The 53,152-nt window shown below is 60.9% G+C and carries 35 protein-coding genes and 1 pseudogene (1 of these 36 cut by a window edge); 27 read left to right on the forward strand and 9 right to left on the reverse strand.

What is annotated here, in order from left to right; translation table 11 throughout:
- On the forward strand, positions 1–1,029 hold the 3' portion of the coding sequence (gene hemA, locus ACFX5Q_RS24845) for a 5-aminolevulinate synthase (protein WP_404282352.1). It extends 279 nt beyond the left edge of the window; the window shows 1,029 of its 1,308 coding nt (coding positions 280–1,308); its start codon lies off the left edge, out of view; the stop codon is at positions 1,027–1,029.
- A gap of 18 nt (positions 1,030–1,047) precedes the next feature.
- A complete protein-coding gene (gene groL, locus ACFX5Q_RS24850) occupies positions 1,048–2,694 on the forward strand; it encodes a chaperonin GroEL (RefSeq protein ID WP_404282290.1) in 1,647 nt (548 codons plus the stop codon).
- Positions 2,695–2,763: 69 nt separating this feature from the next.
- Here groL and ACFX5Q_RS24855 read toward each other — a convergent pair whose 3' ends face one another.
- Both ACFX5Q_RS24855 and ACFX5Q_RS24860 read right to left on the reverse strand, forming a co-directional pair.
- On the reverse strand, positions 2,764–3,399 hold the full coding sequence (locus ACFX5Q_RS24855) for a hypothetical protein (RefSeq protein WP_404282292.1): 636 nt from the start codon (positions 3,397–3,399) through the stop codon (positions 2,764–2,766).
- A 711-nt stretch (positions 3,400–4,110) separates the two neighbouring features.
- Complete coding sequence (locus tag ACFX5Q_RS24860; RefSeq protein WP_404282293.1) at positions 4,111–4,998, reverse strand: metal-dependent phosphohydrolase; 888 nt, start codon at positions 4,996–4,998, stop codon at positions 4,111–4,113.
- A gap of 327 nt (positions 4,999–5,325) precedes the next feature.
- Here ACFX5Q_RS24860 and ACFX5Q_RS24865 point away from each other — a divergent pair, with 327 nt between their 5' ends.
- From ACFX5Q_RS24865 to ACFX5Q_RS24880, 4 genes are all read left to right on the forward strand, one after another.
- Positions 5,326–7,062, forward strand: a complete 1,737-nt coding sequence (locus ACFX5Q_RS24865) for an adenylate/guanylate cyclase domain-containing protein (protein WP_404282295.1) — start codon at positions 5,326–5,328, stop codon at positions 7,060–7,062.
- A gap of 395 nt (positions 7,063–7,457) precedes the next feature.
- Positions 7,458–8,672: a glycosyltransferase family protein gene (locus tag ACFX5Q_RS24870; RefSeq protein WP_404282297.1), complete on the forward strand. Its 1,215-nt coding sequence runs from the start codon at positions 7,458–7,460 to the stop codon at positions 8,670–8,672.
- Between the two features lies 1 nt (position 8,673).
- On the forward strand, positions 8,674–9,918 hold the full coding sequence (locus ACFX5Q_RS24875) for a glycosyltransferase (RefSeq protein ID WP_404282299.1): 1,245 nt from the start codon (positions 8,674–8,676) through the stop codon (positions 9,916–9,918).
- A complete protein-coding gene (locus tag ACFX5Q_RS24880; RefSeq protein WP_404282301.1) occupies positions 9,915–11,057 on the forward strand; it encodes a glycosyltransferase family protein in 1,143 nt (380 codons plus the stop codon). Before ACFX5Q_RS24875 ends, ACFX5Q_RS24880 begins: the two co-directional genes overlap by 4 nt.
- A 90-nt stretch (positions 11,058–11,147) precedes the next feature.
- Here ACFX5Q_RS24880 and ACFX5Q_RS24885 read toward each other — a convergent pair whose 3' ends face one another.
- Positions 11,148–11,822 carry a class I SAM-dependent methyltransferase gene (locus ACFX5Q_RS24885; RefSeq protein WP_404282302.1) on the reverse strand — a complete coding sequence of 225 codons (675 nt, stop codon included), beginning with the start codon at positions 11,820–11,822 and terminating at the stop codon, positions 11,148–11,150.
- 80 nt (positions 11,823–11,902) lie between these two features.
- On the opposite strand from ACFX5Q_RS24885, the gene ACFX5Q_RS24890 reads away from it, so the two are divergent.
- The 4 genes from ACFX5Q_RS24890 (at position 11,903) to ACFX5Q_RS24905 (ending at position 16,310) form a co-directional block, all read left to right on the forward strand.
- Complete coding sequence (locus ACFX5Q_RS24890; protein ID WP_404282303.1) at positions 11,903–12,166, forward strand: hypothetical protein; 264 nt, start codon at positions 11,903–11,905, stop codon at positions 12,164–12,166.
- Positions 12,167–12,183: 17 nt separating this feature from the next.
- Positions 12,184–14,898 carry an ABC transporter transmembrane domain-containing protein gene (locus tag ACFX5Q_RS24895; protein ID WP_404282305.1) on the forward strand — a complete coding sequence of 905 codons (2,715 nt, stop codon included), beginning with the start codon at positions 12,184–12,186 and terminating at the stop codon, positions 14,896–14,898.
- Positions 14,899–14,930: 32 nt separating this feature from the next.
- A complete protein-coding gene (locus ACFX5Q_RS24900; RefSeq protein WP_404282307.1) occupies positions 14,931–15,380 on the forward strand; it encodes a cyclic nucleotide-binding domain-containing protein in 450 nt (149 codons plus the stop codon).
- Between the two features lie 75 nt (positions 15,381–15,455).
- Positions 15,456–16,310 carry an MBL fold metallo-hydrolase gene (locus ACFX5Q_RS24905; RefSeq protein WP_404282309.1) on the forward strand — a complete coding sequence of 285 codons (855 nt, stop codon included), beginning with the start codon at positions 15,456–15,458 and terminating at the stop codon, positions 16,308–16,310.
- A 1-nt stretch (position 16,311) separates the two neighbouring features.
- Here the strand turns inward: ACFX5Q_RS24905 and ACFX5Q_RS24910 are convergent, their stop codons facing one another.
- Both ACFX5Q_RS24910 and ACFX5Q_RS24915 read right to left on the reverse strand, forming a co-directional pair.
- On the reverse strand, positions 16,312–17,076 hold the full coding sequence (locus tag ACFX5Q_RS24910) for a polysaccharide deacetylase family protein (protein ID WP_404282311.1): 765 nt from the start codon (positions 17,074–17,076) through the stop codon (positions 16,312–16,314).
- A complete protein-coding gene (locus tag ACFX5Q_RS24915) occupies positions 17,073–18,161 on the reverse strand; it encodes a glycosyltransferase family 4 protein (RefSeq protein ID WP_404282313.1) in 1,089 nt (362 codons plus the stop codon). The genes ACFX5Q_RS24910 and ACFX5Q_RS24915 overlap by 4 nt, the downstream gene beginning before the upstream one ends.
- A gap of 74 nt (positions 18,162–18,235) precedes the next feature.
- Between ACFX5Q_RS24915 and ACFX5Q_RS24920 the strand changes: the two genes are divergently transcribed.
- From ACFX5Q_RS24920 to ACFX5Q_RS24955, 8 genes are all read left to right on the forward strand, one after another.
- Positions 18,236–19,414, forward strand: coding sequence for a DUF3095 domain-containing protein (locus ACFX5Q_RS24920; RefSeq protein WP_404282315.1), 1,179 nt, complete (start codon positions 18,236–18,238; stop codon positions 19,412–19,414).
- A gap of 85 nt (positions 19,415–19,499) precedes the next feature.
- Positions 19,500–20,843, forward strand: coding sequence for a nucleotide sugar dehydrogenase (locus ACFX5Q_RS24925; protein WP_404282316.1), 1,344 nt, complete (start codon positions 19,500–19,502; stop codon positions 20,841–20,843).
- 233 nt (positions 20,844–21,076) lie between these two features.
- Positions 21,077–22,411, forward strand: a complete 1,335-nt coding sequence (locus ACFX5Q_RS24930) for an adenylate/guanylate cyclase domain-containing protein (protein ID WP_404282354.1) — start codon at positions 21,077–21,079, stop codon at positions 22,409–22,411.
- 156 nt (positions 22,412–22,567) lie between these two features.
- A complete protein-coding gene (locus ACFX5Q_RS24935) occupies positions 22,568–24,463 on the forward strand; it encodes an ABC transporter ATP-binding protein (protein WP_404282318.1) in 1,896 nt (631 codons plus the stop codon).
- The gene (locus ACFX5Q_RS24940; RefSeq protein ID WP_404282320.1) at positions 24,460–26,358 is read left to right on the forward strand and encodes an ABC transporter substrate-binding protein; all 1,899 of its coding nucleotides are present in this window, start codon (positions 24,460–24,462) and stop codon (positions 26,356–26,358) included. Before ACFX5Q_RS24935 ends, ACFX5Q_RS24940 begins: the two co-directional genes overlap by 4 nt.
- 2 nt (positions 26,359–26,360) lie before the next feature.
- Positions 26,361–27,359, forward strand: a complete 999-nt coding sequence (locus ACFX5Q_RS24945) for an ABC transporter permease (protein ID WP_404282322.1) — start codon at positions 26,361–26,363, stop codon at positions 27,357–27,359.
- Positions 27,356–28,537, forward strand: a complete 1,182-nt coding sequence (locus ACFX5Q_RS24950) for an ABC transporter permease (protein ID WP_404282324.1) — start codon at positions 27,356–27,358, stop codon at positions 28,535–28,537. The genes ACFX5Q_RS24945 and ACFX5Q_RS24950 overlap by 4 nt, the downstream gene beginning before the upstream one ends.
- Positions 28,538–28,747: 210 nt before the next feature.
- A complete protein-coding gene (locus ACFX5Q_RS24955; protein WP_404282326.1) occupies positions 28,748–29,227 on the forward strand; it encodes a class I SAM-dependent methyltransferase in 480 nt (159 codons plus the stop codon).
- Positions 29,228–29,264: 37 nt separating this feature from the next.
- Here the strand turns inward: ACFX5Q_RS24955 and ACFX5Q_RS24960 are convergent, their stop codons facing one another.
- The gene (locus tag ACFX5Q_RS24960) at positions 29,265–30,680 is read right to left on the reverse strand and encodes an adenylate/guanylate cyclase domain-containing protein (protein ID WP_404282328.1); all 1,416 of its coding nucleotides are present in this window, start codon (positions 30,678–30,680) and stop codon (positions 29,265–29,267) included.
- 175 nt (positions 30,681–30,855) lie between these two features.
- Between ACFX5Q_RS24960 and ACFX5Q_RS24965 the strand changes: the two genes are divergently transcribed.
- The 3 genes from ACFX5Q_RS24965 to ACFX5Q_RS24975 all read left to right on the forward strand — a co-directional run bounded on the left by ACFX5Q_RS24965 (position 30,856) and on the right by ACFX5Q_RS24975 (position 33,682).
- On the forward strand, positions 30,856–31,707 hold the full coding sequence (locus ACFX5Q_RS24965; protein WP_404282330.1) for a hypothetical protein: 852 nt from the start codon (positions 30,856–30,858) through the stop codon (positions 31,705–31,707).
- A 74-nt stretch (positions 31,708–31,781) separates the two neighbouring features.
- Positions 31,782–32,297 carry a GNAT family N-acetyltransferase gene (locus tag ACFX5Q_RS24970; RefSeq protein ID WP_404282331.1) on the forward strand — a complete coding sequence of 172 codons (516 nt, stop codon included), beginning with the start codon at positions 31,782–31,784 and terminating at the stop codon, positions 32,295–32,297.
- Entirely contained in the window at positions 32,297–33,682 is a 1,386-nt protein-coding gene (locus ACFX5Q_RS24975; RefSeq protein WP_404282333.1) for a hypothetical protein, read from the forward strand. The genes ACFX5Q_RS24970 and ACFX5Q_RS24975 overlap by 1 nt, the downstream gene beginning before the upstream one ends.
- A 21-nt stretch (positions 33,683–33,703) precedes the next feature.
- Here the strand turns inward: ACFX5Q_RS24975 and ACFX5Q_RS24980 are convergent, their stop codons facing one another.
- Positions 33,704–36,172 carry an adenylate/guanylate cyclase domain-containing protein gene (locus ACFX5Q_RS24980; protein WP_404282356.1) on the reverse strand — a complete coding sequence of 823 codons (2,469 nt, stop codon included), beginning with the start codon at positions 36,170–36,172 and terminating at the stop codon, positions 33,704–33,706.
- Positions 36,173–36,253: 81 nt separating this feature from the next.
- On the reverse strand, positions 36,254–37,351 hold the full coding sequence (locus tag ACFX5Q_RS24985; RefSeq protein WP_404282335.1) for a branched-chain amino acid ABC transporter substrate-binding protein: 1,098 nt from the start codon (positions 37,349–37,351) through the stop codon (positions 36,254–36,256).
- A 413-nt stretch (positions 37,352–37,764) separates the two neighbouring features.
- Here ACFX5Q_RS24985 and ACFX5Q_RS24990 point away from each other — a divergent pair, with 413 nt between their 5' ends.
- The 3 genes from ACFX5Q_RS24990 (at position 37,765) to ACFX5Q_RS25000 (ending at position 43,659) form a co-directional block, all read left to right on the forward strand.
- On the forward strand, positions 37,765–39,147 hold the full coding sequence (locus tag ACFX5Q_RS24990) for an adenylate/guanylate cyclase domain-containing protein (protein ID WP_404282337.1): 1,383 nt from the start codon (positions 37,765–37,767) through the stop codon (positions 39,145–39,147).
- Positions 39,148–39,660: 513 nt separating this feature from the next.
- Complete coding sequence (locus ACFX5Q_RS24995; RefSeq protein ID WP_404282339.1) at positions 39,661–42,960, forward strand: ATP-binding protein; 3,300 nt, start codon at positions 39,661–39,663, stop codon at positions 42,958–42,960.
- A gap of 18 nt (positions 42,961–42,978) precedes the next feature.
- Entirely contained in the window at positions 42,979–43,659 is a 681-nt protein-coding gene (locus ACFX5Q_RS25000; protein WP_120018102.1) for a peroxiredoxin-like family protein, read from the forward strand.
- 247 nt (positions 43,660–43,906) lie between these two features.
- Here the strand turns inward: ACFX5Q_RS25000 and ACFX5Q_RS25005 are convergent, their stop codons facing one another.
- A complete protein-coding gene (locus tag ACFX5Q_RS25005) occupies positions 43,907–46,756 on the reverse strand; it encodes a glycosyltransferase (RefSeq protein WP_404282341.1) in 2,850 nt (949 codons plus the stop codon).
- Between the two features lie 633 nt (positions 46,757–47,389).
- Between ACFX5Q_RS25005 and ACFX5Q_RS25010 the strand changes: the two genes are divergently transcribed.
- The 3 genes and pseudogenes from ACFX5Q_RS25010 to ACFX5Q_RS25020 all read left to right on the forward strand — a co-directional run.
- A complete protein-coding gene (locus ACFX5Q_RS25010) occupies positions 47,390–49,603 on the forward strand; it encodes a mechanosensitive ion channel family protein (RefSeq protein WP_404282343.1) in 2,214 nt (737 codons plus the stop codon).
- Positions 49,604–50,547: 944 nt separating this feature from the next.
- Positions 50,548–51,213 carry a hypothetical protein gene (locus tag ACFX5Q_RS25015; RefSeq protein WP_404282345.1) on the forward strand — a complete coding sequence of 222 codons (666 nt, stop codon included), beginning with the start codon at positions 50,548–50,550 and terminating at the stop codon, positions 51,211–51,213.
- A gap of 7 nt (positions 51,214–51,220) precedes the next feature.
- Positions 51,221–53,152 (forward strand): annotated as a pseudogene (locus ACFX5Q_RS25020) (OmpA family protein); the annotation flags it as partial.

A 53,152-nucleotide genomic window follows, 5' to 3' on the forward strand; every position in this document is an offset into this window, starting at 1 on the left:
GGCACGCGCAACATCGCTGGCACCAACCATCCGCTGGTTGAGCTCGAGGGCGAGCTTGCTGATCTCCACGGCAAGGAGGCGGCGCTGGTCTTCACGTCCGGCTATGTCTCGAACCAGACCGGCATCTCGACCATCGCCAAGCTGGTCCCCAATTGTCTGATCCTGTCCGATGCTCTCAACCACAATTCGATGATCGAGGGCATCCGCCAGTCCGGCACGGAGAAATGCATCTTCCGCCACAACGACGTCGATCATCTCGAGGAATTGTTGAAGACGGCGGGTCCGGATCGTTCAAAACTCATCGTCTTCGAAAGTCTGTATTCGATGGGCGGCGACGTCGCGCCAATCAATCGCATTTGCGATATCGCCGATCGTTACGGCGCAATGACCTATCTCGACGAGGTCCATGCCGTGGGCATGTACGGCCCTCGCGGCGCCGGCATCGCCGCGCGCGACGGCGCCATGAACCGGATAGACGTGATCGAAGGCACGCTCGCCAAGGCCTTCGGCTGCCTCGGCGGCTATATCACGGGAAGTGCTGCGCTGATCGATGCGGTCCGTTCCTATGCTCCAGGTTTCATCTTCACCACCGCGTTGCCACCGGCTATCTGCGCCGCCGCCACCGCGGCGATCCGGCATCTGAAAACCTCTGAGGAGGAACGCAAGCGCCAGCAGGATCGCGCCCGACGGGTTAAGGCGGTGCTGGGTGCGACGGCGCTGCCGCTCATGCTGAGCGACACACACATCGTTCCCGTGGCGGTCGGCGATCCGGCGAAGTGCAAAGCGGCGAGCGACCTTCTCCTGAACGAGCACGGCATCTATATCCAGCCGATCAACTATCCGACCGTTGCCAAGGGAACCGAGCGGCTGCGCATCACGCCCACACCTTGCCATGACGACATCATGATCGATCGCCTCGCTGCGGCTCTGGACGACGTCTGGAATCGGCTGGGGCTCCAAGGGACGATTTCGCCTGAGCGGCCGAATGAAGCCGCGTCGTCGCCCGACACGATTCCTCGAAGATATTAGTCTTAAGGATCAAAGAAAATGACCGCCAAGCAAATCATGTTCTCGTTCGAGGCGCGCGACCGAATGCTGCGCGGCATCGACACCCTGGCGAATGCGGTGCGGGTCACGCTTGGCCCGCGGGGGCGCAACGTGGCAATCGGCGGCGAGCACGGCGCGCCGCGGGTCACCAAGGACGGCGTGACCGTCGCCAGGGAAATCGAACTCGACGACAAGTTCGAGAACATGGGCGCCCAGATGGTGCGCGAGATCGCAACAAGAGCCTCCTACCAGGCCGGCGACGGCACGACCACCGCGGTCGTGCTCGCGCATGCGATCGTCCGGGAGGGCGCCAAAGCGGTGGCTGCAGGCATGAATCCCATGGACCTGAGGCGCGGCATCGATCTGGCGGTCGAAGCCGTCGTCGCGGAAATCGAGAAGAACGCAAGAAAAATCACCTCCAATGTCGAGATCGCGCAAATCGGCACCATCTCGGCCAACGGCGACGCGGAGATCGGGCGCACGCTTGCCGAAGCCATGGAAAGGGTCGGCGCCGACGGCGTGATCACCGTCGAGGAAGGGACGTCGCTGGAGACCGAGCTCGAGATCGTCGAGGGCATGCAATTCGATCGCGGCTACATTTCGCCGCGTTTCATCACCGACCGCGACAAGATGAGCGTCGAGATGCGGGATGCCTACATCCTCATCAGCGAGAAGAAGCTGTCCAGCCTGAACGAAATACTGCCGCTGCTGGAGAAGGTGGTCCAGTCTGCCAAGCCGCTGCTCGTCATCGCCGAGGATATCGAAGCTGAGGTGATGGCGGCGCTGGTGGTCAACAAGTTGCGCGGCGCTCTCAAGGTCGCCGCGGTGAAGGCGCCAGCCTATGGCGACCGCCGCAAGGCGATGCTGCAGGATATTGCGCTGATGACCGGCGGAACGGTGATCTCGGAGGATTTGGGCCTCAAGCTCGAGACGGTTTCCCTCGATGCGCTCGGGCGCACCAGGAAGTTGACGATCGACAAGGCAAACACCACGATCGTCGGCGGCGCCGGAACGCGGGCAAGCATCGAGGCCCGCATCGCCGAGATCAAGCACGGGCTTGCCGAAACCACCTCCGACTACGACCGCGAGAAGCTCCAGGAACGGCTGGCCAGGCTGGCCGGCGGCGTCGCCGTGATCCGCGTCGGCGGCGCCACCGAAGTCGAGGTCAGGGAGAGGAAGGACCGCATCGACGACGCGATGAACGCGACCAGAGCCGCGGTCGAGGAGGGCATCCTGCCGGGCGGCGGGGTCGCCTTGTTGCGCGCCGGTAGGGCACTCAAGACGCTCAAGGGCGACAACCCCGACCAGAACGCCGGCATCGCGATCGTCAGGAAGGCGGTCACCTGGCCGGCCCGGCAGATCGCGATCAATGCCGGCGCGGAAGGTTCGGTCGTCATCGCCAGGATCCTCGAAAACGACAACCACGCCTATGGCTACGATGCGCAATCGGGCGAGTACGGGGATCTGGTGTCGAAGGGCATCATCGACCCCGCCAAGGTGGTGCGCACGACGCTGCAGGGCGCAGCCTCGGTGGCGGGCATCCTCATCATGACGGAAGCCACGGTGGTCGAGGTGCCGGGGCCGCCGCCGCCGGAACTTCCCGGCCACGATCATCATGATCATCACGCTATGGATATGGATTTCTGAGCGGCTTGCGGCCACCGGAGGCAGGAGGTGTCCGGACTGGATCGCCGCGCTGATGGGTGGCCGGCCTGCTTAGGTCGTTGCTGCCCAGAGGTTGGGCTGTTCGAAGCTCGCTTTCTCGCTTTTGCTCTCGCCGAGAACAGACATTGGTGATCGGCGGTGCGAAGGGCAGCAACGGGTCAAGATCGCGTCATGCGACGCTCGCAACTGGTCGCGCACGAGCGCCACCAGATGGACGGAGCGCTCCGCGAACTCGGTTCGCCGCGATGCCATCAAGAGCGATCTGACGGCGGCGAGGATGATGAAGCCGAGCACGGTCGCCACCGTCCAAAGGCGAAGGGTTTGCAAAGGCACGCCAGAACCGGCCAGCAGCCGCGCAGCAATGAAACCGATCACCAGCGCCACCACAGTAGCCGCCACGCCCGCGAAGAATCTGCGCCATGCACTACTTGTGGCACTCGCCTTCTTGAACCGCCGGGCGAGCAGGATGAACACGCTCGCGACGAGCGCAACAACCAACACAATCTCGAACAGGAGCGCAAGGAGAGATGTTCCCCCGGCCGCAAGCGAGGCCCTCAGGTTTTCAAGCTCGACGGGGACGTCGCTCAAAGCGGCAAACCGCGCGAACAGTCCGGAGACGAAACGCTCGGCGAGCTGTTCGAAGCCCGTAATCAACGAAGTAACGTCTGTTTCCGCCGTCGTGTCCACGATTTCCCCCCTTCAGCGCCTCGGAAGCCAGTTCCGGCGGTCGCTCGTCGGCCGCTGTCTCGCTATCCAGCGCCCGACCGTCGAACAATTCAAGCTTTTTTGCCCCGCCCTTTGCCCGCGCGGGGTCCGAGCGCACTGAAACTTGTCGGCCCAGAGCGCAACGACCAGGCCGATCTCGTAGGTCTGATTTGCGCTGCTTATCCGGCGTTTTCTGTGGGCTTTCTTCTGCTCGATTTTCGGAAAACCAACATCTCATCAGCTCTCTATTTGAACGCCTCACCGTATGCAAGTACGCTGCCAACCGACAATGGCCCTTCGACAGTAGTGGTTTCATCGTAGCAAAGTGGGAGTGTTGAGAAGTTTGCACGACATACCATCGCTAGCTGGGAGGCAGCGCAACCAGGAAGCCACTGGCCAGCAGATATTCATAAAGATGCAGTAGCGGCGGCACGGGACGCAACTGATCGGCTGTCGGGCACCCTTGTAACGGACTGGATTTGGTCAGCCTGAATTATCTGGCGCGGCCGGGAGGGGAGGCTTGCGACGGCGCGGTCGGTGAGGGCGAGTCGAAGGTGCGTCATGAAATTAGCACGGCATTAGTACGGCAAATGCGCGATGTTCGATCTGGCCCGATCTGTCGGTTTGTCTACGCTATCATAGCCGCACAGTAGCCTGCTTGGCACCGGCGGAAAAGGAAACAATCCTCGGCTCTTAGGTTACCACGGAAAGGCTCGCCGAGGTCGGCTGCAACACGCCGGGGAACGGCCCGATCCTGGCCGGGCGATGCCCGGACTGGAAGAGGTTGCTGTGGAGGTTGGCGATCCACTGCTTGCCTTCCGTCGTCAGCTCCAGATAGCGGATCGCGTCACCGATATAGGGCTCGACCTGCACCGTGAAGAAATCGGTGAAGATGGCGCCGAGATCGGCGGCGGTCTTGCAGCCGAGTTTTTCCACCATCCCGATCTCAGAGAACTCGGCAAACAGCGCCGGCAGCTTGCGGTGGTAGAAGGGATCAGCGAGCTGGCCGATCAGGTCCGCGGCCCTGACCAGCGCCGGCTCGGTGTTGGTGACCTGATATGCCGGATCGTTCGGCACTGGAAAGCGCGTCATCTCGATCGCCTCGACAACGCGCTCCTCGTTGATGAACTTCGAGGAAGCAAAACGTTGGCGCGTATAGATCTTGGCGCGCTCGATATGATAGGGCACAAGTACCGCGTCGGAGGCGCCGCGCGGTGGCGTATGGCGGTCGCCGGCCTCGTTAATGACGAAGCTGTCCTCGGTGTCGCCCTGGCACACGCCATGCACCATGCCAATGTCGTGGACAAGCAGCGCGCAGGTATAATGCAGCCAGTCATCGGGGGTCAGGGATTCCGAAAGCAGCCGGCCGCGGATGATCTGCTGGCCAGCGAGCGTAACCATCAGCGTGTGCTCGATGTTGTGATAGAGGGCGTTCGAATTGCCGATGCGCTCCAGGACTAGGCGGGCCGCGCCGCCTATGTAGCTCGCATATTCCGAATTGCGATGCGAGAAATACTGGAGATAGAGTTCTGACAGATAGTCGCCGAGCCGGTCGGCCATGATGGAGATTGGATTGAGCATGACAAGCGTTGCTGACCGCTTTGAAGCACGACATGTCGCGCCGCGCTGCTGCCATCCTAGCACGGTTTTGGCCTAGATCTTATCTACAGCGGCACCTATCTCAAACGTCTTGAAGGACGGCTATTCTGTCGCTCACTCGACGAACAGCCTCGCACCAATCGCGACAGGCAGTTTTCCAGGTATACGAACCCGGCGCGACCTAGGCTTCGCACCTCCAGTGTCTCGGATGCGGCGCAAGGCGAAAATCCCGAACCATGCTCCAGGCCCACTGAGCCTTTGATTCCAGCGACTCTATGTTAAAGTTGCGTGTCTTTTTGAGGCTGAAGTATGGAACGCAGGCTCGCTGCAGTGCTTGCAGCCGACATGGCAGGATACTCTCGGCTCATGGAAGCCGACGAGCAGGGCACGCTCGCCCGGCTAAGAACCCACCGGATCGAGCTCATCGATCCGGCAATCGCCAAGAATCAGGGCCGAATTATCAAGACCACAGGCGATGGCATGCTGGTCGAGTTCCAAAGCGTGGTGGACGCCGTACGCTGCGCCGCAGAGATGCAGATTCGCATGCGCCGCCGCAACACCGACGTGCCGGAGGACCGTCGTATCCAGTTTCGCATTGGCATCAACCTTGGTGATATCATCTTCGATGAAGGCGACATCTACGGCGACGGCGTCAACGTTGCGGCGAGACTGGAGCAGCTCGCTGATGTCGGCGGGGTATGCGTCACCCAGGCCGTTTACGAACAGGTCTCCGATCGCATTGAAGTCAAGTTCGAGGATCTGGGCGAGAAGTCGCTGAAGAACATTTTACGCCCGGTGCGGGTCTGGCGTGCGATACTCGAGGATGCTGCTTCGGCGGTGGGTATCGGCGCCGCCCGACGTGGCGTCATCAAGCCCTCGATCGCCGTCCTGCCCTTCGCCAATATGAGCGGCGATTCCGAACAGGAATTTTTCGTCGATGGCCTGACCGAGGACATCATCACGGAACTTTCGCGCCGGCATGAGCTTTTCGTGATCTCGCGCAACTCCACCTTCGTCTACAAGGGGCAGTCGGTGAATCTGCGCGAAATCGCCCAGAAGCTGGGCGCGCAATATCTGGTGGAGGGCAGCGTCCGCAAATCGGGCGGGCAACTCAGGGTCACCGCCCAGCTGATCGACACAGCAAGCGACACACATATTTGGGCCGAGCGATACGATCGCAAGCTGGACGACGTGTTCGCCATCCAGGATGAGCTGACAGCGGCAATCGTGGCCACGCTGCCGGGGCGCCTCGAGGCCGCGCAACAGGATCTGGTCGCGCGCAAGACGCCGGCCAGCATGGCCGCTTACGAATGTGTGCTGGCGGCCAAGGTCCGCCACCATCGCAGCAATCGCGCCGAGAACGAGGAGGCGCTGAAACTGATAACGCGGGCAGTAGAGCTCGACCCCGACTACGCGCATGCCCACGCCTGGAAGGGCTGCATCCTGGGGCAAGCCTGGGGCTACGGCTGGTGTGCCGACAAGGACGCGACCTTCGACGAGGTTGTCCGCGAGGTGGAGTCGGCACAGGCGCTGGACGCCAACGATGCAGACGTCCAACGAATCCTGGCGGCAATCAACATCAGCCGCAACGACCTGACCAAGGCCCGCCACCACCAGGAACGCGCCCTCGCGCTCAATCCGAACTACGATCTCGTGGTGGTCCAGCAGGGCGAGCTTCTGACTTGGCTCGGCCGCCCCAAGGAAGGGGCCGACTGGATTCGCAAGGCCATGCAGCTGAACCCTCACCACCCGGAGCGCTTCTGGAGCCATCTCGGGAAAGCGCATTTCGCAGCCCGGGAATACTCGGAAGCCGTCGAGGCCTTCATGCATCTGTCGAAGATGGATGCCAGCCAGCATGCCTTTGTTGCGGCCGCCTATGGCTGGCTGGGTGATCGGACTGCTGCGGCCGCGCACTACGCTAAAATAGGCAAGCTCGATTCGGAGTTCACGATCGACACGTTGGTCGCCACCCTGCACTACGCGAACAACGCGGACCTTCAGCATTTGGTTGATGGGCTAAAAACTGCCGAATCCGCTCAGTTCTAGGCATAGGTTCGCTGGCCTCGTGCGACGGCCCAAATGATCTTCGAGCGGTTCGAACGATCAAATCGGCAACCGCACTGGCTGGACGCTCAGTTACGAAGGTGTTACCGGCCAATGGGGGACCGGTCGATCGACAAGGCCTCTGCAAGCTGGCCAAGCAAACGGATCTGCGTCGGCGAGGATCAATACCAGTGAAATGATGCAGGTGCTTCTGGGCCACGTGGCAGGCGGGCCGCTTAGCAGACGCAGCTTCCTGGTTTCGGCATATGGACCCTCTTGGGTAATATAAATTGAAAATTGCGCCCTCATGTTCCAAAACAGGTCGGTAAACCCGCGAGGATGGTTCGAACCCTGCGGCCCACGGTCCTCGAGGCGAGAATTCTAAAAGACGTTCAACAATGACCCATCACGTACAAGACGCGCGAATTCTAATGTACAGCCACGACACGTTCGGGCTCGGCCACTTGCAGCGCTGCCGGACGATCGCGCATTCGCTGGTCGAGGATTTCCGCGGACTTCAGGTGCTTATCATTTCGGGTGCGCCTATCGCTGGCGCCTTCGACTACCGCGCCCGTGTCGACTTCGTGAAGATCCCCAGCGTCATCAAGTTGCGCAACGGCGAGTATACCTCGCTGGAAAAGGATATCGATCTGCATGAGACGCTGAGGATGCGCCAGTCGATCATCCGCCACACAGCCGAGACCTTCCGGCCGGATATCTTCATCGTCGACAAGGAACCGCTCGGCCTGCGCGGTGAGATCGAGGACACGCTGTCCTACCTCAAGACGCGGGGCACCACGCTCGTGCTAGGCCTGCGCGAGGTGATGGACGCGCCGCATCTGCTCGAAGCAGAGTGGGCACGCAGGGATGTAATGCGCAAGATTGGCCTGTTCTACGACAAGGTCTGGGCCTATGGTCCGCCGGATTTCTACGATCCGTTGACCGGCCTGGATGTGCCGCCGGCTGTCAGGGCAAAGATGAAGTTCGTCGGTTTCCTGCAACGGAGCCTGCAGAAGAACGAGTTGCCCGGCCACCGGCCCGAGGGCGACTATATCCTCGTTACCACCGGTGGCGGCGGTGACGGCGCCGAACTGATCCACAACGTCATCGATGCCTATCAGCAGGATCCGCAGTTGCGGCATAGGGCGCTGATCGTGCTTGGGCCTTACATGCCGGCGCGCAAGCGCAACAAGCTGCTCAAGAAAGGGTCCAAGATCCCCTATATCAAAATGATCGAGTTCGACAATCGCATGGAAGAGCTGATTGCCGGCGCCAAGGCGGTAGTGGCGATGGGCGGTTACAACACCTATTGCGAGATACTGTCTTTCGACAAGCCGGCGCTGATCGTGCCGCGCGTCAAGCCTCGCGAGGAACAACTGATCCGAGCACGGCGCGCAGGCGAACTCGGCCTCATCGAGATGCTTTTGCCGGAAGAAGCCGAGGATTCCCTGCGGTTTGCCGATGCACTGAAGGTGCTGCCGGACCGGCCCCGTCCATCGCAGAGCAATCCCCATCTGACGCTGGAAGGGCTGCCTCATATTTCCGAAATCGTCGCGGAACTGTTCGACCGGCGGGCCGGCCATCACCTTTCGGTCATTGAAGGCATGAACTGAGTTGCAACGTCGCAAGATCGTCGTGGTTCTGAAGGGCTATCCGCGGCTGTCGGAAACCTTCATCGCGCAGGAACTGCTCGGTCTGGAGCGTGCGGGGTTCGAGCTGATGCTCGTCGCGCTCAGGCGGCCGACCGACGCAAAACGCCACCCCGTGCATGACGAGATCAAAGCGCCCGTCCATTACCTGCCGGAATATCTGCATGAAGAGCCGCTGCGCGTGGTTCGCTCGCTGTTTGCTTATCTGCTGCGGCCGGGCTTCTGGCGCGCGCTCGGATCGCTGGCTGCCGATATCCCCCGCGACTTTACGCGTAATCGCGTGCGCCGCTTCGGGCAAGCGCTCGTGCTGGCGGCCGAATGGCCGGAAGACGCGGGTTGGCTGCATGCACATTTCGCGCACACACCGGCATCGGTGACGCGCTATGCCAGCCAGCTTCGTGGCCTGCCCTGGAGCTGCTCGGCCCATGCCAAGGACATCTGGACTTCGGCGGACTGGGATCTGGCTGGCAAGCTTTCCTCGGCGCGCTGGACGGTCACTTGCACGAAAACCGGCTTCGACCGTCTGAAAAAACTCGCTAACGGCAACTCGTCCGTGCATCTGAGCTATCATGGGCTCGACCTTGATCGCTTCGGCAGTTTCGGCGAGGCGCGAAAACAGCATGACGGCTCGGCGCCGGACGAACCGGTTATCGTTCTGAGTGTCGGGCGCGCCGTTGAAAAGAAAGGTTACGATACCTTGCTGGAGGCCCTTGCCCTCTTGCCTGGTGATTTGGCGTGGCGTTTCGAGCATATCGGCGGCGGTGAGGAATTGGAGCGGTTCAAGGCGCTGGCGCAAAAGCTCGGCCTGGATGGTCGCGTCTCTTGGAAAGGCGCGCTTGCGCAGCAGGAGGTGCTTGAGCACTACCGCTGCGCCGACATCTTCGCCCTGGCCTGCAGGATCACCGCAAATGGCGACCGGGACGGTCTGCCGAATGTTCTGGTGGAGGCAGCTAGCCAGCGGCTTGCATGCGTGTCGACCGATATTTCCGGCGTGCCGGAGCTTTTATCGCCGGATGAAACCGGGCTGCTGGTTCCGATGGAAAACCCAATTGCCCTGGCACAGGCGCTGGAGCGCCTGATCCGTGATCCCGTGCTGCGCGCCCGCCTCGGCGACGCCGCAGAGCGGCGCGTGCGCAGCAATTTCGATCATATGGCAAGCATTGGACAGCTCAAGGAACTGTTCGAGCGGGAGTGGCGGGCCGCCGAATGAAGCGGCTGCGCGCTTTCTTCTATGTCCAACACCTGCTCGGTATCGGCCATCTCGCGCGCGCCAGCCGCATTGCGGCGGCTCTGGTCGATGACGGGTTTGACGTAACCGTCGTGACCGGCGGAGCGCCGATCGCGGGGTTTCCGGGACCAGGTGTAAAATCTGTAACCCTGCCACCTGTCACCTCCGGTGATGAAGGATTTTCCGGTCTTGTCGACCTACAGGGCAAACCCATCGACGATGATTTCAAGAAATCGCGTTCAGAGATGCTGCTGCAGGCATTCCGGGATTGCAGGCCTGATATCGTCATTGTCGAGGCGTTTCCATTTGGACGTCGGCAGATGCGCTTCGAACTCTTGCCGCTGATCGAGGCCATCGACGCGGCGTCGCCCAGGCCGCTGCTGGCGACGTCCGTCCGCGATATCCTTCAGGAGCGCGTCAAGCCGGGCCGAGACGAGGAAACGGTCGATCTCATCAACAGGCATTTCGACCTGGTTATGGTCCACGGCGACCCGGCTTTCGCAACCATCGACAAGACATTTCCACTGGCCGGGGCGATCAGGGCCGAGATCACCTACACAGGGCTCGTTGCCGGGCCGCCATCGCCCGCGGCTTCCGAGCGCTTCGACGTTCTGGTGTCGGTTGGCGGCGGGGCTGCCGGAAAGAGCCTTGTCAGATCCACCATCGCAGCGGCGCGGAATGCCAACAACGCTTGGAAATGGTGTTTGATCACCGGCCCAAACCTGCCGAAAGACGAGTTTGACGCGATTGCACGCGATGCCACGCCGGGTCTGTCCATCTTCCGGTTCCGCGAGGATTTCGCCAGCCTGCTGACCGGCGCCCGCCTGTCAGTCTCGCAGGCGGGTTACAACACGGTCTGCGATGTCCTGCGCGCGGGTTGTCGCTCCCTGCTCGTTCCATTTGCAGCCGGCGGGGAAACCGAACAGACGTTTCGCACCCTGAGGCTCGAAAAACTCGGTCTTGCAACGGTGCTGATGGAAAAGGACCTAACGCCTGAAGATTTGGCACAAGCGATCGAACAGGCGCTTGTGGGACCGACGCCATCCGCGCATCGTCTCGATCTGGAAGGCGCGCGTCGCTCGGCGCAAATCCTGCGCGAGCGGTATCGACATGGTCCCTAAAAGTGGAGCCCGGTTTCGAAAAAGTTCATGATCAAACAGACGATGGATCCTAACGCGCGTCGTGTCTGGATGAGATTCGCGTAACGCGCTTCAAACCGTTCCGATCAGCATGAAGCGCGTATATTTTTTTGTCGGCAGTTCGCCGGAGAACCGCACCTCCCGTAGCGCCGCCATTGTTTCGAAGGCTGCAAGTGAGGCCACGCAGTTGATGTGCGTCGGCTCGCTGAAATAATCGTTCGATTGCAGCAGCACATTCGTACCCCGCGGAAGCAGAGCAAGCCAGGCGCGCAGATCGGCTATGTGTTCGCAGCTCGTATTGACCGTCAGGTCGGGCCGCCCGGCCGCATAGTCGAGTGCGTACATATCTGCCGTCAGCGCCCGGAACCGGTCGCCGGCTTCCCGGTTGAGGGTCCGGGCGACCGGCGCGACTTCGGGATCGATGTCGATGCTATCGACCGCCGCGATGTCGAAGCGGGCGTCGTTGAAAAGCATTGCCGGCAATACGCCGTACCATCCACCCAGGACCCATATGCGCCCGAACCGGCCGCCGCAGCTTTCGAACAGCCTGTCGAGCGCCCACATCTTGCAGGCGACCTGCTTGTGGTTAAAAGCGTTGGCGATATCGGCCTGCGGATGCTTGGCGATGACGCGCGCCAGCCCTGCCACGAGAGGGCGGTCGACATAGGCAGCAATTCCCCGCGTGAGGTCCAGGGTTTGCTCGTGCCCGTCCATGCCGGCATTGCGTGGTTGCGTGACATCCATCATATTCGTCTTGTATGGTGGGATTTCGGGCGACACAACGCAATCTTGCCCCCCGCAAGGCTGTTTGATCCGCGGACGTGATTATGCTGCAAGCCGCTTCGCCATTGCCCGGTGCCGGAGAGAGCCGCGTGCATCTGTCCGGACCATCGGCGTCCATCCGCCAGCACCAGCCACGCAGCTGCGGTCTCGTGCTTGGCTATTCGCCAAAACCCTACGGAAGCCGCGAAGCGTTTGAGCGCAGGACAATCTCCGTGCACTGCAGCTTCGAGCTTGTCGTCGGCGACAAGGAAATTGCCGATACGCCATTCGCCAGCAGGTGCTTTTACATCCTGCATCCTTCCAACTGAAGGGTCCACAGCCGCATATGGAACCCAGCCTAGCCCGCTATATCTGGACGCACACCAAGAAGCAGCAGGTCGGGATATTGATGATCGTCGTGCTTTCGATGATCCCGTATTTCATGTCCTTCGACCTGCCGAAGCTGATCGTCAACGGCCCGATCCAAGGTGGCGGCTTCGAGCAACCGGGCGCGACCCAGCCATTCATGAGGCTACACTATAACCTGCCGTTCATTGGAGAGGTCCTGTTCTTCTCCGGTTTTCAGCTCGACCGCACGGCGACGTTGTTTGCCCTGAGCCTTGTGTTCCTCTTGCTGGTCGTCATCAACGGCCTGTTCAAACTCTACATCAACACCTACAAGGGCCGCCTCGGCGAACGCATGCTGAGGCGTATCCGTTTCGATCTGGTCGATCGTGTGCTGCGGTTTCCGCCGGTTTACTTCAAGCGGGTGAAATCCGCCGAAGTGGCGACCATGGTGAAGGACGAGGTGGAGCCGCTGGGGGGCTTCATCGGCGATGCCTTCGTGCAGCCGGTACTGCTCGGCGGCCAGGCGCTGACGGCCATGCTGTTCATCATGGTCCAGAACGTCTGGCTCGGAATGATAGCGGCCGTGATTGTGGGGATCCAGATCGTGCTCATCCCGCGAATGCGGCGGCGGCTGATCGTGCTTGGACGCGAGCGGCAGTTGACGGCGCGCGCGCTTTCGGGCCGGGTTGGCGAAATCGTCGACGGCATCGGCGCGGTTCACATCCACGATACATCAAACTACGAGCGCGCCGACATAGCTGCCCGGCTCGGGCTCATCTTCAAGATCCGCTTCGATCTTTACCAATGGAAATTCATGGTGAAGTTCCTCAACAATTTTCTCGCGCAGGTCACGCCCTTTCTGTTCTACATGATCGGCGGGTACCTAGTCATCCAGGGGCGGCTGGACGTCGGCCAGCTCGTGGCCGTGATCGGCGCCTACAAGGACCTGCCCGGACCGATGAAGGAACTGATCGACTGGGATCAGGCGCGGCAGGATGTCCAGGTCAAATATCAGCAGGTCGTTGAACAGTTTACCGTTGAGGATCTCATTGCGCCGAGAATCGGGGCATTGACGATCGACGATCCCGCTCCGATGACCAACCCGCTGTCGGCGATCAATCTGTCCATAGCAGACGATGGCGGTGCAATGCTCCTTAATCGTATCTCCCTCCAGGTCAAGCCGGGTCAGACGGTGGCGCTGGTCAGTACCGCGACAGGTGGAGCGGAGGCGCTTGCAGAAGCCTTCGCGCGGCTGAACTGGCCGGACAGCGGAAGGATCGCTTCGGGCGCCGACGACCTGCTTGAACTCCCCGAAGCAGTGACCGGCCGGCGCATGTCCTATGCCTCGTCGGATGTTTTCCTGTTCCAGGCAAGCCTCCGCGATAACCTGCTCTACGGGTTGAAGCATGCGCCGCTGACATCGGTGCCTTATGACGGTGCTGCGGCAGACCAGCGCCGCTGGAACGTCGACGAGGCGCGCCGGTCGGGCAATCCGGAGCATGATATCCACAGCGACTGGATCAACTACGCTTCCGCCGGCGCTACCGGCCCGCACGACCTCTTTGAAGCCGTGCGCCGGGTGCTCGACGCGGTTGTTCTGTCGCGCGACATTCTGGACCTTGGCTTGCGCTCTTCGGCCGACCTCACGCGTCACACGGAGCTTGCCAGGCGGATCGTCGAACTGCGTGCGGCGCTGCGAACCCGGCTGGAACACGAAGGGCTGAGCGGACTGGTGGCTCCTTTCGAGCCGGGCGCCTACAACAAGGAAGCAACGATCGGCCAAAACCTGCTCTTCGGCGCTGCCGCCGGCCCCGAACTTGCCGACAGGGCTCTGGCGGCCAATCCCTATTTTGCTTCTGTGCTAAAGCAAGCCGGCCTCGACCGCACCCTCTACGAAATGGGCATGGAGATCGCCGAACAGGCGATCGAGCTGTTTGCCGACCTGCCGCCCGATCACCAGTTCTTCCAGCAGCTCGCCTTCATGAGCGCCGAGGAGATTCCCGCCTACGAAACCTTGCTGCAACGGCTCAAGAACCGTCCCCACGAGGCGGTTTCGGAGACCGACCGCGCCATGATCGTCACCTTGAGCTTTGCCTATATCGAGCCCCGGCACCGCTTCGGCCTGCTGAGCGACGAGCTGATGAGCAAGATCGTCGCTGCACGCAACCGGTTCTATGAAAACCTGCCGCCCGAGCTGCAAAATGCGGTCGAACGGTATGATCCTGCCAAATACATTGCCGCGGCCACCGTCATGGACAATGTCCTGTTCGGGCGTGTGGGCAACAACCATCCCGACGCGCCGGACCGCATACGCTCCATCGTCTATGACATTCTTGACGAACTGGGGCTTTATGCCGAACTTCTGGATGTCGGCCTGGACTTCAACGTCGGCGCCGGCGGCAGGCGGCTGACCGGTGGACAGCGACAGAAGCTCGATGTTGCCCGGGCCCTGCTCAAGCGTCCTGATTTTCTCATTCTCAACCGGCCGCTGTCGGCGCTCGACCAGCGCATGCAGGATAAGGTGCTGCGAAACGTGCTCGAGGAAGCCAGACGCGACGGCCATTCACCGGCAATTGTGTGGGTCGTGACGAATCCGGCAATGGCGATGATGTTCGATCGCGTTATCGTCTTCGACTCGGGTCAATTGGTGGAAGACGGAACACACGAGACACTTTTGGCGGGAAGCGGTATCTTCAAGGAACTGCTGTCATAGAGCAGACGTGAATTTTGGGAAGGTTTGCGACAATGCTGCTCAAGGATGAGGTTGGAATGCTGCAACGCGTTCCCTTGTTCTCCGGCATAGAGCCGACAAAGCTCAAGCTGCTTGCGTTCACATCCGATCGCGTGAGCTACAGCGCCGGCCAGATCCTTTTCCGACAGGGCGACGAGGCAGACGCCGCCTATGTCATCCTCTCAGGCAGGGCGGATGTTCTGGTCGATTCCGACAGCGGACCGATAAAAGTTGCCGAACTGGTGCCAAATTCGATTGTTGGCGAGATCGCCATATTGTGCAACAGCTCCCGCACGGCCACCGTCAGAGCCGCAAGTCCGCTGGAAGCCTTGAGAATCCGCAAGGATCATTTCCTGAGGCTTATGAAGGAGTTCCCGGAAATGACCATCGAGATGGTGCGGGTTCTTGCCGATCGCCTAAGCCATACGACCGCGGATCTGATCGACGCACGAAGCGCCAAGTAACGAGTAACGTGCGCTTAATCCTCGCCGTCGTGATGGCACTGGCTACCATAGGCGACTGGACTGCGAAGGGGTAGCATGGACGACGACGTTTTCCTGGTCAGGTTTTGGGGCGTGCGCGGCAGCATTTCGGTATCGGGGCCAGAATTCTCTCGCTATGGCGGCAACACAATCTGCATTGAGATGCGATGCGGTAAGCATACGCTTCTGTTCGACGCGGGCTCTGGCCTACGGCCTGCCGGCTGGGCGCTTCGGGCGTCGGGCGTGACCGATTTCGACCTGTTTTTCACCCATTGCCATTACGATCACATCATCGGGCTGCCGGCTTTCAAGCCGATCTATGACCGGAGCGTCAAGGTCAGGCTCTGGTCCGGGCATCTTGCAGGACGCATGACGACCCGGCAGATGGTCGATGAGTTCATGCAGCCGCCGTGGTTTCCGGTGAAACTCGATATCTGCAAGGCAAGCATCGACTGTCGCGATTTCGTATCCGGAGACGTGCTTCGGCCGCGCGAAGGGGTGGTGGTCCGAACCGGCAGTCTTAACCATCCGGGCGGCTGCGTGGGCTACCGGGTCGAATGGGGCGGCCGCGTCGTGGCGGTGATCACAGACACTGAGCACGAGCCGGACAAACTCGATCAGGCGGTGCTCGGCCTGATCAAAGATGCCGACCTCGTCATTTACGATTGCGCCTACACCGAGGATGAAATGGAACGCCGCCGCGGTAACGGACACTCGACATGGCAACAGGGCGTCAAGCTCTGTGAGGCGGCCGGTGCGCGGGAGCTTGCGCTGTTTCACCACGATCCGACACGCACCGACGAGGAACTGGACGAGATCGAGAAACTGGCCAAAGACAGGTTTGCCGGCGCTTTTGCCGCGCGGGATGGCCAGGCGCTCAAATTTCCAGTCTCATTGCACAAAAAGCGCTGAGCTATTTTCCTCTACCGGCGCTGCGCCCGATCAATGTCCTGATCGGAAGCCATGCGCAGGCTTCAGTCCGTGCGGTGACTGTGAACAGCCGTTCGAGGAAAAGCCAGGCCGATTCATCATGTACGAGATGGTGGGTGAGCAGGCCAACCGGTTCGCCGCCGTCGACTGCATGCTGCAATTGCGCGATGATAGCCTGAACCAATAGGCCATGATCGCGGCAGCCGCGCGTGCCGTGCCAATCCATGATGTCGACATTGCTGTTGATGACCGCCAGTGAAGCCGGTTTCGGCGGCCCAAAGACCGACAATGCCGAAAATCCTATCGATCCAAGGTCGGATACCAAGCCGGCGTCAATCCTGTTCCAGGGTGGCACCAGCATCGGAACGGCACGTGCGCCGTGCAGGCCGATTACGTGCGACAGCCCGCGAGCCAGATCATCGAGCACCGCCTCGCGTGGCCGATGCGCGCCGAGCTCCTGCTTCTTCTGGTCCTCGGGCGCATGATTTCGGTGCGCCCAGCCATGGATGGCGACCGTGGCATGTGGCGCCTCGTCAAGCGCGACGACAAGCTTCTCGTCGGTCAGGGCCGGAATGACGGCCAGAGTGACCGGAACCGCGAATTCACCGGTGAGGTCGAGCAGCCGATCCAGCGCAGGCGTCGGATCCACGGCGTCATCGTCGCGCAGCCAGAACTCTGCCTTGCGGCCCGCCCTTTGCCGGCGCGCCAGCTCTTTCACCAAGGGCTGCCAGATCGGATCGGATGTCATGGAACCGGGATCTTCTTGAGAAGTTCGGCCAGACGCGCCGCTGCACCACCGAGGGAGCGCTCTTCGAGGACGAAACGCCTGGCTTCTGCGGCCATCATGGTTCTTTCGTCGTTATGGGCCAGAAGCCTTTCAATGGCAGAAGCGAATGCCGCCACATCGCCCGGCGGAGTGAGAAACCCGGTCTGGCCATTCCGCAGGACCTCCGGCACGCCGGCGATGTCCTGAGCCACCACCGGAAGGCCGGCAGCCTGTGCTTCAAGATAGGCCACGCCATAGGCCTCGCCGTAACCCGGCCAGAGGTAAATTCCCCCACCGTAGAGGACATCTGGCACGGCGGCTGGCTCAATCGCACCAAGCCATTCGATACGGTCGGCTGGCAAGCCGGCGAATTGCGCTTTGACCTCGTCACGGGCAGGCCCGTCGCCGACGACCGACATGGTCCAGGGCAGGTGGCCGATCCGACCGAGCGCTTGCGCCAGCATGCGATAGCTTTCGACTTTGTCGCCCGAGCGCATCATGGCGACGGTAACGAGGCGCGTCGGACAACCCTGTGCCGGCAATTCCTGGAATACCGATGTGTCGATAAAGGGCGAAAGCATACCCAGAGCGGCGTCGGGAATCGCGTCTGTCAGTCCCTGACGATCCCTTTGCGTGAAACAGATGTTCAGCGCTGCCTGTTCGATGGCTCGCACCACCAACGCTTGCGTATCGGCCCACAAGCCGGCGTTGCGCCGCCTGGAATAGGAGGCTTCCGCTGTCACATAGGGGACAGCAAAGGCCGACGCCAGCTCGGGCCCGATCAGGTCGGGCGCCTTGTAATAGGGATGATAGGAGAACCAGAGATCGGGCTTGCCGTCACGGTCCCAAAGCCTTGTCAGCCGCGCGGCTTCGTCCCGAGCCTCGATCTTGAGCGCATCGAAACTTTCCAGCTCCGGCTGGCGTAGATAGAAGCGCAACTCCGATGCCAGTTCGACGCTATGCCCGCCATGCTGCAGCGCCTTGACCAGCATCCGTGCCATCTGGCGGTCGCCGGAGACAACGGGATGATTGGGCGACTTCAGCGGCGCGTAGAAGGCAATTCGCATCGCGCGATCCTATCATCGCAAAGCTTGCGCAAGTCAATTTCGACGCATGATCGACTTCACCTTCAAGCGCTGGAATGTGCTATCTGATGCTCATGGAAACAGCCGTCGCGTCCGACCCGTTTGTCGCTTCTTTGCCGGTCTTCGCAAAGTTCGAAAGCGTTGCCGATATCGATAACTATCGGCCTCTCCCCGATGGCTGGGCGCTGGCCACCGCCGACATTGTCGGCTCGACCAAGGCGATCGGGGCCGGGCGCTATAAAACCGTCAATATGGCCGGCGCCAGCGTCATTTCGGCGCTGCTCAATGCGCTGGGTCGGCAAGATCTTCCCTATGTCTTCGGCGGCGACGGCGCACTCGTGGCGTTTCCCGGCTCGGCGCTGGAGATCGCCCGTAACGCGCTGGCGGCTGTCCAGAGATGGGTGGCGGACGAACTGGACCTGACCTTGCGTGCGGCAATCGTGCCGATAAAGGATATAAGAGCGCAAGGCCTCGACGTTCGCGTGGCGAGGTTCCAGGCCTCCGAAGCGGCCTTCTATGCCATGTTCGCCGGCGGTGGCGGCAGTTGGGCGGAAGCCGAGATGAAAGCGGGGCGCTACCGCATCGATCCTGCGCCGGCCGGCGCGCGGCCGGATCTGACCGGCCTCTCCTGCCGCTGGAACCCGATCGAAGCCCGGCACGGCGAAATTGTCTCGATCATAGCCATACCAGGGGCTTCGCGAGACTTGCGCGGTTTTCAGTTTCTGGCTTCCGACATCATCGCCCTTGCCGGCAGGCAGGAACGCGATGGCCACCCGGTGCCGGTAGACGGGCCGGCCTACAGTCTTCTGCCCGCCGGCCTCGATGTCGAGGCGCGGGCCACGGCGCCGCCAGGGCGGCGGTGGCTGGCGAAGCTGTGGGTGATGTTCCTGATGACGCTTACGGCCGTCACCGATAGATTTGGCTGGACGATCGGCCGTTTCGATCCGAAGGTCTATAAACGCGAGGTGGCCAGCAATTCGGATTTCCGGAAGTTCGACGACGGCTTGAAGATGACCATCGACGTTGACGCGGATGTGTTGCAACGGATCGAGAGCCGGCTGAAACAGGCGGAAGAAGCGGGCATCTGCAACTATGGCCTGCACCGCCAGAAATCGGCCTTGATGACATGCCTCGTCATCTCGCCGCTGCAGCCCGATCACGTTCATTTCATCGATGGCGCCGACGGCGGCTATGCGATGGCTGCCGCAAGCCTGAAGGCGAAGGTGCCGGTCTGACGACGGCTTGCGGAAATCTATTTTCCGCAATATGCCTCGGCCATGGGAGCGGACAGCCTGTCCGAATTGACGGGAAAGCAGATTTTTGGACGCCTCACGATCGACATATGACCGTCTTCTGAACCGGATTTCGGCGCGCGCCGCGCAAGTCGGGGTGATCGGACTAGGCTATGTCGGGTTGCCGCTGGCGGTTGCGATCGCACGCGCCGGCTTCCCGGTTTCCGGCTTCGATATCGAAGCCCAGAAGGTCGAGAGCCTGAACAACGGCCAATCCTACATTGAGGCGGTGACGTCGACAGCCCTTGCCGGCCAGGTGGCGAGCGGACGGTTCCGCGCCACTGCGGATTTTGCCGAACTGGCCGTCTGCGATGTCATCATCATCTGCGTTCCCACACCGCTGACGAAAAACCGTGAGCCGGACCTCTCCTTTGTCAGGAACACGGCAGGCACCATCGCGAAGCATCTGCGTCGCGGCCAGCTGATCGTGCTGGAATCGACCACCTATCCGGGCACCACCGACGACGTGATCAAACCCATGTTGGAAGAAACCGGCTTGCAGTCGAAGATAGACTTCTTCCTCGGCTACTCGCCCGAACGCGAGGATCCCGGCAACCGCAGTTTTGAAGTCGCGACGATCCCCAAGGTCGTGGCAGGCGACAGCGTTGAAGCGGCGACGCTCGTGCAGGCTTTCTACCAAGGCGTGGTCAAGACCGTCGTTCCGGTTTCCACCACGGCGACCGCCGAGGCGGTCAAGCTGACGGAAAACATCTTCCGCTCGGTCAACATAGCCCTGGTCAACGAGTTGAAGGTCGTGCTCGGGGCGATGGGCATCGACATCTGGGAGGTGATCGAGGCGGCAAAGAGCAAGCCCTTCGGCTACATGCCTTTCTATCCTGGCCCTGGACTTGGCGGGCACTGCGTTCCGATCGATCCCTTCTACCTGACGTGGAAGGCGCGCGAATACGAACTGCCGACCCGCTTCATCGAGCTGGCGGCAGAGATCAACACGGCCATGCCGCGTCATGTGGTCGATGAACTGGCGAAGGCGCTGGACCGGCGCTGCGGCAAGGCGCTCAGCCGCTCGCGCATTCTCATCATCGGGCTCGCCTATAAGAAGAATGTGCCCGACATCCGCGAAAGCCCTTCATTGCGGCTCATTGAACTCATCGAGGAATGGGGCGGCAAGGCGGAATTCCACGATCCGCATGTTACCGAAATCCCGACCACACGGGAGCATATGGCGATCAAGGGGCGTTGCTCGGTCGAATTGACCGAGGCGGCCTTGAAGGATTTCGATGCTGTCGTCGTTGCAACCGACCACGACGCGATCGACTATCAGGCGATCGCTGATCACGCTCTTCTGATCGTCGACACACGCAATGTTTTTGGCCGCCTCGGGCTAGCCCGAGAGACGGTGGTGAAGGCCTGACGGCGTCTGAGCCGGTGAATTTTGCCCGATGTCAGGATCGTGATTGCACTCCGCCGGCAGCCTCGCCACATATGTGCCCCAGGAGATAGATGCAGTTACGCCTGCTCCTTGCCTGCAAGGACAGTCATTCGGGACATTCTTCGCCGGCTTTTGCCGCCGAAGCCGGCTTCATTGACTTCGAGGGTGTGGCGGATCAAAGGAGATGGCTCGTCTTCGACGGGTTTCGAGATAGCATGAGCACAGCGCAAGTAGAAATTTCCACCATTCTCATGGATAAGGTTGCCGATTGGCTGACCCAATCGGCGCTGGCCGGCAACGACCTGGAAACATTGGTAAAGGGCTTTTGTGAACGGCTGGCTGCTGCCGGCCTGCCACTGAAGCGGGTGCATTTGAGCTTTTCGATGCTTCATCCGCTTTATGACGCGCTTGGCTTCACCTGGCTTCGCGGCCAGGGGATGGAAATGGAAGGCTTCCGCAATGAGGGCGGCGTGCAGTCTGACAGATTCCTGACCAGCCCATACTACCATCTGCTCACCAACAAGCTCGACCATCTGCGGCGCCGGTTGAACGCGTCGGTGCCGTCGGAGTTTCCTGTTTTCGATGAACTCAGGCTTATGGGCGTCACCGATTACATGGCTTTCGTCCATCCCTTCAGCGGCAACACCAGTCAGGGCATGCTAGGGTCCTGGTCCACCGACAGTGCTGCAGGCTTCAGCGACAGCATGATTTCGGCGCTGCTGCGCATCCAGAACCATCTCGCTATCGCAACCAAGATGGCGGTACTCACCAAGCTCGCCGACAACATGATGACCACTTATCTCGGCGGCGACGCCGGCAGGCGCGTGCTCGACGGCCAGATCAAGCGCGGCGAGGGTGATACAATCCGGGCCGCGCTGGTCATGGGCGATATGCGCGGGTCGTCAAGACTTGCCGAAACCTCCGGCCGCGAAATCTATATCGATACGCTGAACCAATTTTTCGACGCCGTTGCCGCCCCTTTCAATCGCAAAGGCGGGCAGATCATGAGTTTCATAGGGGATGGCTTCATTGCCGTCTACCCTTGCGAAAGGCACCGGTCGCAGTCCGAGATCGCCTGCCAGGCTGCTCTTGCGGCAGCGCACAAGGCCACCGCGCGCATGATGGACCTCAATCTGCGCAGAAAGGAGCAGGGGTTGGGCGACATAAAATTTGGTATCGGCCTGCATGTCGGCAATGTGATGTTCGGCAATGTCGGGCTTACAGACCGGCTCACATTCTCTGTCTTCGGCTCGGCTGTAAACGAGGTCCAGCGCCTCCAGACCCTGACCAAGAAATATCCGCACAGCGTTCTCGCCAGCAAGGACTTCGCCGGCTATTGCGGCGCCAATAGCTGGCTGACGCTCGGCATGGAGGAACTGGCGGGTATCAAACAGAAGCTGACGGTGCTTTCACCCGATCTGTCGGGTGCTCTCGCACTCGATGAAGACGCTGCGCCGATTCACGACCGCATATCGGACGCCGAGCAGGTCATGCTGCTTCATCGCGATGCCGCGCGGCTGTCGGCGGGCGACCGAAGGAAGCTCCAGTAACTGCCACGATCTGATCCGAACGCCTTGGTATGCAGTCCGGTCGCCGGTTCCGCCGGGGAACTCGTTTCGAATCCAAGTTGCTCTAGGCCGGCAATGCGCTAGTCTCGCTTCTGGGTTTGCCGGCCGGCAGGCCGCCAGAGTGGGCTGGTGTGAGAAATGAATTCGGGCGTTGATCTGCTGCGGATCGAGGATGTTGGCATCTCTTTTGCCATTATCGGGGGACCGTTGCATGCCGTAAGACGGGCAAATCTTCGTGTCCTGCCCGGCAAGGTCACTGCGCTTGTGGGCGAGTCCGGTTCCGGAAAATCGGTTCTCAGCCAGGCCGTGATGGGCATTTTGCCGAAGACAGCCCATGTTCGCGGCCGTATCCTGTTTTCCGATCCTGAAAAGCCCGGCACGACGCAGGATATCCTGCAGATGCCGCGTGACGGGCCCGAAATCCGAGCGTTGAGAGGCAGCCGCATCGGCAAGATCTTTCAGGAGCCGATGACATCGCTGTCGCCGCTGCACACGATCGGCAACCAAGTCAGTGAATCCCTGCAGATTCATACGCCCATGGCTCGGGCGGAGCGCAAGGCGCGGACCGAGGAAATGCTCGGCCTTGTCGGCTTTCCCAATCCCAAGCGCGCCTATGACATGTATCCCTTTGAACTTTCGGGAGGATTGCGTCAACGCGCGATGATCGCCATGGCGCTTATCTGCCGGCCGGCTTTGCTGATCGCCGACGAGCCGACGACGGCGTTGGACGTCACCATCCAGGCGCAAATCCTGCAATTGCTGCGCGGGCTTCAGACCAAGCTGAACATGGCGATGCTGCTAATCACGCACGACCTCGGCGTGGTCGCCAATGTCGCCGACGAGGTGGTGGTCATCTACCATGGCGAGATCATGGAAGCGGGGCCTGTCGAAGCGATATTCCGCCGGCCGGGTCACCCTTACCTGAAGGGCCTGATGGCAGCCGTTCCGCATTTCGACCTGAAGCCTGGCGAAAGGCTAAAGGCGCTCCGCGAGGTGCCGGTGAATGTCGAGAACCTGCTCGGCAAGCAGACGGCGCCGGCATCGAAGGGGCCGGACGACATCCTGTTGTCGGTCAGAGATCTGAAAAAGACCTTCACCACTCGCAAGTCCGGATGGTTCGGCGGGGGTCATCAAACCTCTGTTCGCGCCGTGGACGGCGTGAGCTTCGATATCAGGCGGGGTGAGTGCCTGGGTCTGGTCGGCGAAAGCGGCTGCGGTAAAACCACCGTCAGCAAGATCCTCATGCGGGCTGTCACCCCTAGCGGCGGCTCTGTGATCTTCAACGGCCGCGATGCACCGATAGACGTCTTGGAAGCCGAGGGAGAAGCCCTGCGCATGCTGCGCGCGAAAATCCAGATGGTCTTCCAGGATCCGGTTTCGTCGCTTTCACCTCGCATGACGGTAGAGAACATCTTGGGCGAGCCGCTGGAAATCCATCAACGTGGCAATGCCGCGTCCCGACTCGCCACGGTCAAGAGCCTGATGCAGGCTATCGGGCTCGATCCGCGCTTCATCAAGCGTTATCCGCACAGTTTCTCCGGCGGGCAGCGTCAGCGTATCGGCATCGCGCGTGCGTTGGCGCTGGGGCCTGAACTCCTGATCTGCGACGAGCCGGTTTCGGCGCTCGATGTCTCTGTCCAGGCGCAGATCCTGAACCTTCTGAAGGACCTGCAAAAGGAACTGGGCCTGACCTATCTGTTCATATCCCACAATTTGGCGGTGGTGGACTACATGGCAGACCGCATCGCGGTGATGTGCGGCGGGCGTATCGTCGAGCTTGCGCCGCGCGAAATTCTGCTTAGGAAACCGATCCACCCCTACACGCGCTCACTCGTCGCCTCGGTACCTTTCCCCGATCTCGACAGGCCGATGGATTTCAAGACGCTGAAACTCAGCGGCGCTTCCGACACCAGCGCATGGGGACCGCAATTCCGCGACGAGAGCGACGAGGATATGCTGTCGCCGCTCGATCTTGGCGGCGGCCACCTCGTGCTGGCCCGACGTTCGGCCGATGTCAGCGAGCTACGCCATTGATCAGCCGGCGCACCGTCCTTGGCCTCATGGCTTCGACATTTCTGCCGGGTACGTTGCGCGCCGACGATCTGGAGCCGGAATTTCTTCAGCCGCAGCTGAAGGCCAAGGCGCTACCGGCACTCACTGAGCGCCTGCCCAAGAGCCCGCGCGCGTTGAATCTCGCTGCGATGGGCCGGCAGCCCGGCCAGTATGGCGGCACGCTGCGAACGATCATCGGCAGCCAGAAAGATATCCGGATGATGACGATCTACGGGTATTCTCGCCTGGTCGGCTATGACGAAAAGCTCAACATGCAGCCCGACATTCTCGAGAGTTACGACGTAGCGGATGATCGCGTCTTCACTTTCAAGATACGGGAAGGGCATAAATGGTCTGACGGCAGCCTGCTGACGCCGGAGGATTTTCGCTATTGCTGGGAAGACGTCTGGCTGAACGATGAGCTTTCGCAAGGCGGGCTCGCCCCGGCCCTGCTGGCGGACGGCAAGCCGCCACGTTTCGAGATCGTCGATCCGTTGACGGTCCGCTATAGCTGGGATGCGCCCAATCCCGACTTCCTGCCCAAGCTCGCTGCTGCTTCGCCGCTATCGCTTGTTCTGCCGGCCGCCTATCTCAAGCAGTTCCACAAGAAATACCAGGATGCATTCCGGCTCGCCGGCCTGATGAAGGAGAACCGGGCCAAGAAATGGACGCTCCTGCATATCCGCATGTCGCGGCAGTATCGCCCGGAGAACCCGGATCTGCCGACGCTCGATCCCTGGCAGAACCGGACCAAGCCGCCGGCCGAGCAGTTCGTCTTCGAGCGCAACCCGTTCTTTCATCGAATAGACGAGAATGGCCGGCAACTGCCCTATGTTGACCGGATTATCATGAATGTCAGCTCGTCGGCGATCATTTCCGCCAAGACCGGTGCCGGCGAGAGCGACCTGCAAGGCATGGGAATTGACTTCGCCGACTACGCCTTCCTGAAGGATGCGGAGAAGCGCTACCCGGTGAAGATGCATCTGTGGAAACGCACCCAGGGTTCGCGGCTGGCGCTGCTGCCCAATCTGAATTGTGCCGACCAGGTGTGGCGTGGCCTTTTGCGTGACGTGCGCGTGCGCCGCGCACTTTCGCTCGCTGTGGACAGGCGCGAGATCAATATGGCTGTGTTCTACGGATTGGCGCAGGAAAGTGCCGATACGGTCCTGCCGGAGAGCCCGCTCTACCGGCCGGAATTCGCGAAAGCCTGGGTCGCCCATGATCCCGACCAGGCCAATGCCCTGCTCGACGAGGTCGGGCTCCAGGCGCGTGACGATGACGACCTGCGGATACTTGCCGATGGACGCCCGGCGCAGATCATCGTGGAAACGGCCGGCGAAAGCACGCTGGAAACCGACGCGCTCGAACTCATCACCGATCACTGGCGCAAGATCGGCATCGCCCTGTTCATCCGGACTTCGCAGCGCGACATCTTCCGCAGCCGCGCGCTTGGCGGCCAGATCATGATGTCGATGTGGTCGGGCATCGACAATGGCGTGCCGACCGCCGACATGAACCCGAGCCAGCTGGCCCCCACCATCGACGACCAGTTGCAATGGCCGCTCTGGGGTGCTCACTACTTGTCGCATGGCAAGATGGGTGAGGCGCCCGATCTTCCCGAAGTGGTCGAGCTGATGGCCTTGCTCAAGCGCTGGAACGCGTCGACCGAAGCCACGGAGCGCGCCGAAATCTGGAATTCGATGCTGTCGATCTACACCGATCAGGTGTTTTCGATCGGCACGGTGAACGGAACGCATCAGCCGGTTCTGGCGTCCTCGCGGCTGCGCAATCTGCCTGACAAGGCACTCTACGGCTTCGACCCGACTGCCTATTTCGGTGTCTACATGCCGGATACATTCTGGCTTGGAGACTCCTGAGCGTGCTTCGATATATTGTCTGGCGCATCACTGTGATGGTTCCAACGCTGCTGGTCATATCGGCGCTGGTGTTCACCATCATCGAACTTCCCCCAGGCGACTATTTCGACAGCTATGTCGCCGAGCTTCGGGCTCAGGGCGAAGGGGTGGATTCCGATCGCATCGAGATGATGCGCAAGGAGTATGGTTTCGACAAGCCGCCGATCATTCGCTACTTCTACTGGGTCGGCGGGATGCTGCGTGGCGATTTCGGCTATTCCTTCGAATATGAGCTGCCGGTTCGCGACGTCGTCGGGGACCGGATGTGGCTGACCGTGCTGGTTTCCTTCGTCACGATCATCTTCACATGGCTCATCGCCTTTCCGATCGGCATATACTCCGCAACGCGCCAATACAGCTGGGGCGACTACGGCCTGACTTTCTTAGGCCTTCTCGGTCTTGCCATTCCGAACTTCATGCTGGCGCTGATCCTGATGTATTTCGCCAACATCTGGTTCGGCACGTCCATCGGCCATCTCATGGACCAGCAATATCTCGCCGAGCCGATGAGCTGGGCCAAAGCGAAGTCGATCCTTGCCCATCTCTGGATCCCGGTCTTGATCATCGGCACCGGCGGCACGGCAAGCATGATCCGGCGGCTGCGCGCCAATCTGCTCGATGAGCTGCACAAGCAATATGTCGTGACCGCGCGCGCCAAAGGCCTTCATCCCTTCAAGGCCCTGGTCAAATATCCGCTGCGCATGGCGCTCAATTTCTTCATTTCCGACATCGGCTCTATCCTGCCGGCCATCATCTCAGGCGCCGAAATCACGGCGATCGTGCTGTCTTTGGAAACGACCGGGCCGATGCTGATCAAGGCGCTGCAAAGCCAGGACATGTATCTGGCAGGGTCGTTCCTGATGTTCCTCGCCTTCCTGACGGTCATCGGTGTCCTGATTTCCGACCTGGCGCTGGCGCTGCTTGATCCACGAATTCGTTTGCAGGGCGGTAGCACCAAATGAAGACGGATTCGCCGCTGCCCGCTCCGGGTGCTCCACTGCAACACTACATTTCCAGCGCGCCCTTCGACCTGCAGTCGGTCGAAGCGATGACGCCGGAGCAGTCGAAGGTCTTCCAGGCGTCGCAGTTGCGGCTGATGTGGTGGAAATTCTGCAAGCACCGGCTTGCCCTTGTATCGGGCATGTTCCTGGCGGTGCTTTATTTCGGGATACTGATCTGCGAGTTCCTGGCGCCCTACAATCTGCACACGCGCAACATGGACTACATCTATTCGCCGCCGCAGCGGGTGCACCTGTTCCACGACGGCCAGTTCGTCGGGCCGTTCGTCTATGGCCGCCAGATGACGCTGGACATGGACACGCTCAAGCGAAACTACATCGAGAACAAGGATGACGTTCAGCGGCTCCGTTTCTTCTGCAAGGGCGACAGCTACCGATTCTGGGGCCTGATCGAAGGTGACAGGCATTTTGTCTGCCCTGCCGAAAACGGCCAGCTCTTTCTGGCCGGCACCGACAGGTTGGGGCGCGATGTGCTCTCGCGCATCATCTATGGCGCACGCATTTCACTGACGATCGGCCTCGTCGGCATCAGTTTCAGCTTCCTGCTCGGCATCGTCATCGGCGGACTGGCCGGTTACCACGGCGGTATCTTCGACCTCATCGTTCAACGGATAATCGAAGTTCTGCAATCGATTCCCAGCATTCCGCTATGGCTGGCTCTGGCGGCGATCATGCCGATAACCTGGAGTCCGATCCTGATCTATTTCGGCATCACCGTCATCCTCGGGCTACTCGACTGGACCGGACTGGCGCGGGCCGTGCGCTCAAAGCTTCTGGCCTTGCGCGAGGAGGACTACGTTCTGGCCGCGCAATTGATGGGCGCCAGGAGCAGCCGCATCATCGGGCGGCACCTCATTCCCGGCTTCATGTCGCATCTGATCGCGACGGCGACGATCTCCATACCCGGCATGATCCTGGGCGAGACCGCGCTGAGCTTCCTCGGGCTCGGCCTGAGGGCGCCAATAACCAGCTGGGGCATCCTGCTCACCGAGGCGCGCAGCGTCAGCGTGATCGCGTTCTATCCATGGCTGCTTTTGCCGATGCTTCCCGTCATTCTCGTCATCATGGCGTTCAACTTCCTCGGCGACGGCTTGCGGGACGCCGCAGACCCCTACAAGTGAGATCGCTATTGCGCCGCGCGCCGGGCAGCCGACTCCACCCAGTATGATCCCTGTCGGCAGCCTGTTCGATTGTTGCAGCGTTCATCGTTCGCCTCTATATGTGGCGAGACGCGATCGGGTTAAACACGTCGCTTTCGGGTTTCACCCGTGAACCGTTCTGGTCGCGAGCATTGCCGATCTCTTGAGCTGATTCAGGACACACAAACGCATATGACTCGCCTCGAGAATTTCATCAGCAGGATGACCGCACAGCGCGACATTCTCGATCAAGTCTGCGCGGAGGTGGCGAAGATCGAGGGCCCCGTGCTCGAGCTCGGCCTCGGCAATGGCCGGACGTTCCACCATCTGCGCGAGCGCCTGCCCGGCCGCCGGATCGTGGTGTTCGACCGCGCACTTGGCGCACACGCCAGCTCAATTCCCGAAGCTGAAGACCTCGTGCTCGGCGAAATACGCGAGACGGCGGAGAGGTTCATTGGCATCGACGCCGTCCTTGTTCATGCCGACATCGGCACCGGCTATGACGATCGCGATGCAGTGACCTCTACCTGGCTTCCCGATCTGATCGCGCGCCTGCTTCGCGTCGGCGGCATCGCGGTCAGCGGCACGCCGCTCGATCACCCGCTGTTGCAACGCCTCACGCCGCCGCCTTCGGTGCCCGCCGATCGTTATTTTATCTCCAGGCGCGTGTGAGCGGCCGAGACGACCCCAATCTTCAGGGGCCAAATCGTCAGGGGATCGTATAGACTGCTATCTCCCGCTCAATGCCGCGCAGCGAGACCTCGTGAGGCACGGGGGTCAGCGCGTTCCTGTGCAACAGATCGGCAGTGAGATTGTCGTCGACCACCGCACGAGTGGCGAAGATCGCCTGTGCGTTGGCGAGGTTCTGGACCCGCGAAGCAATGTTGACCGTCTGGCCGAAATAGTCCTGCCGCTCGTTCATGGACACGGCGATGCAGGGGCCGGCATGGACTCCGATCTTGAGCAGCAAATCCTCACGCCCGCTCTTGTCGTTGAGCGCACGCATGGCATCGCGCATCCTGAGGGCCGCAGCAATCGCACGATCAGGCGTCGCGAAGGTCGCCATCACCGCATCGCCGATCGTCTTCACCACCGCGCCTGCCTCCGCCGCGACGATCTCGTGCAGAACCTGGAAATGCTCACGTACGAGATCGAAGGCTGAAAGATCGCCCACCCGCTCGTAAAGCTCGGTCGATCCGCGCAGGTCGGTGAACAGGAAGGTCAGGCTGGTGATCTTCAGGCGTTGGTCGATATCGAGCGTATCCGTGCGATAGAGATCGCGGAACGTCTGGTTGGTGAGCAGGCGCTTGGCGGTCAGGAAGGGCCGGCGCTTGCCCAGGAAATCATGCAATACCGGGCAGGCGATGAAGACCGTCGGCAGGACGCGGGTGTCGGTCCTGTTTTCCAGCGAAATGCGCAAAGGGCCGGGTTGCATCTCCAGCGTCTGGTTCTGGACATGGTCGCGGTCGAAGACCAAAGAGAGGCTTCGGCGCTCTGTTGCTGGTTCGCCCTTCGCGTCGATGAATTGCGCCGAATGGGTGACCGGCTCGAAGACGATGATGAATTGGGGCGGAAGCTGTATGTGCAGAACCGCCTTTTCACCGGGCGCAAGCTCGATATCCTCCAGCGAGAACGCTTCCATCTTTGTCGCCAAATCCTCGTCCGGCAGATCGGCGCCGGACGCCCAGTAGATCTGGCGGTAATATTCCACCAACGGCAGTTCGTGCGGATTGTGGGCGGCAATCCTGCGCACGCGGGGACTGACGGTGAATGTCACCTCGACCATCTCGTCGAGCGTCGGCGAATAGCCCTGGGAGCACAATGCGCAGGTGTATTCGTCCTTCTGCATGGTTTTCAGCGTGGCGTTGGTGTCGAGCACGCCGCCACAGCCGGGGCACAGAACATTCCAGGAAATGTCGAAGATGCCCACCCGCGCCGCATGGAGAAAGGCGCTGATGGCGCGTTCCTCGTCGAGGCCATGCTTGCTGGCGAAGGCCGGCACATTGATGCGGCAAAGTTCGCGGTCTATGCCCTCCGCGATGGTTCGCTTGATCGCGTCGATTGCCTGCGGATCGACATCGGTCGATTGCCGCAGAAGCGAGAACAGATCCTGAGCTTCGGTCATCGTGCAGGCTCCGGAAAATGCGCCCCGAGACGGGTTGGCTGGACCGATCTTCGGCCCGAGCGCTCCATCTTACGTCGAAACGGACGGTACAGCCATTCGAATGGATAGACCTGGTGACGGTTCAATTTCCATCCGGCGGATTTTCACCGGCCGCAAGCGGCACTATGATGGGTCCATGGGGCATTCATCCTTGGGGCTTTCTCCCGTGCCGACACCCGACAACCCGCCATTTCCCGCGGCCCTGCGGCTTTTCTCGGCGGCGGTCATCATCGTCCTGATCGTCGGCGCCGGCCTGTTTTTTGCGCCTGCGCTGGTCAAGCCGCGCTGGCCCTGGGCCGTCACGCCGTTCAATGCCCGCTTCCTCGGCGGCTTCTACACCGCCGAAATGGCCGTGATGGCGGCGCTGCTGGTCTGGAATCGCTGGTCGCCCGGCAGGCTCGTGCTCGTCATGGCCTTCATCTTCACCGTCATCGTGTCGGCGGCGTCGTTCATCAATCTCGGCTATTTCAACTTCGAGCGCAAAGCGCCCTGGCTCTGGTTTCTGGTCTATCTTGGTTCGGCCGCGGTATCCGGGCTGTTCCTGTGGCAGGCCAGGGCCCGCCCTTCTGCAAAAGGCGTGATCTTAAACCCCGCATGGCGCGCCTACATGCCGATGGAAATGGCGATCCTCGGGCTCTATGGCGCCGGCCTGTTGCTGTTTCCCCTGACATTCGGGGGCTTCTGGCCATGGCCGATCGATGCCTTCCACGCTGAGGTCTACAGCGCCATCTTCCTCGCTGGTGCCGGCGGCACATATCTCGTCTGGAGAAGCGCGCCGCGCGAGGAATTGCTGGTGCTCGGCCTGGCGCAGTTTCTGGTTGGCCTGCTTGCCATCCTTGGCCTCGTCATCACCGACGCTGCGGTGCACCGGATCAACTGGACGGCGACCGGGACATTGTGCTGGCTCGCCCTTTTCGGCTGGATCGGCATCAGCGGCGTCTTCAAACTCTGCGCCGCCTCCAGGTATTTTAGCGCGCAATCGGCATAGGTTGCAGAGACGGCTGGATTTTCGGGTGACGTCCGGTGCATCGTGCCGGGCCGATTGCCTTTGCCGGGAAAGCCATGACCTCGCCCTCCTCCGACAAAATCCAGCCGCAGCTCCGGGCCGTCCGGCCAAGCGATGCGGAGGCGCTTTGCGCTATCTTCAACATGCCGGGCTTCCGCTGGGGCACGCTCAGGATGCCCTTCGAGATGGTGGAGCAGGTGGAGCGGCGCATCGCCAAGTCCGGCCAGGAAACCACCTGGATCGTTGCGGAGCTGGACGGCAAGGTCGTCGGCCATGGCAGCCTGGTCGTGCAGGGTTCGCCGCGCCGTTCGCATATCGGCGAGATCAATATCGGCCTTGACGATGGCTTTGTCGGCAAGGGTATCGGCTCTGCCATACTTGCCGCGCTGCTTGACGTGGCCGACAACTGGCGCGCCCTGAAGCGGGTCGAATTGACCGTCTATGCCGACAACGAACCGGCCGTCCGTCTCTACACAAGCCACGGCTTCAAGGTCGAAGGCCGCCATGTGAAGGCGGGTTTTACCGACGGGCAGTACCACGACCTCCTGAGCATGGCCCGGCTGCGGTTCTGATGACCGCCGTCTTTGACCCAACCCCTAAGCCTCCGGTGGAAATTCTGGCTGCGCTGTCGCTGCTCTGCCCGGAAGTCGTGCGTGACATCGAGCAGAACTGGAATGCACCGGTTTCCGATTACGCCCGCCATCTGTGGCGGCCGGTGGCAAGGCCTGCATCGGCCCCGGCGATCGCTGCCCGCTCGATCCTGCGCGAAGTCCTGCATCAGCGCCTTGGTGCGATCATGCAGCCTGAAGAGATCGGCAAGGCCCTCGAAGAGTTCGAGCACAGACCGGTGATTCAGTCCGGCCTGCACTGCCTGCTTCTGATGGACCGGATCACCTTCGATGCCTTCCTGCTTGCCTGGCTCGGCGCGATCGAAAACGGGCTGTCGGCCTTCTTCGGCTTCATGGGAACGACGATGACCATGGAGACAATTGGCCGGGAGGGGCCGGGATGGCTCGATGTCGGCGACGACAAGGTCAACCTGTTTGGCATGGGGCGCCACAAACTGTGCCGCAAAAGCGCCTGCGCGGCCGGTCCCGTCACCCTCAACAAGCGCGCGCTCGAAGCGGTGGGCGACGAAACGGATGCCAGCCGCTGGCTGGGCACACTGCTTGCCAGCCAGGACAAGGTGTTTGGAACCGCCGCCGATGCGCTGACAGCCCTCAACGAAGATCTGGTCGCCGATTGGGATCGTTCCGGCATGGCCCTGCCGGTTTTCATCGATGATCGGCTCGCCGCGACTGTCGTAGCGCGGCATCTGGAATATGACGGCAGCCTTCTTTGCAGGCTGCTCATTGAGCCCGCAAGGCGCCAGCGTCTCGAACGTGCCCTGCAAGAGGCCGCATCGAGCCCATTTGGCACATTCCTGCCCAATGCCACGGCCTATTTCTGGGGCATCCGCGAGGAGCGCGTGCGCAAGCTCGTCCTCGAGAACGGGCGCCTGATCGAGCCTGACAGGCTACACGGCCTTTCCATCCCGTTCGAGCGGCCGCATCTCAAGCAGGCGCTGCTGGACGGCGTGCTGCTGCCGAACTTGTTCCTGATGTTCCTCGTCCTTGCCATATTGCCGCGTGTGCGGGTTGTGGGCGGCCTGAGACAGATTGGTTATGTAGCGCTTTTCTACTCGATCCTGCTGGCTGTGCTAGATGAAAACGCGCCGGAAGAGCGCGATCTGGCTGCGGAGCTGCAGGTTCGGGAAAATGCCTGGGGCACCGGGGTCATCGATGAAAAGATCTCGGTCCGCGAGCAGCTTGCCGGCCTGCCGGACGGGGCGCTCTTCCCGGACCTGCTCCGGCAATACCGTTTGCGGACATTTGCCGAGACGACCGACGACCTGAAACTGGTTCGCGAAAACGCCCGATGGCGCAAGATCGGCCAGGCAAAGATCAAGGCGACCTGAGCCTTATTTCAGGTTGCCCTACTACCCGGGCTTGTGACAAAGCCGATCCAGCGCGTCTCGAAGTGCAGTGACGGCATCGCCACGCTCGTCAGTGGGCATCAGCTCCGGTTCAAGTTCCAGCCTGAAGTGCGGCAGCTCGGTTCGAACGGCACGACGAGCGGCCGCCAGATTGGCCTTCAGATCGATGACGCGGTAGGTGGCGACGGGATAGGCGATCCCCTTGACCTGGACGTGCCCCAGCTCCTCACAGTCGATTGAGTCCTTCACTTGCGCAAACGTCTCGTAGGAAATGAGGATGGCCCCCGGCGGCGCCTCCTGCTCCAGGCGCGAGGCGAGATTCACGGCGCCGCCGATTATCGTGTAGTCCATTCGGTCCTCGCTGCCGAAGTTACCGACGGTGCAGTAGTCGGTATGGATGCCGATGCGACAGCGCAGCGGTGTTTCGATCCCCATGTCCCGCCAGACTTCGGCAAGCTCGCTAATCCGCTTTTGCATTGCAAGTGCCATCTGCGCGCAAGCCAGCGCGTCCTCCTTGACGCCGCGAGTCTCGGGATCGCCGAAAAACATCAGGATCGCGTCGCCGACATATTTGTCGATCGTCGCGCCGTGATCCGAAGCAATTTTCGACATTTCCGTCAGATAGTGATTGAGGAGTTGGGTGAGATCCTCGGATTCCATTTTGTCAGTGGTCTCGGTAAAGCCCGCGATATCGGAGAAGCATATTGTCAGTTTCTTCCGCTGGCTGGCGATCCTGACCTCCTGGCGGCCGGTGAATATCGAGCTATACACCTGGGGCGCCAGATACTTCGCCAGCTTGCTGGAAAGCGCCTCCAGAACCACCGATTTCTCGGCAAGGTTCTCCTCCCTTTGCTTCAGCTCAGTGATGTCCGAATAGACGGCGACCGTTCCGCCGGCGCTGATCCGCCGCTCGCTGATCATGACCCATCGCCCGTCCCCTCGCCGCTGCACCCAAGGTTCGCCAGGGTTGCGGTGCCGCGAGAGGCGCTCGGTGACCCACTCCTCGACCCGCCCCTCGGCGTCCCTGATGTAGCCGCGCTCAGCGGATCGGCGAATGATTTGCTCGAATGTCGTGCCGGGCGTCAGTTCGGTCTCCAGACCGGTGTAGAGCAATTCGCGGTAGCGGCTGTTGCTGAGGACGAGCCGGTCCTCCCCGTCGTACAGAGCGAATCCTTCGGAGATGCTTTCGATGGCATCGATGAGCCGCTGACGAGCTTCCGCAACGTCGCGCAGGTTCTTTTCCTCGACCTCGACAGCAGTATCCCGGAAGAGTCTCAGCGCTTCGGCCATGCGCCCGATTTCGTCGCTGCCCGCGGCAGGCAGCGGCGCACGAAGGTTGCCCCCCGCAATCGCGAGCATGCCCTGGCTCACGGCCCCCAGTCGGGCGAGGAGGCTGCGGTCGACATAGAGCCAGACAACCAGAACCGAACTCAGGAGGCTGAGGAAGGCGGAGCCGAGCACAACCGCGGTGCCGTAGCGCTGGACGAGCGCGGCTTCGCGACCGGACGCAGCGATCTCCTGGTCTGCCGTAGCGACCAGGCGATCGACGCCAGCGGTGAGATTGCGCGACAGTCGATTGTTCTCGGCGAGAAGCCTTTCGCCCTGTGCCAGGACAGCAAACTCGTCCTCCCGCGCCTTGGGGATGCTGTCCTCGCCGTCGGTCAAACCCTTGAATTCGTCGACACGCTGCCGGAAGCGGGTCCGCAGCTTTTCGTCGATCTTCATGGAAGCCTTTTCAAGAGCAGTGAGCGAACGGCGTAGCGGAAAAAGGATCAACGCCAGGTCGCCCGGCGTCGGCGCGTTCGCGACCTTCACCAGCGCGTCGTTGACCGCCGAGATCTCCCGCTGCGCCTTCTGCTGGGGGATGTAGGCCGCAATCGCCTGGACCAGGTCGGCCATCGCCGCTGCGCGTCGATCGGGCGACAGCGACGTGTCGGCCGCGACCGCCCGCCATTGCGGGAGCCTGGAATCCATCACTAGGATGCCGGTGGCGACAAGGCGCTGGCTTCCGGTCGTCGTCGCGGCGAGGCGGTTCAGGAGCTCCTCCTTGCGGGCGACCACGTCGAGCCGGGCGACAACTAGAGAGTCGAGCTCCTTCAGGTTGCGCCTCAGAACAATCGCGGCTTCCTCGATCTCGGCCAAAGGCACTGTGCCTAACGTGGCATCCCGGAGGTCCGTGCGCAGGGCCTCGAGGCGGGACATCTCGAGCGCGACGGCAGCCGAGACCTCGCTGTGCTGAGCCCTGCTAGTCGCTGCCAGCACCGATGGCGCGGCAGCAGCGACCCGTTCGGCCTGGCGCGACAGCTGGAGGGAGGCGAGCGCCGACGGCACTCGATCCGTGGTAATTCGGTCGACGACGTCGCCAACCTGCAGGAAAGCATAAAGCGCCGCAGCGGTTGCCAGCACCGCAAGGGCGCTGATCCCGAAAAAGGCGAGCAACAGCCGGCCCCGTATGCCGAGGCGTTCAAGCATCTCGGCGAGTCGGAACAGTCCGGCCACACTGGTCTGCATCAGACTAGACGTCTCAGCCGGCACGCCGGCGATCAGCGAACCCTATTCAACCGGCACGTACTCTCCGCCGCGCCAGACGTACCAAACCCAGTTTTGGGTCGTGAGGTCGCCCTTGTCGTCAAAGTCGATACGGCCCAACACAGTATCAAATTGATTGCCGCGCAGCGACGCAATCACAGCTTGGAGCTTTAGTGAGCCGGCCTTCTCCACCGCCTGCGACCAGGCCTGGACGGCGGCGTAACTGAGCAGCGTGTAGCCTGCGGGCTCGAAGTTTTCAGCCCGGAACCGCTCGACGACTGAGGCCGCTTCGGGATTTCGGCGAGCATCCGCCGGGAACGTGAAGAGGGTCCCCTCGGCCGCGGGGCCGGCGATCAAAGCAAATTCCTCGGTCGCCATGCCATCGCCTGAGACTAGCTGAACCGCATAGCTGCGGTCGCGCGCGGCGCGAACCATGAGTGCGACCTCGGCATGATATCCGCCGACATATGCCACGGCGATATTCGCAGCCTTTAGCGCAGCGATCTCGGCCGAATAATCGTTCTTCGCGGGGGTGTACTCCTCGTAGATCGCTTCGACTACGCCGCGCTTGTTCAGCTGTTTTCGAGTCTCGTCGGCAAGACCCCTTCCATAAGTGGTGCCGTCGTGAAGGATCGCAATCCTTTTGTCGCTCCAATTTTCGGCCAGGTAGTTGCCGGCCACGATCCCCTGCGTGTCGTCGCGACCAATGACGCGAAAAACGTTGGCGCGGCCTTGTTCAGTCAACAGCGGATTGGTCGATCCTGGTGAAATCTGCAAAACGCCCGCCGCCTCGTACACCTTCGATGCTGGGATCGAGGCTCCAGAGCAGTAGTGCCCTACGACGAGCACCACACCGTCACCCACCAGCTTCTGGGCTGCGGCGACCGCTTGCTCGGGATCACAGAAGTCGTCGGCCGTGATGAGTCGCATCTGCTGGCCGAGTACGCCACCCGTTGCATTGATGTCGGCCACGGCCATCTCTGCGCCACGCTGCCCCTGCTCGCCGAACCAGGCGAGCCGTCCCGTCAGCGCGGATGAAACCCCAATCAGCACGTCCGCCCGCGCGGGGCAGCTGAACGCGGTCGCGAGAACTAAGATCGCTATGGCGATGATGCGGTGCATGTGTGCACCCCCTTAACTGTAGCTTACGCCAATCCCGTCAGAGCCGACAGCCCCTTCGGCAAGCGCGACTATCTCGGCTGCTATTGCAGCGCACACCCAATTGGCGAAGCAATCATACACTGGAATGGCGTGTTATAACTTCGTTCGCTGAGGTCGGAATCGCGCGCCAAATCCGGACGTTACCACTGACCGGAGTGAGCGTCGTGATTGGGTCAAACTTCATCGTACGCCTTCTGCGAACGACCGTCCGCAAAGGGGTCGAATGTTCTCAGGCCTCGTCGATTGGAACAAGCAAATTGCGCCACGAGCCGACATTCGTGTTTCCGCTAGGCGAACGATCACTATTCGATTGCCTGAGCCGATTGGTGCTACACTGGCGAGCCGGCCAACGCCGCAGACCTCTGTTCAAGAATATGACCAAAGTAACCGCTCTACCTGACCAGATCGATTTTAACGTGGCCGCCGATGAGACCTTGCTCGAGGCGGCTCTCAGATCGGGCGTGCCGTTCGCCCATGCATGCGGCGGCCGGGCGAAATGCTCGACATGCCGCGTCTGGGTGCTCGATGGCCTTGAGGCTTGCCCGGACCGGAATCCGGCCGAAACCCTGATGGCGGACCGGTTGAGATTGGCGGATGAAGTTAGGCTGGCCTGTCAGCTCAGGCCGGAAGGCGAGCTTCGCGTTCGACGCCTGGTGCTGGACGAAACCGACATGATGATCACCAGCCAGCTTGGCGTTTCTGCCGCGACGCGTTGCGGCGAAGCAAAGCATGTTGCGGTCTTCTTCAGTGACATTGTCGATTTCACGGCACTGTCTGAGCGGCTTTCGCCCTACGACGTGATGTATCTGCTCAATCGCTACTTCGCCCAGGTCGGCGACATCATCGAGCAGAATGGCGGTTTCATCGACAAACTCATCGGCGATGGGCTCATGGCAATATTCGGCATCGACGACCAGCCCGACGCTCCGCTCCGCGCCGTGAACGCCGCGCTCCAGACCCTCGCCACAGTCGATCGTCTGAAGCCGTTCTTTAGCTCGATGTATGGCATCGATTTCGATATTCGTATCGGCCTCAACTATGGCGAAGCCGTCATCGGCACATTGGGTTTCGCCGGACACGAACGTCTCACGGCAATCGGCGATGTGGTGAATCTGGCCAGCCGGGTCGAGGCGGCCAACAAAGATGCCGGTACGCGCTTGCTGATATCCGAGGCCCTCCGCGACCAGATCGCCGACAAGGTGGAAATCGGCGACTTCGTCAGGGTGCGCCTTCGCGGTACCGGCGAGCGCACAAGCCTGTTCGAAATCGTCAGGCTGAAGCCCGAAATTGACGCCGAGCTGAATGCCAGACGGCCTCGCGAAACCATCCGTCAGGGCGGCAGGAGGTGGATTCGCGCTTTTGCCGAAGACGAGCTTCAGCCCTATGAACGCCGGATTCTTGATTTTGAAGATTACGATATCGTCGTCGTTCGCGGATCCGACAACTATTGCGCCTTCAACAATGCCTGCCCGCATCTGCATCTGCCGCTCTACGAACGCCGAAGTTCCGCTCAGGCCGAAGTGCTGAAGCTCCCACACACGGAGAGCACGATCACCGCAGATCTTGGCTTGGTCTGCCGCTGGCATCAGAGTTGTTTCGACCTTCTTACCGGCGAAATCAGGGAGTGGGCTAAGTTGGAGCACGATGGTACCAGGGCGGGCCTTGAATATTTGGGTGACATTTCGAAAAACCGCGCAAAGCTGATCGTATATCCCTGCCGAAAGCAGGACGGCTTTGTGTGGATCGGGCTCGAGTGAAGCGACTTTCCGATATTTCAGTTTTCCGTCGCGATCCCATGTCGCCTTTTCTCACATTATCGGACCTTCGTGGTCGTGAGACTGCACGGCTGCATCGGGCTAAACTTCACCATACGCCTTTTTGCGAACGAGCGTCCGCAACGGGGGTTGAATGGTGCCGTTCGTCGGGTCGATGGGAACGAGCAAGCAGCGCCAAATGCCGACGCTCAGCGCCAGACAATGAGCGTCTTCTTTTAGGCGTAAGCAGTAAGTCCGCTTGTGGTCAAGGAAGAACGATAGCGGATGGCTTGCTGATATCCTCGAACAGGGCTGTCAACGCTCCTTCGACGCAAACGACGGCCACGCAGCCGCCCGTATCCGCAGCGCTCTGCCACCGGACCCACACGGATCGCTCGATGCCCATTTGCGCTGCCGCTTGCTGGTCGACGGCTATCGGTTCATCTTGTGTGAATACCCGGCCGTGAAGTGCGTAGCGAGATCACGCCGTCACGGCCCCTGGTGAGGTCTTGTTCGATGGACTGCTCGGGCTGCGGTTTCGAGGTTGAGGGCGGGTACGCTTTCTGTCCCAGGTGTGGCAGGCGTCAGCCCGTGCCATGCGCCAGTTGCGGCTACTCCTGCGCACCTGATTTCGAGTTCTGTCCGAAATGTGGGGCAAGCGTCGGTGCGCCCGCAAAAGCCGTCGAACGGCCTGCTCCGACACCAAGCCGGACCATTGTGCCGCCTTCTCGAACTCCGTCGCTGCTTCCGAACATCGAAAGCGAAGATGGGCTGCATCCCGTCTCTGACGCCGATCGCCGAACGGTAACGGTTCTGTTCGCCGACCTTTGCGGCTTCACGACACTCAGCGAGCAGCTCGACCCCGAGGTGATGCAAGCGCTGCAGAACGAACTGTTCAAGGAATTGACGGCGGCCGTGCGAAACTTTGGTGGTTTCGTCGACAAATTCATCGGCGATGCACTGCTCGCTTTGTTCGGTGCGCCGGTCGCGCACGAGGACGATCCGGAACGTGCGCTTCGCGCCGCCCTCGACATGATCGCTCGGACGGCGCGGCTCGGCGAAAGCGCCCCCCACTCCGGCACACCTCTGTTGCTCCACATCGGCATAAACACTGGTCCGGTCGTTACTGGCGGATTGGGCATCGGCACCGCCAAATCCTATTCGGTGACCGGCGACACAGTGAATACGGCGCAACGCCTGCAATCGCTGGCCGCACCGGGTGAGGTGCTGGTAGGTGAGCTCACTCACAGGCTGACCCGGCATGCCTTCGCTTACGAGTCGCTGGGTGACGTCGTGCTTCGCGGCAAGGCTGGCAGTGTGCTCGTCCATCGACTGGATGCACCGCTTGCGGCGCCGCGTGCAGCGCGTGGACTCGAGGCGCTCGGCCTCAGCGCGCCGATGATAGGTCGTGGTTCGGAGCTCCATAGAATGCTGGCGAGCCTTGACCAGGCGTGCGGCGGCTCGGCCCAACTTGTCCGCCTCGTCGGAGAAGCCGGTATCGGGAAATCGCGGCTGGTGAAGGAGTTCGTCGCCCGCGTCGGCGACGAGGATCGTTTTCGCAACGTCGCCGTGCGGCAGGCCATGTGCTCACCGCTGGGCGAACAGTCATTTGGCGCCTTGGGCGCAGTGGTGCGCAGCGCTGCCGGGATGATGCAAAACGACAATGGGGACGAAATGCGGGGGAAGCTCGCAGGCTTGCTTACCGATCTCGGCCTGCAGGGCGAAGAGGCGAAGCGGCTGATGCCTTTGCTCTACCATGTGCTTGGCCTTGGCGACCCCGATGCCACCTTGCAGCATGTCGAGCCCGAGCAGCTGCGGCGGCAAATTCTCTACGCAGTCCGCACAATCATCGAACGGCGGCTTGCATTGTCGCCGCTGTTGATTGTCGTCGAAGACCTGCACTGGGCCGACGCCGTGTCGCTCGAGGCACTGCGTTTCGTGATGGACAGGTTGGAACGCACGCGGTTGATGTTGCTGGTCACGCATCGTCCGGCGCCGGACAACGACCAGCTCGACTCAAGTCGGGTCAGTCACACAGCGCTTAGGCTTTCACCGCTCAACAGTGATGACGGACGCAGCCTGCTGGCGGCGTTTTTCGGTGAGAGCTGGGTAAACTCCGCAGGTGGGCTTCTCGACCAGATCCTCGAGCGCGCGGGCGGCAACCCCCTTTTTGTAGAGGAGATCGTTCGCGGTCTTATCGATCGCGGTGTACTGATGCGCGAGGGCCAGCGATGGCGGACTGTGGCGGGCGAAGTCGCAACCGGCATTCCCGCCACTATCCAGGCAATGTTGCTTGCTCGGGTCGACCGGCTGCCCCAAGAGGTGCGCCGGTTGGCCCAGGAAGCCGCGGTAATCGGCCCGCGCTTCGATGCCACACTTCTGAAAACCGTGACAGCCGACCCCGGCCGGCTGGAAGCCGGCTGCGAACTGCTTTGCGATGCGGAAATCATCGAGGAAGTTGCTGGATCAGGCTCGGTCTCGTCGCAAAGCTACCGCTTTACGCAAACATTGCTGCAGGACGTGATCTACCAGAATCTGCTCCTGCAACGCCGGACCGAAATCCACGGGCGGGTCGGTGCTGCTTTGGAGCAATTGTGCGGCGACAAGCCGGAACGGCTCGAGGATTTGACCGTGCTCGGTCATCATTTCGCACAGAGCGCCGAGCGAGAGAGGGGCGCGCATTACCTGCAGGCGGCGGGCGATCGCGCTCGCATGATATACGCCAACGACGACGCCCTTCGCTTCTACGAGCGAGCACTGACAGCGCTGGGCACGATCGGGCAAACACCGCTCAAACTGGCAATTGCAGAGCGCATTGCCGATCTGAGCGGCCCGCTAGGCCGCCGCGAGATCGCGCACCACCACTACGAGACGGTGTTGCAGGCATACCGCGAGTCGGCCAATCGTGTCGCTTCGGCGCGAGTTTTGCGGAAGATCGGTCGGCTGCTCTGGGACGTCGGCAAGCGGGACAACGCAGAATCCCGCTATGCTGAAGCGGCAGCGCTCCTCGATGGAGCGGATGCCCCGGTCGAGCAGGCGCATCTGTGGCAAGAACGTGGCCGACAGGCGTTCCGTAGCGGAGATCACGCTCTCGCGGCAAAATGGGCAGATGCGGCGCTGGATTGCGTAGGCTCTCTGACAACGGAGCATGTCTCCGAGGTAGCTTGTGATGCCACTCTTGTGACCGCCGAGGCACTCAACACCAAGGCTGTTGCGCTGGCTCGCCTTGGGCGAAATCGTGAAGCCGTGCGTCAGGTTGAGCGCAGCATTGAATTGGCCGAAGCCGCCGGTCTACTGGGCGCGGCCTGCCGCGGCTACACCAATCTCGGCGTGCTTTACACGACCATCGATCCGGCACAGGCGATGGATGTCTGTCGGCGCGGTCTTGAAGTGGCGCGCCATATTGGTGATCTGGGATTCCAGGCGCGCCTCCTCGCCAATCTGGCAGTCGCTTGTTGTACTTTCACGGATCGCTGTCCAACGGAGGGCGTGCCTGCTGCCGAGAAGGCGATCGAGATCGACCGGGCGCTCGACCAGCGCGAGCACTTGCCGGTGCCGTTAATCGTGCTTGGGCAGATCCACCAGTGCAACGGCCGCCCGGAACTGGCGCTTGGCTTGTTCCACGAAGCGCTGGACGTGGCCCGCGAAACGGGCGAGCCCCAACTGCTGTTTCCGTGCTATGATGGTCTTGCAACGCTCAATCTCGACCTCGACAATCTGGCCGAGGCCGAACGCTACTTTTCCCTGGCGCAGGGTATATGCGCCCAGCACGGGCTCGACCCGGAAGCGCTTGTGGTGCTGCCTTTTCTCGACTAGCCGGGTTGGAGGTTGGAAATGTCCGCGCGTAGTGACTTGGTACCGCTTCAACCGGGTGACCGTGCGCCGAACTTGGTACTCGACGCCATTACCCAGGAAGGCAAGATCGCGCTTGACGACTTTCGCGGGCAAAAACCGGTGCTGGTCGGCCTGTTTCGAGGTCTGCATTGTGCGTTTTGCCGGCGCCATATCGCCGCCCAGGCGCGGCTTGATCCGGAGCTGCGCGAAAAGGGCGTGGAGAGCCTGACGGTGGTCAACACGCCGATCGAACGGGCGCGTCTCTATTTCCGCTACCACCCGATGCCGAATCTGCTTGCGGCCTCCGACCCTGAACGCGCTTCACATCGTGCTTTTGGACTGCCCAATCTCGAATTCACCCAAAACGAGACGAACTGGCCGTACAAGGTCTCGATGGCAGCGGTAAAGGATATGCTGGTCGACATACCAAGCGAGTTGCCCGGTCCTATGGATCCTATCGCGGCCGGCGAAATCCTCGACAAGAAGGACCATTACGAACTTACCGAAGCCGACGAGCAGATGATGGCAACGGGACACGGACAACTGGTCGGTCAGTTCCTGCTGGACCGGCAGGGGATCGTCCGCTGGAGCTTCACGGAGGTTCCAGAGGGTGGGCGATACATGTTTGGGGCGCCAAACCCGCAGGAGCTGATGTCAGCCGTGTCCCAAGTCGCCCAATAGACTTGCGAACGAGGTAAACGGGCGGGACACCGAACAAAAAGCGGAGCCAGCGGACGCTCGATCTTGATCGGCGCCCAAAGATCGTCGGCATCGACGAATGGGATTAGGTTGGATCGCGCCGCTCGCCAACACACGCATTGCAGGCGGCGGCCACATCGGCGTTTGCCCGCTCGATCAGTCGCACGCGCGTGTCGATCTCCGCGTGACATCCGGTGATCGCGGCAGTCTGGTCGAGACACTGACAAGTTCACCGCTCTTCGAGCACGGCCTCGACAGTGGCAACAAAGTGATCGAGCGAGCGATCTCCGCGAATCTCGATGCGCGGAAGGTCGATGGGATCGCAGTCGAGGCCCGCCGGCCCGTGTCTGGAGCCGAAGCCGATCCGATAGCCGCACTCCTTGGCCAGCCGGCCAAGCCGTCGGTCGGTGACAGAGAAGGGTGCCGCGAACGCCGTGGTAGGCCGGCCGGTCCACCGTTCGATGAACATGCGAGAGCGCAGGAGCTCGGCGGCCAGCTCAGAGGTCGACAGACCATCGATGGCGCGATGCGTCGCCATATGGCTGCCGAAGAACGCACCTTCGCCGGCGAGGCGTCGCACCGTCCCGGCGTCCATAAGCGGCGTCGGCGGACCGCTGTCGGCGTCCCACTGCGCACTTTTACCCACCAAGTCCGTCACCAGGAACACTTCCGCGGTCTGGTCGTTGGCGCGCAAGATCGGCCAGGCATGGTCGGCAAAGTTCTGGAAGCCGTCATCGAAGGTGATGAGCACTGGGCGGCCAGCGAAGGGCTCACCGTTGGCGATGAACCGTTCCAGCTGCTCGGACATAATCGCGTGAAAGCCATTGGCGCGCAGCCATGCCATCTGGCTGCCGAATAGGGCGGGCGCGCACCGAAAACGGGCGAGCGCGGCCGGACCGTCTTCGGCAACGCTGTGATACATGAGCACCGGGATACGCTGCCGCCGCTCGCTGCGTGCGACGTCGCGGCGCAAGGCCCGTGCCCCGCCCCATACGACTTTTCGCGCGACCCCCATTTCGATGCGCGCGCGGATTGGCACATGATCAATCATCGGTTCCGTCGCCACCTCGCCCGGTGACATGCGGCGGAAGCGGTCTATGCGATAGAGCTCGGTCTGGATCGATTGCTCGAGGACGAAGCCTTCGGTCGCTGCCAGCGTCTCCGAGATCGCTTGCGCACCGAATGTGTTCCAGTCGAAGCCCGTTCTCTCAGGATTGTCACGTAGCACGAATGCGTGTGCGCTGATGAAACTGCCGCCAAGCGCCAACGCCTCAACGACTTTTTTGGCGATGCGCCGCAACTCGGCGAGATCGTCCAGGTAGTAGAACACTTCCGAACAGACGATCAGATCCATCTCACCCGGCAGTGTATCCGCGGAGAAATCCAGTACGCCGAACTCGACATTCGGCTGGTCGCTGCATCGCGCTTCCGCCCGCCCGATGGCTATGGCGGAGATGTCGGTTGCGATCAGACGGCCCACCCGCGGCGCCAGCTGCCGCGTGAAGTGGCCCTCCGCGCAGGCCAGCTCAAGCGCCCGTCCGATAGGACCGGCAGGCAGAATTTCGAGTTGCCGCTCGTATTTTTCCTGCTCATAGGACGAACTGTAGTTCCAGGGATCCTCGGTCGCGAAATAGCGATTCCAGAACGAGGTGCGATCCTTGTCATGTCCATCCGCGGCCCTTGCAGGGCGCGACGCCGCAGGACGTTCCGTAGGCACGGCGCTCGACCGAACCAGTTCCTGCGCTTCCGCGGCCAATCGCGCGAGCTTGCCGAAGTGGCTGTCCCGACCAGACCGGCGTACAGGCCGCTCAGCGGGCACGACATTCTGGATCATTTCAATCCAATGACGCCTTGTCACTGTCCCGAGTGCGCCGAACTGCACGACAGCCTCGATCCGGCCATCCATCGTCAGATAGGCATAAATTTGATCGATGCCTTCCGGGAGTTCGATCGAGGTCGGATTGCGAGCGTCGACGCGAATTCCAAGTGTCCGCGCCAGCCTGCGCGGCGCGGCAAGATCGTCGGCCTCAAGAAGCATTTGCTCAAGGTGATACTGGACGCGGCGGGCCGCTGCGGAATCGCCCCAGATCTTGCCGAGTTCGATGATCAACTCGGTGATGGCGCCGCCGAACCTGTCCCATCCGGCAGCCAATTGCGCTGGCGCCGACAGGCTTCCCACCACAAGGCCATCGAAGACCACCTTGACGGCCTTACGCACCCACTTGCGTCCTGCCGGCAGCGCGCGCAGGGACTGCGGGTCGATCGAGCGCGAGCCGCTGCCGCAATCCGACGCGGCGTTCCACAACGCGAACCACGCGAGTGCTTCGGAAGCGGTGCCGTTCGCCTCGATCGCTCCATTGGCGTGAGCCGATGCCGGGTGTTTGACCCTGGGATCAGGAGAAAAGCCGCGGGCGATCACGATTTCCGCATCTACCAGCATCTGCGTCGAGTTGCGGGTGAGCGAGTTGGGGCTGGCCCGATAGAAGGCGAGCGGCTCGTCGACCATCACCCAATCTTTGCCAAGACGTGCGAGGCGCTGCCACAGATCCCAGTCCTCGCAGGTGCACAGCGATACATCGAACCCCCCCAACTCGACAATTGTCTCCCGGTCGACGAGCAGCGCGTTAGTGCGGATGGCGCACCGGCGGGCGAATGTTTCGAAGGGCTGGATCGCAACCTCGGTTGAGATGGTCGACGGGGTGAGTTCGCCATCGGGCATCACGTGCCGGGAACCGCAATAGGCGGCCACTGCATCGGGGGCGGTTTTCAGTGCGGCCAGCATTTTCGCAAGGAAGCTGGCATCCACCCAATCGTCCGCATCCAGAAACATGAGCCAGCGGCCGCGCGCTGTCGAAATCCCGCTATTGCGCGCGCCGGCGGCGCTATGCGCGCAAGGGCTCAACGTCCGAAATCGGGTATCGCGCTCCACATAGCCGGTGATGATCGCGGGCGTGCGGTCCGTGGAGGCGTCGTCGACGATGATCGCCTCCCAATCCACTATTTCCTGATCGAGAAGGCAATCGAGTGCGCGCGCCAGCGTTACCTCCGCGTTGTGCGCAGGAACCACGATGGAAACCAAGGGATTATGCGCCACGCCGTCTTACTCGCGCCTGGTTCGAAGGTAGAACAAAAGTCCCGAAACATGGCCGGCGATTTCCCGCCAAAGGAAACGATCCTCAGGGACGCTGTTCGACGCTGATCCGTCCGTCGACCCATCGTCCACCACGACTATATCCAGTGCCGGGTAGGTCTGCCAGCATCGAGCTTTCGTTTTCTTCGGCAAGAGTCGGCGATTGTCAAAAACGGATGACGGCATCGGATGGCAGCACTGCCCTGTCAAGATCGGGGCAGGCTGAATAGCAAGCGCGCATGCCCTCGTTGCATGGGCCTGTGATCCTGGTCCCGGGCGTTCTGCGCCCAGCATCACGGATGCCCAGTTCATAGAACGGCCGGAGGCCTGGGCCGAGGTCGGAATGTCCTACCCCCTGGCGGCTAAACAAACACCGCCAAGTACCCGGCGCAAACGGTCTGGGTCGGAACGATGACGTCTTGCACCGCAACATCGGTTTCTTCAAGGTAGGGCAACAACGGACATAGACGTCGTTGCTTGCCGATTTGACTGGAAGGTTACAGCACGATGCCACGCATGATTGGACGATTGGGAGCCAGGAATCTGGCGCGCCCGGCACGACATCCCGGATATCTGACTGCGATGTTTGTCCTGGTTGCCAGCCCGATCGTCTTTGGGATCGCCCTGTTGTTGGCTGGTCCGGCACAGGCGCAGGCGACCGTCCCGCCTGAAAGGGTCAAACAGCTATTCGAGCTTCTCGACGATCCGTCGGTGAAGGCCTGGGTGGCCGAACAACGAAATCAGGGCGCCGGGTCAACGGAAGCGCCTGCCGGGGCAGGAGCTTCGCCGGCCGCCGCATCGTCCGACGCCGTGGTCGCGCCAGGCCAGATGAATACGATGGCATCCTCGACGCTCGATCGGATCAAGCATCATATCGAAAGAATCGTGCGAACCTTGCCCTTGCTGCCGGGCCAGTTCGCGCGCGTTCGGGCAGAGACCATGGCGGATATGTCCAGCAAGGGGCCTGTCGGCGTATTTGTGCTGATTGCGATGTTCATCGCTGCCGGCCTGGCGCTCACTTGGGCAACGTACAAGTTGACCCGCCCATTTCGTCTTTGGATCATCGCGCAACCGAAGGATACGCCCATCGGGCGAGCCAAGAAGATTGGCGGCCGCACGCTTTATTCCAGCCTGCTGATCGTCTCGTTCGCGCTGGGCAGCGCCGGCGCGTTCATGTTGTTCGATTGGCCGATGCTCATCCGCGAGATTGTGCTGACATTTCTGATGGCTGCAGTCGCGACATGGGGTGTGCGCACGTACGTCGCAGCCCTGCTCGTCCCTTCCTTCATGCACGTCGAGAACGCCGTCGAGGTTCGTGCTTTGCCGGTCACCAACGAAACGGCTGACCATTGGTCCTATTGGATACCTCGGATCGTCGGCGTCTTCGCATTCATCGCCGCCGCGTTCATCCTTTTGCCGGGTCTCGGCATCGATCGGGACGGAATGATGGTCCTGTCGGTGGGCGCCGATTTCGTGCTGCTGCTGCTCCTGCTGCTTGCCGTTTGGCGCCGGCCAAGAACATGGCGGGGCGGTGGGCACGGTCACACGGCAGCGACATGGTTGTTGACTGCTTATTTCGTCGTTCTGTTCCTACAGCGCATCGCCGGCCTGTATACATGGTTCTGGTTTACCTTCGCCGCATTCGTCCTGCCTTTGGCAATCGTACTGACTCAGCGCGGGGTTAATTTCGTCCTGCGGCCGGGTTCGGAAGATGCTGGCCGGCCTACGATCCCGGCAGTGACGATCGCTGTCATCGATCGTGGAATCCGGATGATTTTGATCCTGGCGGCGGCTTACCTTCTCGCGCGTGTCTGGGGTCTGGACATGCAGTCCATGCGCGATAGCGATACGACCACCACGCTCATTTTGCGCGGCTTGATCAATGTCATGGTCATTGCGCTTGCCGCCGATTTCGGCTGGTCGATCATTAAAGCCTTGATCGAACGAAAGCTGGGCATCGAAATGCCGCACGCGGTGATCAGCGAGGAGGACGTCCCGACCTTCGATCCGCAGCAGGCGCGGCTGCGCACGCTCTTGCCGATCATCCAGAACATTCTGCTTGCAGTGATCGTCGTGATGGCGGTGCTGATGATGCTCGCCTCAATGGGTATCCAGATCGGCCCGCTGATCGCCGGCGCCGGCGTCGTTGGCGTCGCCGTGGGTTTTGGCGCACAGACCATCGTCAAGGACGTGATCTCAGGCGTATTTTATCTACTCGATGATGCGTTTCGTGTCGGCGAATACATTACATCGGGCAATTACAAGGGTACGGTGGAGAGCTTTTCGCTGCGCTCGGTCAAGCTGCGCCACCATCGTGGACCGCTCTTCACCGTACCGTTCGGCGAACTCGGGGCAGTCCAGAACCAGAGCCGTGACTGGGTTATCGATAAATTCAACATCACCGTTGGCTATGACACCGATATCGACTTCGCTCGCAAGCTGATCAAGCGAATCGGCCTCGAACTGGCGGAAGATCCCGAATTCAAACACTGGGTGCTCGAGCCGATCAAGATGCAGGGCGTACAGGAGTTCGGCGAGTACGGCATCGTATTGAGACTCAAGGCCACAACCCGACCAGGAGGCGCCTTTGGTATGAAACGCAAATTCTATGTACGCATCCGCCAAGTCTTCAAGGAGCAGGGCATCGAACTGCCGTTCCCGACTGTGCATGTTGAGGGGCTACAGAACCCACATGGGGCAGAGAATGCGCCGTTGCAGATCACACCCGCGTTAAAAATGGCCGTCGCGCAGTCGCACACCAATCGGCGCAGAAAAAAAGCCGGCACAACGGAGTAGAAAAACTGCGACAGCTGCCGGTCACAGCGCGGCTTGGCGGTCGCCCGTGGCAGGGATACTCTTTTATCTTCAAACGTTTAGGACGAAAAGTACCGTCACGAGCCTCGATGGTTTGCTCGGCATTGAACATCGGTACCACAACGCCTCCGATAGCATTGTCCTGGATCACCGAGCTTTCGTTTTCTTCGGCAAGAGTCGGCGAATGTCAAAAACGGATGACGGCATCGGATGGCAGCACTGCTCTCTCAAGATCGGGGCGAATTGGACGCGGGCAAAAAGACTTGAAGACAGGCTTAAATGGCAAGCGCTCATGCCCGACGGCTTTAAAGCTGAGGTCGATGCGCCGGGGCATTTCCGCTCGCATTTCTTCACCACTCGGGTGAGGATCATCTGGTTCCCGCCATCCCGCCTTATGAACAAACCTGACCTGGCCTGCAGAAGGGTTGTACTGACGCGGGCGTTGACGGTGACACCGCATGACCGCCGCGCTCGACAAGATCGCGAAAGCTTCCAACCAGATCCGGGGAATCATGAAAACGATCGGCTTGCTCGTTCCCGCCGGTAAGGAAGGCTGATAGGTGGCAGTATACAGCCGGGTGCGAGGCAACATGTGCGCCACCAGACAAGAGAATTGCAATGCGTCTAAAGAGTATTCGCAACATAATCGTACTCCTGCAGCTATAGTCTGACATAGTATAGCTCATTTTGCTAGTAGATTGCATCAAGTTGTCGATTATATTATCCAGTTATTACCACTATCACGAATAGACATTAGAGTGACGTCAATCGTAACTTGTTCATTTTTTGCTAGTCTAAAAGACGTAAAAGGGACGCACGAATCGGCCTAGGCCAAAAGTCCGGCTTGCGGGCCGGGTCTTTTGCTGACAAGTTGACCAGTTTCTAAATTAGCACTGTGGCAGCTGTTCAAATGAAGGGGCATAGGGATGGCCAAGGAATCTTCGAGTACCGCTTCTCCGGCAAATAAAGCGGACGGAAATCTGATAGGTAATGCAGAGGGAAACGGGCTGAACTTCATGGCGGGCCAGGCTCGCGAGGGCGGGGCCGCGGGCGATGCTGTAGGTGTCGACAAGATACGCGATCTGCTGTTCGGCAACCAGATGCAGGACTATGACCGCCGCTTTTCCAAGCTTGAAGAACGGGTCTTGCAGCGCTTCAAGGATGTCGAATCCGAGGCCAAGCGCAATCTTGAAATGTACGAGTCAAATGCGAAGAAGCAGGTTGATTCGCTTGCGACGCAATTGCGGCACGAAAAAGATGCACGAGCCGAGGCCGACAAGGAGATTGACCGGAATCTTCGCGAGCAAAATCAGGCACTTGAAAAGCAGGTGCGCGCGTTGTCGGATCAATTGAGCGAGCTTGAGCGCGAAGTTGCGGACCGGATAAATCGAAACGATCATTTGCTGCGTGAGGAAATCAAGCAAAAGAACGAAGGCGTTCAGATGCTGATAGAGAAGGTGTTTTCCGATCTCAGCAACGTCAAGACCGACCGAAATCTTTTGGCCGGCCTGTTTGTCGAGGTCGCAAAATGTCTGAATCAGGATCCCGTCGGCAGCAAGGGCAACTCGGAGCGTAGCTGGAAAGTGAGTTGATCGGAACTTGACGTCGACCGTCGACCCAATCAGCCTTCCTAAAAAAACAGCTTCGAACGATTCAGAGATTGATCGCGAAGCTCTGGCTCGTCTTTTGGTCGAAATTGCCCGGAACGTTGATCCGGACTATCATGCGCGTTTCGACGGAGTTCCAACCGCCGATCCTCGCATGGAAACGCTGCGCCAGTTGCTGGTCGGCCGCGAAATTTCGGAGCTTTCACGAGTTACGGACCTGCTCGATGAACCTGAGCAGCTTGCGGCTGCAGTGGGGGGCGTTCTTCCCAGTGCTGCCGCACGTGCGCCTCATGCGCAACTCGGCGAGGCCCTTGCGCCAGCTGTCGAGAGGGCTGTGCAACGGTCCATCCAGAGGAGCCCGCGTACGCTTACTGATATATTGTACCCGGTATTTCTGCCGGCAATTCGCAAGTCGATCGGGGAAAAGATCGACCAGACCTTTCAGTCGCTGAATGAAACTTTAAGACATATATTTACCTGGCATGGACTAAAGTGGAGATTTGAATCTTGGAGAACAGGCGCAAGCTTCTCTGAGGTTGTTCTTAAGCATTCTCTTGTGTATCGTGTAGAACATGTCTTTCTCATTCACCGCAATTCCGGGCTTTTGATAGCGCATGTAACAGCTGATAATGCAACTAGCGAAGACCCTCAACTCATTTCTTCGATGCTTAGTGCAATTCAAGATTTTGTAAAAGACTCATTTAACGAGAAAGAACAGAGCGGCCTGGACACTATCCGCTTTGGGGAGCTTCGTCTCTGGTCAGAAGTTGGACCGTTTGCGACCTTGGTTGCGGTGATCCGGGGGAATCCGCCAGAGGAATTACATGAAATAGTTCGCGATGTGTTGCTTCGCATCCATGATGAATGCTCACAGGCTTTAGAGCAGTTTGACGGCGACAGTTCGCAGTTGATCGGCGTAGAGACGCAGTTGCAGACCTGCGTTGAACTGAAGCAGGAGGACTCAAACCAGGGATTTCCGTGGCTGGTGATGGCCGCCGTCCTGCTGGTTTTGATTGCGGCAGGGGGTTGGTTTTTTCTTTCCTGGCAATCCGGGCAGCGCTGGCAGGCCTATGTGTCGCGATTGGGGACCCAGCCGGGCATCATCGTTGCCGAACAAAAGGTGCGCGATGGCCAATTCTATATTGCCGGCCTGAGAGACCCGCTTTCCGCCGACCCGCAGTCGCTGTTGTCCGGAACGCAGGTCGATCCCGCTCGCGTTCATTCACAGTGGCAATTCTATCAGAGCCTTGAGCCGGAGTTCGTGTTGAAGCGGCTGACGGCGTCGCTGGCTCCGCCGGATTCAGTACGACTTTCGATCGTCGATGATCGCATCGTTGCCGAGGGTGAGGCTACTGCCACGTGGATCGACCGGGCGCGGGCCGCCGCCCAACAACTTTCGGCAGGCGGACCGGCATTCGATATCTCCAGGGTCCGTGATCCCGAAGAACGCGAGGCGGAACGCTGGCAGGCCTATGTGTCGCGACTGGGGACCCAGCCGGGCATCATCGTTGCCGAACAAAAGGTGCGCGATGGCCAATTCTACATTGCAGGCCTGAGAGACCCGCTTGCCGCCGACCCGCAGTCGTTGTTGTCCGGAACGCGGCTCGATCCCGCTCGCGTTCATTCACACTGGCAATCCTATCAGAGCCTTGAGCCGGAGTTCGTGTTGAAGCGGCTGACGGCGTCGCTGGCTCCGCCGGATTCAGTACGACTTTCGATCGTCGATGATCGCATCGTTGCCGAGGGTGAGGCTACTGCCACGTGGATCGACCGGGCGCGGGCCGCCGCCCAACAACTTTCGGCAGGCGGACCGGCATTCGATATCTCCAGGGTCCGTGATCCCGAAGAACGCGAGGCGGAACGCTGGCAGGCCTATGTGTCGCGACTGGGGACCCAGCCGGGCATCATCGTTGCCGAACAAAAG

The organism is Mesorhizobium sp. IMUNJ 23033, from assembly GCF_044778005.1.
In the GTDB taxonomy this organism is placed as follows: domain Bacteria; phylum Pseudomonadota; class Alphaproteobacteria; order Rhizobiales; family Rhizobiaceae; genus Mesorhizobium; species Mesorhizobium amorphae_A.

Coding starts and splice junctions, on each gene's coding strand:
- groL (WP_404282290.1), top strand. CDS start 1,048: ATGACCGCCAAGCAAATCATGTTCTCGTTCGAGGCGCGCGACCGAATG.
- ACFX5Q_RS24860 (WP_404282293.1), bottom strand. CDS start 4,998: ATGCTCAATCCAATCTCCATCATGGCCGACCGGCTCGGCGACTATCTG.
- ACFX5Q_RS24865 (WP_404282295.1), top strand. CDS start 5,326: ATGGAACGCAGGCTCGCTGCAGTGCTTGCAGCCGACATGGCAGGATAC.
- ACFX5Q_RS24870 (WP_404282297.1), top strand. CDS start 7,458: ATGACCCATCACGTACAAGACGCGCGAATTCTAATGTACAGCCACGAC.
- ACFX5Q_RS24880 (WP_404282301.1), top strand. CDS start 9,915: ATGAAGCGGCTGCGCGCTTTCTTCTATGTCCAACACCTGCTCGGTATC.
- ACFX5Q_RS24885 (WP_404282302.1), bottom strand. CDS start 11,822: ATGATGGATGTCACGCAACCACGCAATGCCGGCATGGACGGGCACGAG.
- ACFX5Q_RS24890 (WP_404282303.1), top strand. CDS start 11,903: ATGCTGCAAGCCGCTTCGCCATTGCCCGGTGCCGGAGAGAGCCGCGTG.
- ACFX5Q_RS24895 (WP_404282305.1), top strand. CDS start 12,184: ATGGAACCCAGCCTAGCCCGCTATATCTGGACGCACACCAAGAAGCAG.
- ACFX5Q_RS24900 (WP_404282307.1), top strand. CDS start 14,931: ATGCTGCTCAAGGATGAGGTTGGAATGCTGCAACGCGTTCCCTTGTTC.
- ACFX5Q_RS24905 (WP_404282309.1), top strand. CDS start 15,456: ATGGACGACGACGTTTTCCTGGTCAGGTTTTGGGGCGTGCGCGGCAGC.
- ACFX5Q_RS24910 (WP_404282311.1), bottom strand. CDS start 17,076: ATGACATCCGATCCGATCTGGCAGCCCTTGGTGAAAGAGCTGGCGCGC.
- ACFX5Q_RS24915 (WP_404282313.1), bottom strand. CDS start 18,161: ATGCGAATTGCCTTCTACGCGCCGCTGAAGTCGCCCAATCATCCCGTT.
- ACFX5Q_RS24920 (WP_404282315.1), top strand. CDS start 18,236: ATGTGCTATCTGATGCTCATGGAAACAGCCGTCGCGTCCGACCCGTTT.
- ACFX5Q_RS24930 (WP_404282354.1), top strand. CDS start 21,077: ATGAGCACAGCGCAAGTAGAAATTTCCACCATTCTCATGGATAAGGTT.
- ACFX5Q_RS24935 (WP_404282318.1), top strand. CDS start 22,568: ATGAATTCGGGCGTTGATCTGCTGCGGATCGAGGATGTTGGCATCTCT.
- ACFX5Q_RS24950 (WP_404282324.1), top strand. CDS start 27,356: ATGAAGACGGATTCGCCGCTGCCCGCTCCGGGTGCTCCACTGCAACAC.
- ACFX5Q_RS24955 (WP_404282326.1), top strand. CDS start 28,748: ATGACTCGCCTCGAGAATTTCATCAGCAGGATGACCGCACAGCGCGAC.
- ACFX5Q_RS24960 (WP_404282328.1), bottom strand. CDS start 30,680: ATGACCGAAGCTCAGGATCTGTTCTCGCTTCTGCGGCAATCGACCGAT.
- ACFX5Q_RS24965 (WP_404282330.1), top strand. CDS start 30,856: ATGGGGCATTCATCCTTGGGGCTTTCTCCCGTGCCGACACCCGACAAC.
- ACFX5Q_RS24970 (WP_404282331.1), top strand. CDS start 31,782: ATGACCTCGCCCTCCTCCGACAAAATCCAGCCGCAGCTCCGGGCCGTC.
- ACFX5Q_RS24975 (WP_404282333.1), top strand. CDS start 32,297: ATGACCGCCGTCTTTGACCCAACCCCTAAGCCTCCGGTGGAAATTCTG.
- ACFX5Q_RS24980 (WP_404282356.1), bottom strand. CDS start 36,172: ATGCTTGAACGCCTCGGCATACGGGGCCGGCTGTTGCTCGCCTTTTTC.
- ACFX5Q_RS24985 (WP_404282335.1), bottom strand. CDS start 37,351: ATGCACCGCATCATCGCCATAGCGATCTTAGTTCTCGCGACCGCGTTC.
- ACFX5Q_RS24990 (WP_404282337.1), top strand. CDS start 37,765: ATGACCAAAGTAACCGCTCTACCTGACCAGATCGATTTTAACGTGGCC.
- ACFX5Q_RS24995 (WP_404282339.1), top strand. CDS start 39,661: ATGGACTGCTCGGGCTGCGGTTTCGAGGTTGAGGGCGGGTACGCTTTC.
- ACFX5Q_RS25000 (WP_120018102.1), top strand. CDS start 42,979: ATGTCCGCGCGTAGTGACTTGGTACCGCTTCAACCGGGTGACCGTGCG.
- ACFX5Q_RS25010 (WP_404282343.1), top strand. CDS start 47,390: ATGTTTGTCCTGGTTGCCAGCCCGATCGTCTTTGGGATCGCCCTGTTG.
- ACFX5Q_RS25015 (WP_404282345.1), top strand. CDS start 50,548: ATGGCCAAGGAATCTTCGAGTACCGCTTCTCCGGCAAATAAAGCGGAC.